This window comes from Bradyrhizobium canariense, assembly GCF_019402665.1.
GTDB lineage: Bacteria > Pseudomonadota > Alphaproteobacteria > Rhizobiales > Xanthobacteraceae > Bradyrhizobium > Bradyrhizobium canariense.
In genome coordinates this window covers 168,722-224,424 of the sequence record NZ_VSST01000020.1, presented here as the reverse complement: position 1 = coordinate 224,424, position 55,703 = coordinate 168,722, and the positions used below count along the sequence as shown (strand labels likewise).

The following is a 55,703-nucleotide window of genomic DNA, read 5'->3' as shown; positions in this document are numbered from 1 at the left end:
GCGTCGAGCAGGTCGGCATCGTGGATGTCAATGTCCGGGCTCTGACGGATCTGTCGCTGCGCTTTGCCGATCAGCTGATCAGGAACAAGGGCGGTCTTCTCAACGTCGGGTCGGTCGCCGGCTTTCTGCCCGGCCCCGGCATGGCCGTCTATTACGCGTCCAAGGCTTATGTCATTTCCTTCACCGAGGCCTTGCGGGCGGAGCTTGCACCGCGCGGCGTTCGCGTCACCGTCCTTTGCCCGGGCCCGGTGCCCACCGAATTCCAGGCCCGTGCCCGCGTTGGGTCCGGACATGATACGGCCCTTCTCAATGTTCCTGCCGCCGAGGTCGCACGGCAGGCCTATCGCGGCCTGATGGCCAACAAGCGGGCAGTGCTCCCCGGTCTGGGCATCAAGGTCGTGCCATTCGCGCTGCGCTTCTTCCCGCGCGGCTTCATTCTGTCTGCCACCAGCTGGTTTCAGAGGCAAAGACACTAAAGCGAGCTCTCGGTCGGTCGTGGCCCGGAGCTTGCTTTCTATCGGGTGGGTGTGTGCGCAAACTCACACGAAATTAACGATCGCTTAGTTATGCTGGCGGTCTGAACCGATAGCACTCGCAGAGACCATGTCGTTCCGGACGAACAGGTTTGGTGGCGCAGAAGCGGTGCCCTTCCCCAGAAGGACGCCGAATGTCGCCGCCTCCGAAACCCGGTTGCCGGTTCTGATCATCCTGCATCAGGAATCCTCGACGCCCGGCCGCGTCGGCAATGCGCTGCGCGCGCTCGGCCATCGTCTCGACATCCGCCGTCCCCGGTTCGGCGATCCGCTGCCCCAGACCCTCGACCAGCATGCCGGCGCTGTGGTCTTCGGCGGTCCCATGAGCGCGAACGATCCCGACGACTATATCCGCCGCGAGATCGACTGGATCGAAATTCCGCTCCGCGAACAGCGGCCGTTCCTCGGCATCTGCCTCGGCGCGCAGATGCTGGCGAAGCAGTTGGGGGCCCGCGTCGCGCCGCATGCCGACGCGCTGACCCAGATCGGCTACTATCCGATTCGCCCGACAGCAGCGGGACACGGGCTCTGCCCGAATTGGCCGGCGCGGGTCTATCATTGGCATCGCGAAGGCTTCGAGTTGCCGGTTGGCGCTGAACTGCTTGCCGAAGGCGATGATTTTCCGGTGCAGGCATTCCGCACCGGCAACGCTTTCGGCGTGCAGTTCCATCCCGACGTGACCTACGCGATGATGCATCGCTGGACCACCCGGGGCTATGACGGTCTCAGCGCGCCCGGCGCGCGACAGCGGCATCATCATTTCGCGGACCGTGCGATCTACGATGCCGCGGAACGCGCTTGGCTCGATCATTTCGTCGACGGCTGGCTGACGCGCCGGCCGTTGCTGGCGCAAGCGGCCGAGTGATCGCGCCTTAGCACAAGCTCTTCTCATCCCCTTGTATGGTAGGCTCGTTGTCAACGTGCGCGCGCGAAACTGCGCCGGCAAACAAAGGGAGAGCGCCATGGGCTACGAACACATTCTCTATGAGGTCAGCGACAAGGTCGCGACCATCACGCTCAACCGTCCCGACCGCATGAATGCGTGGACGCCCATCATGGAGCGCGACGTGCGCCATGCGATGGAAGCATCGAGCGCCGATGACAACGTTCGCGTCATCGTCATCACCGGCGCGGGCCGCGCCTTCTGCGCCGGTGCCGACATGGACGCATTGAAGGGGCTCGACCCCGATGATGTCAGGCGCGCGTCGAACCTGCCGCCCTTCGACATGAACCGGCGGCCCGACTGGCAGACGCGCTATGGCTTCTACCCGTCGATCGGAAAGCCTGTCATCGCCATGCTCAACGGCGCAACCGCCGGCATCGGCCTCGTCCACGCGCTCTATTGCGACCTGCGCTTTGCCGCCGACAACACCGTGTTCACCACCGCCTTCGCGCGGCGCGGCCTGATCGCCGAGCACGGCATCAGCTGGATGCTGCCGCGAATCGTCGGCCACGCCAATGCGATGGATCTGTTGCTCTCGGCACGCCGTGTTTCGAGTGACGAGGCGCTGCGGATCGGGCTGGTGAACCGGCTCTGCTCGCCCGAGAAGCTGCGCGAGGAGACTTACGCCTATGCGCGCGACCTCGCCGATTTCGTCTCGCCGAGCGCGATGGCCGTGATCAAGCGGCAGCTCTACGAGGTGCCGTTCCAGACGCTGGCGGAGGCGACGATCGAAGCCAATCGGGACATGATGGTAGCGCTGAACGGCAGCGATTTCCGGGAGGGAGTCGCGAGCTTCATGGAGAAGCGGCCGCCGAGGTTTACGGGGAAGTAGGAGGGATTCGTCGGCAGTCCGTCTTCGCCCTGCGGGCTACGCCGCGGCAGCCTTCGCTCGTTTCGCTACGAGGGACTGTCCGGGCTTGCCGAGCCGTAGCTCGCGAAGCGAGCGAAGGCTGGTGGAGCCAGGCGGGATCGAACCGCCGACCTCGTCATTGCGAACGACGCGCTCTCCCAGCTGAGCTATGGCCCCTTTTGTAGGCCGCTCTGGTCAATGCGGCCGACAACCGGGCGCCATTTAAGTCCCCGCCAAGGTCAAGTCAAGGACGGCTGTAACCCGGTTTTAGCCATCCCGGCACCGACTTCCCTTGTTTGGACCGGGGGGAACCGATATCTAGCAAAAGACGTCAATCCCGACCGAAGCCAGAGTTTTTAAAAGCCATGCGTGCCGTTCTCGACATCGTCATCATCGTGCTCGACCTCTACGTCTGGCTGCTGATCGCGTCCGCGATCCTGTCCTGGCTGATCGCCTTCAACGTCGTGAACACCCGCAACCAGTTCGTGTCGGCAGTGGCGGAGTTCCTGTACCGGATCACGGAGCCGGTCCTGGCGCCGATTCGCAATTTCCTGCCCAGCCTCGGCGGCCTCGACATCTCGCCGATCATCCTGATCCTGCTCATCATGTTCATCGAGCGGGTGATCCTGTATTACATCTACCCGAACGTGATCTAAGCAGGCTGGAGCGCCCTGGGTTGCCAAAGAACCTTGTCATCAAGGAACCTTGGCGTTACGGGGCCGCAGGTATCAGCATCGCGCTGCGGGTGACGCCGCGCGGCGGCCGCGACGATATCGACGGGATCGAGCAGCTCTCCGATGGCCGCAGCGTGCTCAAGGTGCGTGTGCGCGCTATCGCGGATGGCGGCGAGGCCAATAAGGCCGTTCTGGTGCTGCTGGCGAAATCGCTGGGCGTGCCGAAGGCCAGCGTCAAACTCCTGTCGGGAGCGACCTCGCGGCTGAAGCAGATCGCGGTCGACGGCGATCCGGCGCGGCTCGGCGAAGCGCTGCGCCTGCTCGCATCAGCCAAATCGACGGACTGAGGGAACTGACATGACCGCCAAGATCATCGACGGAAAAGTCATCGCCGCGGAACTTCGCGCCCGCGTCGCCGACGAGGTCGCACGCGTCAAGCGCGAGCACAATCTGGTACCGGGCCTTGCGGTCGTTCTGGTCGGAAGCGACCCGGCCAGCGAGGTCTATGTGCGCTCGAAACACACCCAGACCCAGGCCGCCGGTATGGCCTCGTTCGAGCACAAGCTGCCGGCCGACGTCTCGCAAGCAGATCTCCTGGCGCTCGTCGCAAAACTTAACCGCGATCCCGCCGTGCACGGTATTCTGGTGCAATTGCCGCTGCCCAAGGGCCTCAACACCGAGGCCGTCGTCAATGCCATTGATCCCGCTAAGGATGTCGATGGGCTGCATCCGAACAATGCCGGCCGCCTCGCAGGCGGCTTCGAGGCGCTGTCGCCCTGCACGCCGCTCGGCTGCATCATTTTGACCAAGAGCGTGCATGCCTCGCTCGAAGGCATGAACGCCATCGTCATCGGCCGCTCCAACCTCGTCGGCCGCCCGCTGGTGCAGCTGTTGCTGAACGAGAACGCCACGGTGACCATCGCGCATTCGCGCTCGCGTGACCTGCCCGGGCTCGTGAGGCGCGCAGACCTCGTCTACGCCGCGGTCGGAAAGTCAGAGATGGTGCGCGGCGACTGGCTGAAGCCGGGGGCGACCGTGATCGACGTCGGCATCAACCGGATCCCGAAGGACGACGGCAAAACGCGTCTCGTTGGCGATGTTGCCTATCAGGAAGCGCTCGCCGTGGCTGGCGCCATCACGCCGGTGCCGGGCGGCGTCGGTCAGATGACGGTCGCGTGCCTGCTCGTGAACACGTTGCGCGCGGCCTGCGCGATCGCAGGGCTGCCGAAGCCGGCGGTGTAGTTCACCTCGCCACTTGCGGGGCGAGGGAGCACACCATCGCTCGACGCGGTAGCTTTACCCGTTCTTCTTCTTCTCGCGATCGATGCCTTCGAGGATCAGCTTGTGCGCATCCTCCGGGCCGCCCCAGCGCAGGATCTTCACCCACTTGCCGGGTTCGAGATCCTTGTAGTGTTCGAAGAAGTGCTGGATCTGCTGGAGCGTGATATCCGGCAGGTCGGAATACGACTTCACCTTGTCATAGCGCTGGGTGAGCTTGGACGAGGGCACCGCCAAAATCTTCTCGTCGCCGCCGGCCTCGTCTTCCATGAACAGCACGCCGACCGGACGCACGCTCATGACCGCGCCGGGGATGATGGCGCGGGTGTTGATGATGAGGACGTCGCAGGGATCGCCGTCATCGGACAGCGTGTGCGGGATGAAGCCGTAGTTACCGGGGTAACGCATCGGGGTGTAGAGGAAACGATCGACCACCAGCGTGCCGGCTTCCTTGTCCATCTCGTATTTGATCGGTTCGCCGCCCACGGGGACTTCGATGATGACGTTGACGTCGTGGGGTACGTTTTTCCCGATCGAGACCGCATCGATACGCATTCAAGGCTCCGTTGTTGCCAAGGTTAAATCGCACCCGGCAGCGATTTTGGCGCTGTCATACGCGGGCTTGGCCCGCTGATCCATCGCGTTTTTGTGAAATAATGAATCCAGCGATCACCGGCTCAAACGGCAACGGTATCGACGGAAGGGAAACGCTGCCGAGCGGACTTCAGCAGCTCAATTGGTCCAAGCGAAGGCAACCTTGTCGAGCGACTTCGGCCCGAAACGCTCCGAGGAGCGCGCCACCATGCGGCCGCCCAGGGCACGGTAGAACTCGGTGGCCGGATCGTTGTCCGAGAGCGCCCACACCACCATGCTCTTCAGGCCGCTCTGCATCAGGTCGCGGCGGGCCGCGGTGAACAGCCGGCGGCCAAAGCCCAGGCCCTGGAATTCGGGACGCAGATAGAGCTCGTAGACCTCGCCGTCGAAATGCAGGCTGCGGGCGCGGTTGCGGCCGTAATTGGCGTAGCCTGCGATCTTGTCGCCGAACACCAGCACGCTGACGCGGCTGCCCTTGCGGATCGCACTGTCCCACCATTGCGGACCGCGGCGGTTGATCAGCTTCTCCAGTTCGGCGCCGGGAATGATGCCCTGATAGGCGGAGCGCCAGGCTTCGTCATGGGTGGACGCCACCGCAGTTGCATCTGCGGCTTTGGCCGGCCGGACCTCGATCAGGGTTGTGCTCATGGACGTGATCAAACCAAGTCGCCGCGCCGGCGGCAAGACCTATCGTTAATTATCGGTTAACGTGTGGACTTTCTGCATCAGTATTTGAACCATGTTGTACCGAAAAAAGACAAGACGCCGATTCGAATGGCACCGGGGTGCTCTGCGCCGGTGCAAAACCGCTTTGCGGCAACGAATGGACGGCAATGGCAACGCAGAAAGTCTGCCGATATTGATTCGTTCCTACTAGTGTGACCGTCGCAGTTCTCGCCTCCGGCAATTCATGCGGCTCCTCAATATCTTCGTGCTTCTGCCTTTGTTGGCCTTGCTGACTGCGTCGCCTGTGTGCGCTCAGGTCACTTTTGGTTCGTCCGGAGCGGAGGGCGATCCGTTTCGCCGGCAGCAATGGCGCGTGCCATCGCCGGATACCGACATCGCCGCTCATGCCCTGCTGTTTCGCCCGCCGGGTGCCGGCCCGTTCCGGCTTGCGGTGATCGCGCACGCATCGACGCAAAATGCCTTGCGACGCGCGCAAATGCCCCAGCCGGAATACCGCGCACTCACGGCATTCCTCATCGCGCGCCGCTTCGCCGTGCTGGTGCCGGAACGGCTCGGCCATGGCACAACGGGCGGGCGCTATATCGAGGACCAGGGTGGCTGCGACGAGGCGGACTATGTGCGCTCGGGCCGTTTAACGGCCGACGAAATCGCGCTCGCGCTGGAGGATTTGCGAAAGCAGGATTTTATCCGCAAGGACGCCGCGATCGTGATCGGCCATTCCGCCGGTGGCTGGGGCGCTCTGGCGCTCGCGAATGCCGATCCGAAGACGATCTCCGCCATCATCGTCCTTGCGCCGGGCCGCGGTGGCCATGCCAATGACGAGCCGAACCGGATCTGCGCGCCGCATACGCTTCTCGCGGCGGCGGCGGAATTGGGCAAGGCCGCGCGCATCCCCGTCACGTGGCTCGTTGCCGCCAATGACAGCTACTTTGCACCGTCATTTTCGCTTGCGTTGGTCGACGCGTTTCGGCGCAGCGGCGGCAAGGTCGAGTTCCGTGCGCTGCCGGGCGTGGGCAGCGAAGGGCACTGGATGATCGAGAGCGAGGCCGGCGTCAAATCCGCGAGTGCCGAACTCGATCGCGCTCTGAAGCCGGCGGCTGGCAAAAAGCCATGACGCTGCATTTCCTGATATTGGATAATCGCTGATGCCCAAATGGCCTGACGATGACGTCATCCTGTTCGATGGGGTCTGCATTTTCTGCTCGCGCTGGGTCCGCTTCGTCGCCAAACGTGACACGGCGAAGCGATTTCGCTTCACGCCGATCCAGTCTGACTATGGCGCCCGGCTCGCGCGCACGTTCGGCATCGATCCCGCTGATGCCGACACCAACGCCGTGGTTCACGGCGGCGAGGTGTTCATGAAGTCGGACGCCGCGCTGACGGTGCTGTCGCAGCTCCCCGGCTGGGGTTGGGTGCGCGCGTTGTTCGCCGTGTCGAAAGCGTTGCGCGACCCGGTCTACAGCCTCATTGCGCGCAACCGCTACCGCATCTTTGGCAAGTACGACGCGTGCTTCGTGCCTGATGCCGATTTGCGAGCACGGGTGATTGAGTAATTCGTCATCGCGAGCGTAGCGAAGCAATCCAGACTCCGGCTGCGGAAAGATTCTGATTGCTTCGCCGCGCTCGCAATGACAGCGTGTGTGGCTACGGTTTGCCCAGGACCCCCAGCGCTTCCTGTGCCGCCCGTTCGCCGCTGTCCCTTGCCCCGTGCGCCGTCGAGAAAAAATTCGGCGACGTCGCTTCTCCTGCAAAGAACAGCCGCCCATCCACAGGTGCCGCCAGCACGGCGCGGTCACCGGCGTGGCCCGGCAGCGCGTGCGAGTAGGAGCCTCTCGCGAAGGGGTCGTGGGCCCAGCGCGACTCGTAGAGCGGCTTCAGCTTTCGCCTGATATCGTTGCCGAGAAGGCCTGCGATCTCGTCGATGCCCTGCGCGGCAATCGCGCCTTCGCCGGCGTCTTCCAGTCCGCGTGCAAAGCTGCCGCCGAAAAAGCCTTCGATGCAGGGCTGGCCGAATGGGCGGATATGATAGGTGCCCATGTCGGTGCGCATTGTGGCGCCGCGCAAATTGCCTTCCTTCGGGAAGGCCTCGGCATCGTCGAGCGCAAGCGTCACCTTGTCGTCGACACCGAGCGGCAGGCCGGCTGCGGCGTCGACCTTGGCGCGCAAGGCAGGGAAGAAGCGGATGGCTTCGTCGGCGATCAGATTGGTCGGCACGGTGACGATCACCTTGCCCGCGATCAGCGTGCCCTGCGATGTCTCGATGCGGATGCGCTGGCCGGAATGATCGATCAGCGTGACGTTGCAGTTCAGCGCCACCGGGCAGGGCGCGCCATAGGCCGCGATCAGAGCACCATAGCCGCGGCGGACCCGCCAGTTGAGGTCGCTGTCCTCATAGGCGTCCCAGTCCAGTGTGGACATGTCCTTCAGTTCGCAGCCGTTGATATAAGTCGAGATCGCGTCGATCATGGGATTCCAGCGATTGCCAGGCTCCAGGCTCAGGCTGGCCGGCTCGTCCTTGCCTTTCTGCGCGGCCTGCCAGAGCCGCTCGTAGAATGCGTCCATCGCGCGCATGAACTCGTCGCGCTGGCTCTGCGGAAACGCGTTGCCATAGGCGCGCTCGCGCCAGGGCGGCAGGTCCTTGTTGACCTCGAAACCGAGCTGTTTCGCAATCGCGACAAAGGAGTTGTTGTCCGCCGAATGCAGCCAGCCGCAGCCGACGTCGAAGGTGACTTCGGGCGAGGCCTGCACCGTCCAGGCCCGCCCGCCGAGCCGGTCGCGCGCCTCCAGCACGATTGTCGAGAGGCCGGATCCTGCCAGCGCATGCGCCGCGCCGAGGCCGGCGGCGCCCGCACCGATGATCGCGACGTCAACGGAGGAGGGAAGGGAGCTCATGGGCGGGCTCTAGCACGTTCGCAAAGAGTGCTGAAGCCGGGCGGACACACAGCTCACGTGTCCCGGACGCGGTGCGGCGTGTAACGCCGCTCCGCAGAGCCGGGACCCAAGGTGATGTGGAGGTTGTGAGAGTAACTGGGCCCCGGCTCAGCAGCGCATCACTGCGTGCTGCGCTGCGTCCGGGGCACGAGGGCGGTAGCTTAAGCCACCGCTTCCTTGGATTTTTCCGCGCGCTTGCGCTCGTTCGGGTCGAGGTGCCGCTTACGCAGGCGGATCGACTTCGGCGTGATCTCGACCAACTCGTCGTCCTCGATATAGGCCAGCGCCTTTTCCAGGGTCATGCGGATCGGCGGGGTCAGGCGCACCGCTTCATCCTTCGACGTGGTTCGGATGTTGGTGAGCTGCTTGCCCTTGAGCACGTTGATCTCGAGGTCGTTGTCGCGGGTATGCTCGCCGACGATCATGCCCTTGTAGACCTTCCAGCCCGGCTCGATCATCATCGGGCCGCGATCTTCCAGCTTGAACATGGCGTAAGCCACCGCTTCGCCCTGGTCGTTGGAGATCAGCACGCCATTGCGGCGGCCCTGGATCTCGCCCTTGTACGGCGCGTAGCCATGGAACAAACGGTTCATGATCGCGGTGCCGCGGGTATCGGTGAGCAGTTCGCCCTGGTAGCCGATCAGGCCGCGCGTCGGCGCGTAGAACACCAGGCGCAAACGGTTGCCGCCGGACGGCTTCATCTCGATCAGCTCGGACTTGCGCTCGCTCATCTTCTGCACGACGACGCCGGAATGCTCCTCGTCGACGTCGATGACGACTTCCTCAATGGGCTCCAGCGTGGCGCCGGTGGTCTCGTCCTTCTGCAGCACGACGCGCGGACGCGACACCGAAAGCTCGAAGCCTTCGCGGCGCATGGTCTCGATCAGGATCGCGAGCTGCAATTCGCCGCGGCCCGAAACTTCCATCGCGTCCTTGTCCGAGGCTTCGACGACCCGCAGCGCGACGTTGCCTTCGGACTCGCGCAGCAGGCGGTCGCGGATCATGCGGCTGGTCACCTTGTCGCCTTCGGTGCCGGCGAGCGGCGAGTTGTTGACGATGAAGGACATCGACACGGTCGGAGGATCGATCGGCTGCGCCACCAGCGGGGTGTCGACCGACGGATCGCAGAAGGTATCGGCGACGGTGCCCTTGGTCAGGCCGGCGATGGCGACGATGTCGCCTGCGTCGGCTTCGTCGAGAGGGGTGCGCTCGATGCCGCGGAAGGCGAGGATCTTGGTGATGCGGCCGGTCTCGATGGTCTTGCCGTCGGCGCCCAGCACCTTCACGGCCTGGTTCGGCTTGATCGAACCGGAAGAGATACGGCCGGTGATGATGCGGCCGAGATAGGGGTTAGCTTCCAGAATGGTGCCGATCATGCGGAACGGGCCTTCCTCGACGGTCGGCGGCGCGACATGGCGCACGATCAGGTCGAACAGCGGCTGCATGCCGGCTTCGTGCGACCCATCCGGGCTCTCGGCCATCCAGCCTTGCTTGGCCGACCCGTAGAGGATCGGGAAGTCGAGCTGCTCCTCGCTGGCGTCGAGCGCCGCGAACAGGTCGAACACCTCGTTGATGACTTCGGTCGCCCGCGCGTCGGGACGGTCAACCTTGTTGATCACGACGATCGGCTTCAAACCGACCTTGAGCGCCTTGGAGACCACGAATTTGGTCTGCGGCAGCGGGCCCTCGGCGGCGTCGACCAGCACCAGCGCGCCGTCCACCATGTTGAGAATGCGCTCGACCTCGCCGCCGAAATCGGCGTGGCCGGGGGTGTCGACGATGTTGATGCGGGTGTCCTTCCACTGCACCGAGGCCGCCTTGGCCAGGATGGTGATGCCGCGCTCGCGCTCCAGATCGTTGGAGTCCATGGCGCGCTCGGTCACCTTCTGGTTCTCGCGATAGGTGCCGGATTGCTGGAGGAGGCGGTCGACCAGAGTCGTCTTGCCGTGGTCGACGTGGGCGATGATGGCGATGTTGCGAAGGTTCATGAGTGAGCTTCTTTGCGGTCGGACAATGGGTTAAGCGCGATCTCGCCGGTCAGACCGGGACCTCTTCTCGAAACAACGCTTGAAGACTGGAAACGGGGCGCTTTCCGCCCAAAAGGGAAAGCCCGGCATATCGACCGGGCACCCTACGCGTTGCGGCGCAATATAGGCAAAAACGGCCAAAAAACAATGTGTTCTTTGGCCGTTGGTTGATTGAATTTTATCCGGGGATTCCCGGGGGTTAGGCGAAAAGCCGGGCTCAGCCGCGCCGGCCCTTGATGGCGGCCCAGATCAGGGCGACCCCGCCGAGCCCCACAACCAGGCCCAGGAAGACCAGGGGCGCGACGTCGGAATCGATCCGGCCTCTGTCGGATATGGATATTCCGCCGAACAGGAGTGCACAGGCACCAGGCAGCAGCAGGATGATCCCGAAGATCGCCATGAGCGCGGTCAGACAGCCGCTGCGCTTGTTCGTCGGGGCAGGAGGCGGTCCCGGAGGGGCTGGCGTCGGCGTGTCGCTGATGCTCATGCCTGCAGGACTCCTTCGATTGACTGCGCCGCCAGCTCGGCGCGGATGCCGTCGATCTTTCCGTTCCGGTAGAACAAATTGTAGGTGTCGAACGGGATGATCGCGCCGTTCTCGGTGACGAAATGGATGCAGCTGCGCTTGACGTTGCCGACGCAGAAATTGAAGCGGTCGAGAAACTGCACGATGGTGACGCGGAATACGTTCTCGTACGTGATTCCCTGCGGGACCTCGAAGCTCGGCAGGCAGCACAACAATTCGCAGACGCGCTCGCTCGTGTTCAGCGGTCCCGAGGACAGCGAAAACAGATCGATGAATTTCTCCCTCAGCGCCGGATGCTTCTCCGGGCTGATCGTATTGGGCAACAATGCGACGAGTTGCTCCTGCGGGATCAGCGAGGTCAGCGGCAGCACTTTGTCGCCGTTGCGCAGGCCGTACCCGATCGAGATGCTTTCGGGGTTGCAGGGCAGCGGGATCATGTCCTTGTCGCCGAACACGCCGGTTTCGACCACGCGTTTGCGAATCTCCGACAGCATGATGCGATCGGTGTTCTTGTCGAAATTCTCGTTGCGGCCGGCATCCTGCACCGGCTGCAGCGTGACGCCGCGCACGCACTTCCAGGTCAGCGCATGGCGAACGATGTCGCCGATCTCGGCATCGTTGACGCCGCGCTTGATGGTCGCCACCAGCGTGGTCGATACGCCGTAATGCTCGAGATTCTCCAGCGCCTGCTGACGGATCTTGCGCAAATCCGCGCCGCGCAGATTGATCAGCGCGTCGCGTTCAAGCGAGTCGAACTGGAGATAGACCTCGAGCCCTCGCTTGTTCTCGGCGAGCCGCGCCACGAAATCTTTTTCGCGGGCGATACGCAGGCCGTTGGTGTTGATCATGACATGGCGGATCGGGCGGGCGCGCACCGCATCGAGGATCGCGAAGAAGTCCGGATGCAGCGTCGGCTCGCCGCCGGAGATCTGCACCAAATCAGGCTCGCCCTCGCTCGCGACCAGCGCGTCGAGCATTCGCTCGATCTTGGCCAGCGGCGTGAAGCTGGTCCGCGCCGGCGAGGAATCGGCAAAGCACACCGGGCAGGTCAGATTGCAATGCTCGGTGATCTCGATCAGGGCCAGGCAGGAATGCTGCTCGTGGTCGGGGCACAGGCCGCAATCATAGGGGCAGCCGAATTCGGTATGCCGTTGAAAGGCGAGCGGCCGGTCGCCGGGCTTGATGAAATCCTTGCACAGGCGCCAATAGGCTGCGTCCGTCGAGACCAGCGTGGACTGGACGCCATGCTCCTTGCAGCGCTTCTCGTACCAGACCTCGTTGTCGAGGATCTGGATCTTGGCCGGCACCAGCTTCAGGCAGGTCTCGCAGAGAGATTGGGTCTGACCCCAGAAGATATAGGGGCGCGACTTACGCAACGGCGCGTTCATGCATGGGTCTCGCTTTGGGCGCCCTCGCCAGCATGACGACAGCGTAGAGCAGGATGGACAGCGACAGCACGTGAAACAGCGTGAAGGGGCCGATCAGCGTGCCGTAGGGCTTGAGGAATTCCCACAGGAAGCGCTGTGCGCCATAGTAGACGAGGACGAGGTAGAAACCATTGGTGATCACAAACGCGCTCCGGTTCAAGACCGCCACCACGTAGAGCAGCGCGAATACGCCCATCGCGGCGCTTTCGTACAGCTGCACGGGATGCCGAAGGATGCCGTCGCCGAAATCATGGCCCCAGGGCCATGCCGCCGGCGTGCCGTAGGTGAAATCCTCAAGGCCCGCGAAATAGCAGCCGAGCCGGCCGATCGCGATGCCGAGGGCCAGCGGCAGCGCAAAACGGGCGCCGGTTCGCACCGTGATCCCTTCGGACCATTTGTAGAGCTCGATCGCCGCGATGCCCCCGGCGAGCGCGCCCTCGACCGAGCGCGCAATGCCGCTCTGGCCCGACAGCCACAGATTGGCGGAGCCGAACAGATAGGCGCCGAGGCCCGCACCGAACACCAAAGCGGCGAGGTAGGACCGCTCGAAGGATTGCGCCGGAAACAGCAAGCCCTGTCGCGACAGCCAGTACAGCGCCACGGCCGCAGCCAGCCATGCTGCGATGTCGAAGAGAGTGTGAAGGAAAGCCCCGCTCATGCGGGGGGACATTAGCCCAGGTTCCCGCCCGGCGGGATAGTGCGGCCGCTTCTTATCCCCGAAGAGGAGCGAGGCAGGTGGCTAGCCGGCTTGCCGCTCTTCGGTCGGATAGACCCCGCGCAGCACCTCTTCGAAGTGCAACTTCACGGCCTCGTTGCACATGCAGGCGCGCAGGCGCAGGCCCTCGCGGTTGCGGACCAGGATCGATCCGCGTCGCGTGTCGAGCACGCCTTCCGCCTTGAACGACTGAAGCACCCGGCTGGCATAGCTGCGGCCGACGCCGAGCAGTGTCGCGAGCTGCTCGTGGGTCAGAGGCACACTGCTCTCGTCGCCGGTCCGCTCCATCGCCGCCAGCATCCATTTGGCGGTGCGCTGCTCGATCGAGTGAATGGCGTTGCAGGCGGTGGACTGGAAAATCTGCGCCAGCATGCAGTCGGCGTAGCGAGCGAAGACATGACGCAATGAGGGCGAGCGCTGCTTGGCGGCCTCCAGCTTGCCGACGTGAATGCGCGCAAACGGCCCGCCGAATTTCACGCAGATCCGGGTGTAGGCCGGTAAAAATCCTTCGCTGACGATGCCGCCCACCGCGCCTTCGCGGCCGACCAGGATGGTCTCGACATCGCGGCCGTCCTCATTGGGAACGAGGAAGGTCGCAAGCGATGGTCCGCAGGGAAAGTGGACGACCTGGACGTCATCGCCGGGGTTGTAGAGCAATTCATTCGCCGCGGCGCTTTCGAGCATGACATGTGGCGCAAGCAGGGCGAAGTCGGCCGGGCTCAAGCGCCGCAGCAGATTGTTGGTCGGCCGGCTGTCGATCTCGGTGGCGTTGCTGGTCCGCGCGTCCATCTCAAACTCCCATCCGCCTCCACCTTAGCGAGTTCCGTCGAGGTCCTGTGTGCACAAGTGGACAGACCTAATAACTGTAATGTGGTGGGTTTCGTTCCGGGAACCCTCCGCGCTGGGTGCAGGCGTCGTGACCGGGATCCCAGTCAGAGAAACCTCATGCTCCAAGTTACGATGATGGCACCCGCCGTTTCCGATAGTTCAAATTGTCCTGCCGATGTTCTCATCGTCGAGGACGATCCGATCATCGCGATCGACTTCGAGGATCGCCTGCTCGGATTTGGCGTGAAGAGCGTGCGCACGGTAGGTTCAGTGGCGCAGGCGCTGGCCGCGATCGCGGCGCGCGTCCCCGGATTCGCCTTGCTCGACGTCGGATTGAGTCGCGAGAACAGCTTTGCGGTGGCCGAACGGCTCGCGGCGCTGAAAATTCCGTTCGTCTTCGTCACCGGCTATGGCGCCGACGCGCGCATCCCGCCGGAATTCGCCGGCCAGCCGCGTCTGCAGAAGCCGTGTTCGAGCGACGCGCTGGAGGCGGCGCTCCAGGTCCGCGCGGCGGACTAGCGATACGGCGTCAGGCCTGCTTCGGATCGAGCGTGGTCGACCATAGCGCGACGTCGGCGCGGTCGCGCAAGGTCACCGTCATCTGTCCTGAAGCGCCATCGATCTTGACGTGACCGAAGAACTGCATGCCGGCGGACGGCGGCAGGTTCTGGTTGTCTTTCCCCGGCGCCTTGACGAAACGCACCTCCGGTCCAAACGTATTGTCGAGTGCGTTCGGACCGAACGTGCCCGCGTGAAGCGGGCCCGACACGAACTCCCAGAACGGCTCGAAATCCTGGAATTGCGCCTTGTTGGGATCGTAATAATGCGCGGCAGCGTAATGCACGTCCGCCGTCAGCCACACGGTGTTGCTGACCGGCGCCATCTTGATGAAGCGCAGGATGTCGGCGATCTCGAACTCGCGGCCGCGCACCGGGCCGTCGCCCTGCGCAATGGCTTCCGATCCACCCTTCGGCGTGTCCGACACGACGAGGCTGAGCGGCATGTCGGAGGCGATCACTTTCCAGGTCGCGCGCGAATTCAACAGGCCGCGCTTGAGCCAGGCGGTCTGGTCCGGGCCGAGGAAATAGCTGGCCGGGTCGTAAGCGGTTTCGAGGTTGGGGCCATTCGGGCCGCGATAGCTACGCTCGTCGAGCACGAACACGTCGAGATGGGGACCATAGGAGATCTGCCGATAGACCCGGCCGGGCTCGACGATGCTTTCGCGCATCGGATACATCTCGTGGAAGGCACGGCCTGCGCGGGCCGCAAGCAGCGCGATGTCGCGCTCTTTGTAGGTCGCGGGCAGCTCCTTCGACAGCGACCAGTTGTTGGTCACCTCATGGTCGTCCCACTGCACGAAGATCGGCACTTCGGCATTGAAGGCGCGAAGATTGTCGTCGGTGAAATTGTATTTGTGCGCGGCGCGGTACTCGTCCAGCGTCTCGGCGACCTTGGCCTTCTCGGGAATCGTGACGTTCTTCCAAATCTTGCCGTCGGCGAGCTTCACCTCGGACTGGATAGGGCCGTCGGCATAGATGGTGTCACCGGAGTGCAGGAAGAAATCCGGACGGTGCTTGCGCATCGCCGAGAAGGTGAACATGCCGCCGTCATCGGGGTTGATGCCCCAGCCTTGTCCTGCGACGTCGCCGCCCCAGACGAAGCTGACGTCACGGCGGTCGGCGGGCGCGGTGCGGAAGCGGCCGGTCACCGGCTCGCCCTCCACCGCGGTGTGCGAAAGATCGCGGAAGCGGACGCGATAGAAAATGTCCTGTCCGCCCGGCAGGTTTTCGATCAGCATCTTTGCGGTGAAGTCGCTCTCGGGCAGCGCCGCGATCGGCGGCAGTGCGCGGGCATCCCTGAACGACTCCGTCGTCGCCACGTCGACCAGCATCTGTGCGGGCCGGTCGGTACGCGCCCAGACCACCCCGCCGTCGACGGTGACGTCGCCCGACTGCACGCCATGGGTCACCGCCGGCCGGTCGGCCGCGCGGGAGAGATGGGGCATTGCGACCGCGCCGAGCGCGCCGGCACTGGTCGTCAGGAAATTGCGGCGGGAGAATTTGATGTTCATGGGACAGTCTCGATATCGCGTGAGGCGGCCGTCCAGGGCGGCCGCCACGGTGAAGCCCGACGCTATATTGAGACAATGTGACGCAGCGATAACGGGTGCAAGCGCTTACGCGTTGCCCGCGGCCCGGAATTGCGCGCCGGTGCGCTGCAGGTTCTGTGGCAGGCTGAACAGCACCGCCTTGCGGTCGGCAACCGCCGCATGGAACTGGTCGAGCGCAATGTTGAAGGCGGTGAGCGCGCCTTCCTCGATCGCGCCGTGGTCGTAGCAGCGCAGCGTGTCGCGCAGGATCTCGTCGGCCTCGGTCTGCATCTGATCGAGATCTTCGGTCGTTTCGCTCTTTCGAGCGGCGGTGATCATGTCGAGCAGCCGCTCGCGCAGATGGCTGTTGTTGTCGCGCTCGTCCTTCTTCAGATAGCCTGCAAACCAGGCGCCGATCGAGCCCATGGCCGAGAGCGCCATCAGGGTCCACCAGATGTAATCGCTGTATCTGTCGAGGAAGGTCTTTTCCTCGCCGTCGACGAAAGCGGCGGCGCCGGGATGCACGGGAATCACCGCATCCTTGTCGGTGTCGGGCGTTTCGATCTTCGCCGCCAGCGGGAATTCCGTCACCAATTGCTGGCGCACGGAGAACAGCTGGCGCGTGAACGCCGCGATGGTGGTTTCGGACACAGTTTTGCGCGCCACGATGTGGTGCGAGAAGCTGATGGTCTTGACCTCGTCGTCGGGGCGATCGGGCGAGCCGCCGTAAGTGCCCGCGGGAATTTCGGCCGCTTCATAGACCGGATGATTTTGCGCGATCGCATCCGCGGAATCGATCGCGAGAAAGGTTGGCGTGCCGAAATCCTTGGTGGAAGCGGCGATCGCCTCGGACGTGATCTTGCTGTTGACGGGACCGGCCGCGAGATAGGCATCAGCCCTCTGGGCCTTGATCGCCTCGACGGCTTCGCTTGCCGGGTATTGCACGATCTCGACCTTGGCGGGATCGACGCCGTATTGCTGCAGGATCACCTTGAGCAAATTGACGTTGGCCTGGGTGCGGCCGACCACGCCGACCCGATGTCCGGCGAGCTGCGCGATCTTGGTGATCTTCGGACCCTTCTTCTTGCCCTTGCCGGACACGGACCACAGCACCACGACGTTCTTGCGCAGGGTCGCAACCGCTTGCGCGTTCTTCGGTACGTCGACGTCGCCGCGCACGATGGCGAGGTCGGCCTTGCCTTCCGCGAGCAGATTGGCGCTGGCGGTGGCGCCGTCGGTCTGGATCGGGCGCAGCCGCACAGAACTCTTGTGCTGCGCGAAGGCCTGGGTCAGTGCCTGCACGACCTTGACGTCATCGCTATTGGCGGGGCCGACCGCGATCTTCAGCGTCACCGGCCGCATGGCAAAATAGTAGCCGCCGGCGAGCGCGCCAACGATCGCGAGCACCAGCGCGAGAGTCACGAGCGCCGTCTTCCGCGCCGATGATCGCGGCGAGGGCGGGGTGGGCGCTTCGGCCAGGTCCAATCCCCCGGTCATCGATCTCCCGAACAGTCGCTTGAGGCTCAGTTTCATCTTGGCCGGCGATTTACGCCCGCAAGTGTAGCAAATTTCTTGTCCGGCGGGGTTACATCTCCGTCATGGTTAGCGGATGGGGTCTAATCCCGTATGAACCCGGGGCGTCAGTGCGGTGTTAGGGTAAAGTTCCCCTGAAGGACGGAGGCGATGATGGCAGAACGGCTCTCGGCGGAGGCGCGCAGGCAGGCGCTGGATGGACTATCTGATTGGACCGAGGTTCAGGGACGCGACGCGATCGGGAAAACCTTTGTCTTCAAGGATTTCAACGAGGCGTTCGGCTTCATGACCCGCGCGGCGCTGGTCGCCGAGAAGATGGACCACCACCCCGAATGGCGCAATGTCTACAAGACGGTGGAGGTGGTGCTGTCGACCCATGACGCCGGCGGCGTCACCGCGCTCGACATCGCGCTCGCCAAGACGATGAACGCTATCGCCAGCTGACACCAGGCTGACGTCTTGCAGGGACCGGCCCCGTCCCCATCTTGTGATCAGCAGCGGGTGCGGCGATCTGCCGCCCCAGGCTGGAACGGGGAGTTTGTCCGAACATGGCTGCCGAACACAGCGTCGGTTTCGAGCCGGCCGACCGGCTCGCGGAAGATCGTGAGAGCGTGCGGCGCCGCTTCTGGCGCAAGCTGAAGCGTGTCGCCGCGCAGCTGCCGTTCGCGGAGGATCTGCTCGCCGCCTATTACTGCGCCTTCGACCGGCAGACGCCGCGCCATGTCCAGGCGTCGCTGCTCGGGGCGATTGCTTATTTCATCCTGCCGTTCGATTTCGTCCCCGACGTGATGCCGATCCTCGGCTTCACCGATGACGCCGCCGTGCTCGCCACTGCGATCCGCATCGTCGCCAGCCACATCACGAACGAGCATCGCGAAGCCGCCCGCGCCGCGCTGAAGCGCGGGGTGGATGAGGTGGACGTGGAAGCCGCGCAGTAGCTGTCGCCGCATACTCCGCTGTCATTCCCCGCGAAGGCGGGGAATCCAGTACGCCGCGGCCGCCTTCCGATTGAACCATAACCGTCTCGGAATGCTGTCATCGCCCGCCTTCGCGGGCGATGACAGCTGTGGATGACTGCTCGCTACTTCTTTTCCGCCTGCGCCTGCGCCTTTTCCGCGTCCCACGCCTGGAATTGCTTGAACAGCGTTTCCTTGTCCGCGTCGGACACTTTTGCGGCCGAGGGGCTCTGTTGCAGGAACGCCTCGAAGCGTTGCCGCGTCACCGGTTCGACGCCGTGGCGGTTGAGCCATTGCTGCGCCACCGGCAATCTGTTCCAGCCCGCCAGGGGCGCCGCGAGCGAGACCTCCTTCCACTTGGGATGGAAAGGCGGGTTCTGCAGCGTCGGGAACTTCGTGAAGAACGCGTCCACATACAATGCAAGCTTGCGGTAGCGCTCGGTGTTGGGCGCCCAGTTGTAGGCCGCGAGCACCGCCGGCACCGCGATGGTGTCCACGCTCTCGCCCTCCTTGACTAGGTTCGGATAGTCCTTGGCGGTCAGCGTCGCCGGCAGATAGTCGCTCTGGAGGGGCTTTGCATAATCCACGGTCGCAAGGTGGAAGCGGCCGTCATTGCCGAAGGTCGAAACGGACTTGTACGGTTTGCCGCCGACCACGATGACGGCGTCGATCTCGCCGGCCTTCAGTTTCTCCATCGCGATGCGCTGCTCGACATAAACGAATTTCGCCTTGATCCCGAGCCGCTCGAACACGGTGAGCGCGGTGACGAAGGTGCCGCCGTTCGGCAGATCGACGCTAACAGTTTTGCCTTCCAGATCCTTGAGTGTCGCGACCGCTTTTGGCGCGATCACCTGCATCTCCTCGTTGTAGAGCTTCGTCACATAGGTGAATTGCTTCTTGATGTCCTTGGCAAAACCTTTGCGCTCGAGATAGTCGAGCGTATCCGCGCGCACGATTCCGAGATCGACGCCTTGCAGGAACAGGATGTCGGCAACGCTCTGCACCGAGCCTCGGCCGACGATTGGCAACACACGAATCCTGTTGCCGTCGTCGAGCACGGAGGCGAGGTCGGCGCCGAATTGCACATAGGTGCCGCCGATCGTGCCGGTGATCAACGTCACGGTGTTGGCGTTCAGCGACTGCTTGGTCGAGCTCGAACCGAACTGGAAGATGGCTTTCAGGCTGTCAGAGACCTTGGCCGGATCATATTCGGTCTGCTCGGCGCGTGCCGCGAAGGCACAGATCGTCATGATGGCGGCAAGCGCCATTCTCAAAGCGTTACGCATGATATCCCCTAAAGAGTTCTAGTTCTGAAGCTGGGCGAGGCGTTGCCGCGCCTCCGCCGATCCAAGGCCTGCGGCCTTTTGGTACCAGTCGCGCGCGGCGGTCGCGTCGGCAGCAACGCGCCGCGCGTCGCTCGTGCCCAGCACCGCCGGGTCATAGGTTTGCGCGAGCAGAAATGCAGCCGTTGCATCCTGTGCATTGGCGGCGCGTTCGAGCAGCAGGCGCGCCGCGGCAATGTCGCCGACCGCCAACAGACCGTTCGCGCGCGCCATCAGCCCAGCCAGTGTGTCGGCATCGAGCGTCTTGGCGGGCGGTGGGGGCGCAGGCGGCGCGGCGACTGGCCCGGGCGCCTGGGCTTGCAGCGCGGTTTGATAGGCAGTCGCAATCGCTTCGCGGCTCGGAGCTGAGGCTGCGGGGAGATCCTGCGCGTCAGCGCTCGCCAGCCTCGTGTTGCCCAAGCGCGCCGGGTCCTTGTACGCGGTCTGATGCCTGTCCGGCACGTCGGCCGACGCCATGGCCTGGTCCAGCTCGGCACCCGTCGGGCTGGCAGCGTCGGCGGCGAAGAGATTGCGGAGACTGGGCTGAAACAGCGCGGCCGCAACGGCCAGCGTGGATGCGACGAGAACCGCCGCGAGAACAGGCGGGACAAATCTGAGCCGGGGACTCAACGCCCGCGCCGTATATTCGGCTGAATCCGGCACACCGAGCGGATCGGACAGGAACAGTGGAATTGGATCTTCCGGTGACAGATCGACCCGCGCGGCGCGCGCACGGATATAGGACGCGACGGCCGGATGTGATGCAGTTTGATCGGAATCGACCGATCTCGATTCCCTGGACGGGCGGTACGCCGTCGTCTCCATGGTGATGCTCCCCCTTACTAACGCAACGCTGGGGCATCCCGGCTTCAGTCTTTTTGTTGTTGTCCAGAAATGCCCCGCAAACTGGAGCCGGTAAATCGCCGTCTGAATCAGCCCAAAAAAAGTCGGCGGCTTGCGCGAATCGGGAGATATTTGGGTTTGATTGGGGCGAGGCGAAGGAATGCCCCGCAATTTTGTCGGTAATGGTTGAGGGGGATTGATCCGGCGGCGGCGCGGACACTGCCTGTCCCGCGCTCGCTGTCATTCTCCCCGAAGGCGGGAATCCAGTACGCCGCGGCTTCTCGATTCAATGACTGACGTCTCGGAGTACTGGATCGCCCGGTCAAGCCGGGCGATGACAGTTGAGCTCGTGGCGAGCGGCCGTACCGACACACGCCACGCCGCATAGCCTCACGGATGCAGGATCACCTTGCCCATGGCCTGACGTCCCGCCAGCACCTTCAGCGCATCCGCAGTCTGTGCCAGCGGGAAGACGCGATCGACATGCGAGGAGATCTTCCCCTCCGCTGTCCACTTCACGAGCTTCTCGAGATTGGCGCGGTTCTTTTCCGGGTTAAGTCGGGTCCACGCGCCCCAGAACACGCCGCGGATGTCGCAGCCCTTCAGCAGCGCGAGGTTCAGCGGCATCTTCGGAATGTCGCCGGCAGCAAATCCGATCACGAGGAAGCGGCCTTCCCAGGCAATCGAGCGTAGCGCCTGCTCGGCATAGGTGCCGCCCACGGGATCGAAGATGATGTCGACGCCCTTGCCGCCGGTGAGCTTTCGCAAGCCTTCCTTCAAATCTTCCTTGCCGTAATTGAGCGTGAGTTCTGCACCGTGCGCCTTCGCGAATTCGAGCTTCTCGTCCGACGACGCGCAGGCGATCACCTTCAGGCCCATCAGCTTGCCGAGCTCGCACGCGGCAAGTCCGGTGCCGCCGGCGGCGCCGAGCACCGCGAGCGTTTCGCCCGGCTTCGGGCTCGCGCGATCTTCCAGCGCATGCAGCGCGGTGCCGTAGATGATGATGATGCCGGCCGCGCGGTCATAATCGAGATTGTCGGGGATCTTCACGATCGATGCCGCAGGCAGCGCGATCTTTTCGCGCGCGCCATTGTGGCCGCAGGAGGCGACGACGCGATCGCCGACCTTCAGATCGGTTACGCCGGGGCCGATGCTCTCGATCACGCCCGCGACTTCGGCGGCCGGCGAGAACGGGAACGGCGGCTTGATCTGGTACTTGCCCTGAATCATCAGGATATCGAAGAAGTTCAGCGCCGCAGCCTTGATCGCGATCACGGCTTCGCCGGGACCGGCCACCGGATCCGGCACGTCGGCCAGAACGAGATCGTCGGGCTGGCAATATTGCGAGCAGAGGATGGCTTTCATGGCGGCACCTTCTTGAGAAGTGAAGTACTGGGCGTTTCGAGTGGATTTATAGTTTGCCCGTTTCTGCCGGATTTAGGTGCGGGCGACAATCCGGTTTCTTTGTCTATTAGACCGCACGGCCTATCCTCTCGTCATTGCGAGCGCAGCGAAGCAATCCAGAATCCGTGCCGCGGAAATAGCCTGGATTGCTTCGCTGCGCTCGCAATGACGGGAAGACAGAAAGGGAGGATTCAAACCATGTTTGAAACAGGCCTGCTCAAGGACAAGCGCATCCTCGTCACCGGTGGCGGTTCGGGTCTCGGTGCTGCAATGGCGCGCCGCTTCCTCGCGCTCGGCGCTGAACTCGTGATCTGCGGCCGCAAGGTCGATCGGCTCGAGGCGGCGGCGAGCGCGATGCGCGAAGAGACCGGCGGCAAAGTCGCGACGATCGCCTGCGATATCCGCGATGGCACCGCCGTCGAGAGCATGATGGACGCCATCTGGCGCGAGGCGCCGCTCGATATTCTCGTCAACAACGCGGCTGCGACTTTCATCGCGCAGAGCGAGCATCTCTCATTCCGCGCCGCGGATGCGATCCTCGCGCCGACGCTGCATGGTGCGATGTATTGCACGCTTGCCGCCGGCAAGCGCTGGATCGACGGCAAGCATGGCGGCGTCGTGCTCTCGATCCTCTCGACCTCGACCATCACCGGCCGCGCCTTCACCGTGCCGTCGGCGATGGCGAAGTCGGCCGTGCTGGCGATGACCAAAAGTCTCGCCGTGGAATGGGGCCCGAAGGGCATCCGCACCGTCGCGATCGCGCCGGGACCGTTCCCGACCGCGGGCGCCTCGGGTCAGCTCCGCCCCGAGGGTCGCGACGAAGGGTGGGCCGCGCGCAACCCGATGGGACGCGCCGGCGAGCACCGCGAGCTTGCCGACCTCGCCAGCTTCCTGGTCTCCGACCGTGCCGGCTACATCAACGGCGAGATGGTGGTGATCGACGGTGGCGCGCATTTGCGCAGCTCAGGCGCCGAGGATTTGTTGCGCTGGACCGATGCGCAATGGGCGGAGCAACGCGCGGCGCGATCCCGGGCCTAGTCGCCGCGACCTTCGCTAACTGCCTTCCCAAATTGGACTTTCCCGGCTATCCCTGCCGCGGGGACAATGCGCGACCGGGCCATCTTCCAGTCACAATATTGAGGGAACCACTCCAGCATGTGGCGGGTGCTGATTTTAGCTTTGATGACGGGCGTGGCGGCCTGTGGAATCGTCGATTCCGCGCGGGCGCAGACGGCGCAGCCCGCGCCCAAAACTGCACCGAAAGAGGCCGCGCCGAAATCGGCTGCGCCGGCGACCAATACGACTGGAAAGACGGCTGCAAAGCCCGAGAGCAAGCCGGTGGCTCCGCACGCGGCGGTTGCGGGCGGCGCAGAGCCAACCCTGATTGGTCAGTTCGGCACCTGGGGCGCCTATTCGGCCGCGCCCAACGGCAAAAAGGTCTGCTTCGCGCTGGCCAAGCCGTCGTCGTCGAAGACCAACCCGCCGAATCGGCCGCGCGATCCTGCCTATGCCTTCGTCTCCACCCGCCCGGCGGAGAAGGTCAACAACGAAGTCTCGGTCATGATCGGCTACGCACTGAAGCCGGGCTCTGAATCGTCGGTCGAGGTCGGTGGCGCCGCTTTCGCCATGTACTCGCAGGGCGACGGTCTCTGGATCAAGAATGCGGCCGAGGAAGAGCGGATGGTCGAGGCCATGCGTAAATCCGCCGATCTCGTGGTCAAGGGCGTCTCGTCCAAGGGGACCGAGACCACCGACACGTTCTCGCTGAAGGGCCTCGCCCAGGCGCTCGACAAGATCGCGCAGGATTGCAGGCGTTAAGCCTGCGGTCGATAAGGTCGCAATCGGCGGTTCCGGTTGCTATATAGGGCGGACTAGACTTTCTCCCGTCATTCCGGGGCGCGCGAAGCGCGAACTATGGTGCGCAATTGCGCACCTGAGAATCTCGAGGTTCCGGGTCTGGTCCTTCGGACCATCCCGGAACGACCACCTAATCAGGCCATTCAATGCAACCGATGACCGAGCCGCACAACGCAACGCTGGTGGAGAAGACTCCGCTCGAAACCTATGTGCCGCCGGCGAGGCCCTCGCTGATCGGCCTGTCGCGCACCGAGCTTGCCGATCGTCTCGGCGAGATCGGCGTTGCACCGGCGCAGCGCAAGATGCGTGTGCAGCAGCTGTGGCACTGGATGTATTTCCGTGGCGCCCAGAACTTCGAAGAGATGACCTCGGTCTCGAAGGGCATTCGCGCCGAGCTCGCGCAACATTTCACCGTCGACCGGCCCGAAGTCGTGGCCGAGCAGATCTCCAACGACGGCACCCGCAAATGGCTGCTGCGGCTGCCGAGCGGCGACAATGTCGAGCGGGCGCATGAAGTCGAGTGCGTCTACATCCCCGAAACCGATCGCGGCACGCTGTGTGTGTCCTCCCAGGTCGGCTGCACGCTGAACTGCTCGTTCTGCCACACCGGCACGCAGCGCCTGGTGCGCAACCTCACCGCCGGCGAGATCGTGGGACAGGTGATGGTCGCACGCGATCGTCTGAACGACTGGGCCGATCGCGAAGACGGTACGCGTCGCGTCACCAACATCGTGATGATGGGCATGGGCGAGCCGCTCTATAATTTCGAAGCGGTGCGCGATGCGCTGCTCATCGTCGGCGACAACGAAGGCATCGGCATCTCCCGCCGCCGCATCACGCTGTCGACCTCGGGCGTGGTGCCGAACATCGTGCGCGCGGGCGAGGAGATCGGCGTGATGCTCGCGATCTCGCTGCATGCGGTGCGCGACGAGCTGCGCAACGAGCTGGTGCCGCTCAACCGCAAATATCCGATCAAGGAATTGCTGCAGGCCTGTCGCGACTATCCCGGCGCCTCGAACGCGCGTCGCATCACCTTCGAATATGTGATGCTCAAGGGCGTCAACGATTCGCTCGATGACGCCAAGCTGCTGGTGAAGATGCTCAAGGGCATTCACGCCAAGATCAATCTGATCCCGTTCAACCCCTGGCCCGGCACCGCCTATGAATGCTCGGACTGGGACCAGATCGAAAAGTTCTCCGAATACGTCTTCAACGCGGGCTATTCCTCGCCGGTGCGCACCCCGCGCGGCCGCGACATTCTCGCCGCCTGCGGCCAGCTGAAGTCGGAGACCGAAAAACTCTCCGCCAGGGAACGCCAGACGCTGCGCGCCATGGCGATGACAGACTAGCTTGGTAGGTGCACTGTGTTGCTTCCCCGTCATTGCGAGGAGTGCAGCGACGAGGCAATCCAGACTGCCTCCGCAGACGCATTCTGGATTGCTTCGCGTCGCTCGCAATGACGGTAACGTTGGCTTCCTCTGCATGTCCTTGATCGGCCGCCTCATCGTCATCTTCATCGGCTTTCTCGCCGCCTGCTTCGTCGGCGGCATGATCGTCGTCATCGCGCTGTTGTTTCCGGAGTTCGCCGATCTCGGCGCCGGTCCCGTCGATCAGGGCACGATCGACATCCTGCTCGGGTTCGGTTTCATCTTCGTCTCTGGCTTTGCGCTTGTGCCGGCGGCGGTGATCGTCGCGATCACCGAGGCGCTCTACATCCGCAGTGCTCTCACCTATGCCGTCGGCGGCGGCCTCGTCGGCCTCGCCTGCTATCTCGGCCTCATTCCCTTTCACTCCGACACCTTGCAGTTCGAAGGCATCGTGCGCCGCCATCTCGAGATCATGACCGGCGCCGGCATCGTCGCCGGTGTCGTCTACTGGCTGATCGCCGGTCGCAATGCCGGTGCCTGGCGCAATCCGCCGCTGCCGCGTAAGCCGCCTCCGCCGCTGCCCTCGAATTCAAGGCCGGATTGAGGTGCCGTCATTGCGAGGAGCGAAGCGACGAAGCAATCCAGACTATCGCCGCGGATGGATTCTGGATTGCTTCGCTTCGCTCGGAATGACGGATTCCAGGGTTTTCATCCCCTTCCCACTCGGCTAAACCGCGCGCCATGAACCGGACCGGACTCTTCATTGCCCTGGCGCTGTGGCTCGTGATCGGCGTCGTTTTCGGCCTTTATCCCGAGCTTGATCTCAAGCTCGCCGCGCTGTTCTTCGACCCTGAGACCAAGACATTTCCGCTCAAGCTGAACGGCTGGGCCAGCTTTGCGCGGGACGCCGCGATGTGGGTTGCCTGGGCGTTCGTGCTGCCTGCGCTGGTCGCGCTTGTGGTCAAGATGTTCAAGCCCGACCGGCCGCTGATGGTCTCGGGGCGCGCGATCGTCTTCCTGCTGGTCACGATCATCATGTCGGCCGGCATCCTCACCAATTTCGCCTTCAAGTCCTATTGGGGCCGGCCGCGTCCGGTGGTGGTGACGCAGTTTGCCGGCGACCAGCAATTCGTGCCGTGGTGGGACCCACGCGGCGGTTGCGCGCGCAACTGCTCGTTCTTCTCGGGCGAGGGCGCGACCGCGTTCTGGACGCTGGCGCCGGCCGCATTGGCACCGCCGCCGTGGCGCCCGCTCGCTTATGCCGGAGCCGTGGTGTTCGGCCTCGTGACCAGCGGCCTGCGGATGGCATTTGGCGGCCACTTCTTCACCGACGTGTCGATCGCCGGCCTCGTCACCTTCGTCGTGATCTGGTTTGCCTACGCGCTGATTTACCGCTGGCCGCGGACCCGGTTTTCGGACGAGGCCGTCGATGCCGCCTTGACCCGCCTGAACATGCCTGCCTACCGGCTGCGCCAGCGCCTGTTCGGCCGCAAGACGGGGCCCGAGCCGTCAGTTTGAGCCATTAAAGGGGTGCCGAGCCCCGCGAAATTTGATATTCGCGCGGTCAACCCGTGAAACGACATCCGCCCTTCGAGACCGATTGGAAGCCCCATGACCACGATCCTGAAAAGCCTGCCCAAGGGTGAGAAAGTCGGCATCGCTTTTTCGGGCGGCCTCGACACGTCAGCGGCGCTGCTCTGGATGAAGCAGAAGGGCGCGCGCTGCTACGCCTATACCGCCAATCTCGGCCAGCCCGATGAGGCCGACTACAACGAGATTCCGCGCAAGGCGATGGAGTTCGGCGCGGAGAAAGCGCTGCTGGTCGATTGCCGCACGCAGCTCGTCCATGAAGGCATCGCCGCGATCCAGTCCGGCGCCTTTCATATCTCCACCGGCGGCATCACCTATTTCAACACCACGCCATTGGGGCGCGCCGTCACCGGCACGATGCTGGTCGCGGCGATGAAGGAGGACGGCGTCAACATCTGGGGCGACGGCTCGACCTTCAAGGGCAACGACATCGAGCGCTTCTATCGCTACGGCCTGCTGACCAATCCGGGCCTGCGCATCTACAAGCCCTGGCTCGACCAGCAGTTCATCGACGAGCTCGGCGGCCGCGCCGAGATGTCGGCGTTCATGACGGCGCAGGGCTTTGCCTACAAGATGAGCGCCGAGAAGGCATATTCGACCGACAGCAATCTGCTCGGCGCGACGCACGAGGCCAAGGATCTCGAAAGCCTCGACAGCGGCATCAAGATCGTCAACCCGATCATGGGCGTGCCGTTCTGGCGTGACGACTGCAACGTCAAGGCCGAGAAGGTCGTGGTGCGATTCGAGGAAGGCCAGCCGGTCGCGCTGAACGGCCAGACCTTCTCTGATCCCGTCGCGCTGTTCCTCGAAGCCAACGCGATCGGCGGCCGCCACGGCCTCGGCATGAGCGACCAGATCGAGAACCGCATCATCGAGGCCAAGAGCCGCGGCATCTATGAAGCGCCCGGCATGGCGCTGCTGCACATCGCCTATGAGCGCCTCGTCACCGGCATCCACAACGAAGACACCATCGAGCAGTACCGCATCAGCGGCATGCGCCTAGGACGTCTGCTCTATCAGGGCCGCTGGTTCGATTCGCAGGCCCTGATGCTGCGCGAGACCGCGCAGCGCTGGGTCGCCCGCGCCGTCACCGGCGAGGTCTCGCTGGAGCTGCGCCGCGGCAACGACTACTCGATCCTCAACACGGAAAGCCCGAACCTGACCTATGCGCCGGAGCGGCTTAGCATGGAAAAGGTCGAGGACGCGGCGTTCACGCCGGCCGATCGCATCGGTCAGCTCACCATGCGCAACCTCGACATCAACGATACCCGCGCCAAGCTGAAGCTCTACAGCGACACGGGCCTGCTGTCGGGCAGTGAAGGCTCGCAGATCTTCCGGCTGGAGAACGACAAGGGCTGAAGCGTAGGGTGGGTTAGCGCAGCGTAACCCACCTCTTCTGTCTCTGCGGATACGAACAGTGGCGGGTTACGCCTTCGGCTAACCCACCCTACAAGCAAAACAAAAATGGCCGGGATTGCTCCCGGCCATTTGCGTTTGTGCGTGCCGTTACCGCGGCGGCGCGGTGCCGGGCGGGGGCGGCGGCAGCGAAGCCTGGCCGCCGTTGAGCAACGGCGTGATGTTGCGGACGGTGACGCGGCGGTTGATCGCGCTCGGTCCTTGCGTCTGCTCCTTCAGGTACTGCTCGCCATAGCCCTGCGACGTCAGGTTCTCGGACGGCACACCGAATTGCTGGGTCAGCAATTCGGCCGCGGCCTGCGCACGACGATCCGACAATGACAAATTGTCGACGTCGTTGCCGACCGCGTCGGTGTGACCTTCGATCAAGAACACCACGCGCGGGTTGGCCTGGATCGCACGGTTAAGACCGTCGGCGATCGACTGCAGCTTCGCCGCCTGGTCCGGTGGGATGGTCCACGATCCCGTCTCGAAGTTGATCGTGTTGAGGTCGATGCTCGGCATTTGCATGCGAACATTGGGGCTGTAGCGGATCTCGTCGAGTGTGTAGCGACGGTTGATCCGCTGCACCGGCGGCGCCACCATCGTCTGATAGATCACGTCCGGCGACGCCTCCTCGGCATCGACGATATAGCGATCGTAGGGAATGTTCACGACGGGCGGCGGAGCGTCGACATAGAAGCCGCCGACCGACTGCGGATCGCGGTAGCTGTTGTCGATGATGACGAGCTCGCGCCCGGCCGGGTCCCTGCGGATTCGCCGCAGCAGCCGACCGTCCGGACCGACAACAGTAACGATCTCGCTGCCGTCGGGACGGATCACCACGGTGCGGGTATCGGCGCCGACAGTCTCGGTGCGGATGTCGCGGGCGCCATAGCGGAAGCGATAGAGATCGTTGCCGCGGACGTATGTCTGCCCACCCGGATCGCGGATGATGATGCGGTCCGGCTCGGTGTAGACGGTGCGGCCGCCTTCGATGCTTTCGCGGCGCTGGTTGCGGTAGTCGGCGATGGTGGCGCCGATCACGGCACCGGCGACCACACCTGCACCGATCGCGAGCGGTGTCAGGTCACGCTGCGGCGGACGCGGCGGTGGCGGCAGGGGCGTGGTCGTCGTGGGCGCGGCGCGGAAGGCCGGCGCAACCGTGGGCGTCGCGTATTGCGCCCTGTTGGGCGGCGGGGTCGCAGCCGCCGAGCCCGGGACGGTGCTCGGTGCTGCGGCGCCGGCGGGGGGAGCCGGCGGCCGGGACGGGGCAGCTGTCTGCGGCTGGGTCGGCGGAGCTCCGGCAGCGGGCGCGCCAGCAGCGGGTGCACCACCCTGGCGTCCCGGGGGCGATGTCACGGCGCCACCGGGGGCCGGCGTCGTTGTCGGGGCAGGGGTTGCTCCGGGCGCGGGCGTTGCGCCCGGTGCCGGCGTTGCGCTCGGCGCGGGACCCGGACGGCCGGACGGCGTCGGGGTGGCCCCTGGCGCCGGTGTCGTCGTTGGAGCGGGCGTGGCGCCTGGAGCCGGTGTCGGTGATCCCGCCGCCGAGGGCGCACGTCCGCCGGGGGTTGGCGCACCGGGACGGCCAGTCGGCGGCGTACTGCCCGGAGCCGGCGTCGCGGTCGGCGCAGGAGTCGCGGTCGGTGAAGGTGTACTTGTCGGTGCAGGTGTGGCGGCCGGAGCGGGCGCGCCCGGTCGCACCGTCGGCGCGGGCGCAGGCGACGGTGTCCCCGTGGGCGCCGGCGCGGGATGGCCTTGAGGAGTTGCTGCCGGTGGCGGCGGTGGTGTCGGGTGAGCCGCAGGCGGCGGAGGCGTGGGTGCGTGCTGCTGCGGAGCCGCGGCGGGCGGCGGCGCTGGAGGCGTGGGAGCCGGGCGTGCCGCGGGCGGTGCAGGAGGCGGCGCATGCTGTTGCGGAGCCGCAGCCGGGGGCGGCGCAGGCGGCTTCGGGGCGGCAGGCGGCGGTGGGGGCGGCGGCGGTGCCGGACGAGCCGCAGGTGGCGGCGGAGGCGGCGGCGGTGCTGCTGGGCGCTGCGGAGCGGCCGCCGGCGGAGGCGGCGCGGGCGGATGGGGCGGTGCAGCTGCGGGCGGCGGTGCGGTCGGGCGCGCGGGCGCCGCAGGCGGCGGTGTAGCCGGGCGCGCGGGCGCTCCCTTCGGCGGCTCCTTCGGTTTTCCGTCAGGGCCGGTCTCTTGTGGCTGCGCCTGCGCGACCACGAGCGGCGGCGCGCCTTGCGCATGTGATGCGGAGCTTGCGAACTGCATCGCGGTCAGAGCCGTGGTGGCAAGCAGCACGAAACGAAGATTAGTCATGATGGTGAACTTCCCCGGAAGGTTCTTTGACGAAGTGTTGGGATGAACAGCTACGCGTTAGGCCGGATTGTGGCGGACGAAGCCGACGCGGCGCGATTTATTTCTGCACGCAAATCACCTCACTATAGTGACGTTCATTGCGCATTCAGACGCAGGTTGCAATTGGCTCCGATGTGATACCTCGCCTCATGCGCGATCCCGCGGCGGACTTGCATCCGTCGCAGGATTCGGCGTGAGCGGTCCGTTCGGCCCGCGCGATGGAATCTCTTCAGGCATGCGGCCCGGCAGTTCGTCGGGTGGCGTCGGCGCGCCGGGCTCGCGCACCGGCGGCGCGATTTCAGGCTGCGGATTGCCCGGCGGAATCCCCGGCGGCGGCTCGGTGGGCGTGCCCGGCGTCGACGGCGGAATCTCGGGCGGCTCGATCGGCATTACATCGAGACCTTGCGGTTGTCGCCGAGATCGGGCCGCGTGTTCGTCACCGCCGCGGCCGCCATCTTCACATAGGAGATCACCGTGCCGGGCGAATCCCAGAACTCGGCATCGTCAGGCGTGACCTTGAGCACGCGAATGTTGGGATCTTCCGCAGAGTCCCACCACGCCTTGGCCGGCGTCGCGAACAGCTCCTTGATCTTCGCACGGTCATTGGAGACCACGGCAGTGCCCGTCAGCGACACGTATTTTTGGCTGCCCGCATCCGCGAACGACAGGTTGATGGACGGATTGCGCGCGATCTCATCGTCCTTGTGACGCCGCGCGTCGGTGAGGAAATAGATCGTGTCCGCGTTGCGATCGAGATAGGCGCTCATCGGCCGCGCGCGGAGCTTGTCGCCATCGCGCGTCACCAGCATCGCGAATCCGATCGACTTCATCAGATCCCACACGCGATCCAAATCGCGATCGACGTCGCGAGCATTGTCGTTGGCCATGTCGTGCTCCTTCTTGCAAGGGACGACAACGGCGGGCGCGGAACGAGGTTCCGGCCGCAAGAAGGAACTTTATCTATTCCGGCGCGTGGCAAACCGCCTCGATGTTGTGTCCGTCGGGATCGAGCACGAAGGCGCCGTAATAGGTTGGATGATAATGCGCCCGGATCCCGGGCGGCCCGTTGTCGCGCCCGCCCGCCGCGATCGCCGCCTTGTAGAACGCATCCACCGTGGCGCGGTCTTTCGCCAGAATCGCGACATGCACCGGCTTGTTCAGCGCGCCCTCGCCGCCGATCCAGAAATCCGGCTTGCCGTCGGCGCCGAAGCCGGCGGCCGGATCGTGTCCGGTCTGCTCCTGCGTGACCTCCATGATCAGGCTGTAGCCGAGCGGCGCCAATGCCTTGGCGTAGAACGCCTTGGCGCGCTCATAGTCGGAGACCGGGAAGCCCATATGGTCGATCATCGCAACCTCCGTCGTTCGTCGTCAGCGCGACAGGAACGTATTGCTCCGCGTCTTGCGCGCAACCACAAAGCCGCGCGCGACCATGTCAGCGATACAATCGTCCCGCCATTCCTTTTGTGACAAATGCTCGATCACCACCGCGCGCGGCCATAGCGATTGCGGCGCGTCGCGGAAGAAGCCGATCAGCACGCGATCCTCGAAGCCCTCGACGTCAATCTTCAATGCGTCCACCTTGGTGATGCCGGCCTCGTCGAGAATGCGCGTCAACCGCAGCGAGGGTACTTTGATCGCCTCCGCGCTGGCCGTGCCGGTGACGACATGCGTGGCGCCGAGATTGCCGCCGCCGCTCTCGATCATCAGCTCGCCGTCGCTGTCGCCGGCGGCCGCCTGCACCAGGCGCACCTGCGTCGCTTTCGATGCGGCCTGGTTGAACGAGAGCCGTCCAAACGTCATCGGATGCGGCTCGATGGCGACCACTTTGCCTGATGGCCCGACCTGTCGCGCCATCACCAGCGCAAAGGTGCCGACATTGGCACCGACATCGACGAACACGCCGCCGTCCGGGGTGTGCTGGCGCAGGAAGTCGAGCTCGTCGAGATTGTAATCGGGATTGAACAGCGCGCCGCGCTCGGTCGCGCTGCCCTGGTGATAGAAGCGGAACGATGCGCCCTGGTATTGCACGTCGACGGGACCACTGCGCAGCAGGTTCACCAATCGCGAAAGCCACGGCCGGAACGCTCCGCGCTTCAGCCGCGACTGTGTCGCGAGGCGAATGATCGCGGCCTGCGCCGCATTCGGCGCAAACGCGCCGAACGGCGCGGACGAAGGGGCATTGTCGGTCGCCAAGTCAAAGTCCTCGTTGCAAGCGGCGCATGCATAGCCGGTTTTGCCGGGGACTCCAATCGTTCACGAGGGGTCGGTAGCCCGGATGGAGCGCAGCGCAATCCGGGTTTCGCCTCTCGATGGACTGTCCCGGATTGCGCTGCGCTCCATCCGGGCTACAGCTGCTAGCCTCACGCCGCCTTTTTCGGCGCCTTGCGCTGGCCCAGGAATCGCCCGAGCAGCTTGCGCTTGCCCTTGCGCGGGATCAGGTCGATATCGCTGACGAGTTTTGCACCGCCCTTGCGGCGCTCCAGCACGATCTTGCGGCTGTGAAAGGCCTCCAGCTCGACACGATGCGCGACGCTGACGATGGTGGCCTTCGGCAGCTCGTCGGTGACCATCTTCATCATCTTGTCCTGGCTCTTCTCGTCGAGCGCCGAGGTGGCCTCGTCGAGCACGACGATATCAGGGCTGTGCAGCAACAGCCGCGCAAAAGCGAGACGCTGCTTCTCGCCGCCAGACAGCGTCTGGTCCCACGGTGCTTCTTCCTCGATCTTGTCCTTGAGATGGTCGAGACCGACCTTGTGCAAGGCCTCGCCGATCTCCTCGACGGTCCAGTCATCTTCCGCGCCGGGATAGGCGACCGCGCGGCGCAAGGAGCCTGATGGCACGTAGGGTCGCTGCGGCAGCATGAACAGCCGCCGGTCGGGATGGAAATTGACGCTGCCGCCACCCCATGGCCAGAGCCCGGCGATGGCGCGCACCAGCGTGCTCTTGCCGGTGCCGGATTCGCCGGCCACCAGGAGCCGCTCGCCAGCCTCGATCACCACCTCGGTCTCGCCGACCACGGCGGTACCGTCATCAAGCGTGACGGAGAGGTCGTTCAGCTCCAGCATGGCGTCGTTGCTGGTCTCCCCACGCTTGATGCGACCGATTCCGTCGCCCTGCTCGGCGCGCTCGAGGCCGTCGAGCGACATCATCAGCGAGGCGATGCGGCGAGCGCAGGCATTCCAGTCGGCGAGCCGCGGATAATTGTCGACCAGCCAGCCGAACGCGCTCTGCACGATGGTGAAGGCGGAAGCCGCCTGCATCACCTGCCCCAACGTCATGCTGCCGTCGAGGAATTTTGGCGCGCAGAGCAGGAGAGGGACCACGGGAGCAACAAGACTCGATCCCTGCGACACCAGCGTGGTGCGCATGTGCTGGCCCGCCAGTCGCGCCCATTGCCGCAGTACATTCGTGAAGTTGCGGTCGATGCCGTCGCGCTCTTCCTCCTCGCCGCCGAGCAGCGCGATGCTCTCGCCATTCTCGCGCACGCGCGTCAGCGTGTAGCGGAAATCGGCCTCGGCCTGGTTCTTGTCCTCGGAGACCTGCACGAATTGGCGGCCGATCACCAGGATCGAGCCCGATGCGATTCCCGCATAAAGCATCGCGGCGATCACCAGGAAGCCGGGAATGGTCACCGACGATCCCGCAAGCGTGACGGTGAGCGCGCCGCCGATGGTCCAGAGCACGACGATGAAGGTCGCGGCCGACAGCAGCGCGGACGTCACGCCGGCGAGGAAATCCACCGGCGAATCGGTCGCGACGCGCAGATCCTCCGCGATCCGGTATTCCGGATTCTTGTGGTCGCCGCTGACGAGATTGAGCTGGTAATAGCGGCCGTTGCCGAGCCAGCGCGTCAGCACGCTGGCCGTCAGCCACGCCCGCCAGCGCCGCTGGATGCCCATGCGCGCGAACACTTGCGCCACGCCGAGCACGATGCTGCCGATCGCGAGCGGGAAGAACACCGCGGTGAGATGGAAGACGGTGGACGCCTCGCGCTTCTCGATCGCGTCGAAGATCGCCCGATTCCAGACATTGATGCCGTATTGGAAGCCGACCGTCAGGACGATCAGCACGCCGAGGCCGATCGAAAACGGCCACGCCAGCCGGTCGCCGTTGCGGCCCCAGAAGCCGCGCGCGCTGATCCAGAAGCGGGTGAGGAGGTAGTCCTTGCGGGCCTGCTCGGCCTCTTCGGGCGATTGCTCCGGGTCGGGCTCGACCAGCTCGGGCGGCGGCCGAGCCTCTTCCTCGCCGGTCTCGCCGACGATTTCGACGATGGGCGGCTTCTTGCCCGATTCGCGCTTTCTGGCCGGCTTTTGCATGGCCGGATAACGCAAGCTAAATCAAAAGGTTCCACTCGGTTCCGAGTGTCGGATCATTCGGCGGCGCCGTCGCGCACCCGGCGTCGCGCGAGCCGGTGCAGCACGCGCGATAGCTGATCGATCGCATAGGGCTTCTGCACGAGCTCGAAATCGACCTTGCCGTCCTGGGACAGCGCCTCGCTGTAGCCGGTGGTCAGCACGACCGGCACGCCGATGCCGCGCTCGCGGACTGCCTGCGCGAGATCGAGCCCGGTCATGCCGGGCATCACGATGTCGGAGAAAACGACATCGAAGCGATCGGGCTCCATGACCAGCTCGGCGAGCGCATCAGTTGCATTGTCGATCAGCGTGATGCTGTAGCCGAGCTCGGTGAGGCCGTCGGCCGCGAAATTGGCGAGCTCGATATTGTCCTCGACCAGCAGCACCGACATGCCGCTACCGGCCACAGCCGGGGCCGTGTTCGGTGCCTGCCGCTGCGGCAGCAGGTGCGGCGCCACGCGCGGCAGATAGAGCGAGAAGGTGCTGCCGTGGCCCACTTCGCTGGTGACTGTCACCTCGCCGCCGGACTGCCGGGCGAAGCCGAACACCTGCGACAGGCCGAGACCGGTGCCGTGGCCGACCTGCTTGGTGGTGAAGAACGGCTCGAAGATGCGCTCGAGCCTCGCAGCCGGAATGCCGATGCCGGTGTCGCTGACGGCAATGCCGACGAAGCCATGTTTGTCAGCAAGGTCATGTTTGCCGGAAAGCTCATGGTTGCCTGAAAGGTCAGCGTTGACCGAGACGGGAGCCCGCGTGTCCGCAATGGTCGCCGCGGCCTCGACCTCGAAAACGATCCTGCCCTTGCCGTGCATGGCATCGCGCGCATTGGTCGCCATGTTGATCAACGCCGTCTCGAACTGGCTCGCATCGGCATTGACGAGACAGGGCTCGGCCGGCAGCCGCATCGCAATTTCGATCGCGGGTCCGAGCAGCGTCGCGAGCATGTCGTGCAGCGACTGCAGCCGCGCGCCGACGTCGAACACTTCCGGCTTCAAGGTCTGGCGCCGTGCAAAGGCGAGCAGCTGCGAGGTCAGCTTGGCCGCGCGCCCGACCGCGTCCGCGATGGCGGTGATGTAGCGCTGGCGCCGCTCCTCGCTCAGCTGCGGCCGGCTCAGCAGGTCGACGGAGGCGCGAATCACGGTCAGGAGGTTGTTGAAATCGTGCGCGACGCCGCCGGTGAGCTGGCCGAGCGCCTCCAGGCGCTGGCTGTGCTTGAGCGCCTCCTCGGCTTCGCGCCGCGCGGCTGCCTCGGCCTGGAGATGCTGGGTGCGCCGGAACGCGAACGCCAGCAGCAGAAACAGCAGCGCGGTGGCGGGAATACCGAACACCAGATGCTGGCCCATGGTGGCGAGCCAGCGCGCGCGGATTGCCGAGGTCTCCAGCCCCGCGCTGACATAGATCGGGTATTCGGCGATGCGTCGGTAGCCGATGCGCCGCTCGACCTCGTCCGATGGCCAGGCGATGGTGATGAGGCCATGCTCGGGGTGAGCTGCGATGCTGCGGCCAACCGGCCCGTTAGGATCGGGCCTGAGGTCGCGGTCCAGCCGCGGAAGATGCGCCAGCACCACGCCGTCGGTACGTGCCATGGCGAGGAAGCTGCCGGGATCGGAGCCGATCCTGGCATAAAAGCTCTCGAAATATTCCGGCAGGACGGAGGCCTGGATCACGCCGATGAAGCTGCCGTCGTCGGAGCTGCGGCGGCGGCTGACCCCGAAGAAGCGCGCGCCCTGATAGGGCTGGCGCGGCGTCAGGGGAACGCCGATGTAGCTGCCGATGCTCTGGTCGACATGGGCGGCAAAGTAATCACGGTCCGCAAAGCTCTGCGCCGGCGGCGGCGATGCCAGGCTGTTGACCAGCGACTTTCCGTCCGCATCGAAGATCCATGCCGATTTGAGCTGCGGCAGCGAATCGGTCAGTTGCTTCAGGCGGCGGTGCAGGGCCGGTTCGCGCGAGCGGATGATTTCGTCGGGCATGTCGCGCACCACCTCGTTGATCTCGGCGAGGCTGCGGTCGATGGTCTCGAACACCTTGAGCGCGTGCTCGTGCGCGACATCGAGGGTGCGCTCGATCTCGCGGTCGGCGATCTCTTTGGTCGAGGTGTAGGAGATCGAGGCGGCGATCGCGAACAGCGCAATCGGCAGCGCCAGGGACGCAGCCATCATCCACTGCAGCAATCTCAGCGAATTGCGTTGTGCGCCCTGCACGGTCGCTCCGGTCCCACGCCGGAGAGCTTACTTGAATTTCGCGCCGGGAAGGAAGCGGCTTGTAGCTGGAACCAGAGGTTGCAACTCGTCGGCTTGCCCGCGCAGGGGCGGAGGCGAAATCTACTGGAAGACGCGCCCGCCGTAGAATGCCCCGGCCGTTCCGGCCGGGGATCGCAGCATGAATGACGCCTAGATCTGGCGCTCGACCATCTTGAGCTTGAGCTCCGCGATGGCCTCCGCCGGGTTGAGGCCCTTCGGGCAGGCCTTGGCGCAGTTCATGATGGTGTGGCAGCGATAGAGGCGGAACGGGTCCTCGAGATTGTCGAGCCGCTCGCCGGTCGCTTCATCCCGCGAATCCGACACCCAGCGGTTGGCCTGGAGCAGCGCGGCGGGACCGAGATAGCGCTCGCTGTTCCACCAATAGCTCGGGCACGAGGTCGAGCAGCAGGCGCAGAGGATGCACTCGTAGAGGCCGTCGAGCTTCTCGCGGTCCTCGTGGCTCTGCTTCCATTCCTTCTGCGGCGTCGGCGAGGTCGTCTTCAGCCACGGCTCGACCGAAGCGTACTGCGCATAGAAATTCGTGAGGTCGGGGATGAGGTCCTTCACGACAGGCTGGTGCGGAAGCGGATTGATCTTCACCGCGCCGTCCTTCACGTCGTGCATCGAGCGGGTGCAGGCCAGCGTGTTCTGGCCGTCGATGTTCATCGCGCAGGAGCCGCAGACGCCTTCGCGGCACGAGCGGCGGAAGGTCAGCGACGGGTCGATGTTGTTCTTGATCCAGATCAGACCGTCCAGCACCATCGGCCCGCAATCATGGGTGTCGACGTAATAGGTGTCGACGCTCGGATTCTTGCCGTCGTCCGGATTCCAGCGATAGACGCGGAATTCACGGACCTCGGTCGCGCCCGCGGGCTTCGGCCACGTCTTGCCGCCGCTGATCTTGGAGTTCTTCGGAAGTGCGAATTCAACCATTTCGATAAAGCTTTCGCTGTTCGCTCAGTACATGCGCGCCGTTTAGTAAACGCGAGCCTTGGGCGGGATGTACTGGACGTCGTTGGTCATGGTGTAGTCGTGAACCGGGCGGTACTCGATCTTGACCTTGCCGGAATCTTCCAGCCAGGCCAGCGTGTGCTTCATCCAGTTCTTGTCGTCGCGCTCGGAGAAGTCCTCGCGGGCATGCGCGCCGCGGCTCTCAGTGCGGTTGGCGGCCGAGTTCATCGTCACCACCGCCTGCGCGATCAGATTGTCGAATTCGAGCGTCTCGATCAGGTCGGAATTCCACACCAGCGAGCGGTCGGACACGGCGATGTCGGTGATGCCGCTATGGACCTTCTCGATCAGGTTCTGGCCTTCGCTCAGGATGTCGCCGGTGCGGAACACCGCGCAATTGTTCTGCATCACGTGCTGCATGCCTTCGCGCAGCTTCGCGGTCGGCGTGCCGCCGGAGGCATAGCGATAATGATCGAGCCGGCCGAGCGCCAGGTCGGACGAATTCGCCGGCAGCTCCGGCTGGCTGGCGTTCGGCGTGAGCTTCTCGGCGAGGCGCAGCGCCGCGGCGCGGCCGAACACGACAAGGTCGATCAGCGAGTTGGAGCCGAGGCGGTTGGCGCCGTGCACGGACACACAGGCGGCCTCGCCGATCGCCATCAGGCCGGGGATGATGGCGTTGTCGTCGCCGTCCTTCTTGGTCAGGACTTCGCCGTGATAGTTCGTCGGGATGCCGCCCATGTTGTAGTGCACGGTTGGGACGATCGGGATCGGTTCGCGCGTCACGTCGACATTGGCGAAGATCTTTGCGGATTCCGAGATGCCCGGCAGGCGCTCGGCCAGCACCGCGGGATCGAGATGGTCGAGATGAAGGAAGATGTGGTCCTTCTTCTTGCCGACGCCGCGGCCTTCGCGAATCTCGATGGTCATCGCGCGCGAGACGACGTCACGCGAGGCCAGATCCTTGGCGGAGGGCGCATAGCGCTCCATGAAGCGCTCGCCCTCGGAGTTGACGAGATAGCCGCCTTCGCCACGCGCGCCTTCGGTGACGAGACAGCCCGAGCCGTAGATGCCGGTCGGGTGGAACTGCACGAACTCCATGTCCTGCATCGGCAGGCCGGCGCGCAGCACCATGCCGCCGCCATCGCCGGTGCAGGTGTGCGCCGAGGTGCAGGATGCATAGGCGCGGCCATAGCCGCCGGTCGCCAGAATCACGGACTGGGCGCGGAAGCGGTGCAGCGTGCCGTCGTCGAGCTTGAGCGCGATGACGCCGCGGCAGGTGCCCTGGTCGTCCATGATCAGGTCGATGGCAAAGAACTCGATGAAGAACTCGGCCGCGTGGCGCAGCGACTGGCCGTACATCGTGTGCAGCATGGCGTGGCCGGTGCGGTCGGCGGCGGCGCAGGTGCGCTGCGCCTGGCCCTTGCCGTAGTCCAGCGTCATGCCGCCGAACGGGCGCTGGTAGATCTTGCCGTCTTCGGTGCGCGAGAACGGCACGCCCCAATGCTCGAGCTCGTAGACCGCCTCGGGCGCGTTGCGCACCATGTATTCGATCGCGTCCTGGTCGCCCAGCCAGTCCGACCCCTTCACGGTGTCGTACATGTGCCAGCGCCAGTCGTCCTTGTGCATGTTGCCGAGGGACGCCGAGATGCCGCCCTGCGCCGCGACGGTGTGCGAGCGGGTCGGAAACACTTTGGTGATGCAGGCGGTGCGGAGGCCGGCTTCGCTGCAGCCGACCACGGCGCGCAAGCCCGCGCCGCCGGCGCCGACCACGACCACATCATAGGTATGGTCTTCGATCGGATAGGCTTTGCCGTTGGTGGCGGGAGCGCCGTTGCCCTTGCCATTGGTCTCTGTGGCCATGGGTTAGACTCCGGAGGAAAGTTTCAGGATCGCGTAGGTCGAGGCGAGCGCCACGGCGAACGAGAAGAAGTTGTTGAGCATGATCGAGATGAGCTTCAGCTTCTCGTTATGGATGTAGTCCTCGATCACGACCTGCATGCCGATCTTCATGTGCCAGGCGCTGGCGAAGATGAAGAGCAGCAGGATCACCGCGATCGGCAGCGAGCCGAGAATCTGTGCGGCGCCGGCCTGGTTGCGGCCGAGCAGCATCATCACGATCACGATCACGGGGATCATCAGCAGCGTCATGGCGACGCCGGTGATGCGCTGGCGCCAGAAATCGGAGGTGCCCGAATGCGCCGCGCCCAGATTGCGCACGCGGCCGAGCGGGGTGCGCATGGAGGAGCCCTTCGGAGCGCCGTGGGATTCGTCGAAACTCATCGGCCGCCTCCGATCGCGTAGGCGATGATCCAGACCAGGACCGTGAGCACGATGCCGCCGATCAACGCGCCCCAGGTCAACGCTTCGCGCTCATTGGCCTTGAAGCCGTAGCCCAGGTCCCAGACGAAATGCCGGATGCCGCTGAGCATGTGGTGCATCAGCGCCCAGGTGAATCCGAACACGATCAGCCGGCCGATGATGCTGCCGGTGAAGGCCTGGACGTGGCTATAGGCGGCCGGGCCGGAGGCCGTCGCAATCAGCCACCAGGCCAGCAGCAGCGTTCCGGCGTAGAGGGCAATCCCGGTGGCGCGATGGACGATGGAAAGTGCCATCGTCAGCGTCCAGCGGTAGACTTGCATGTGTGGCGAAAGCGGTCGTTCGATCCGTGCGGTCATGGGCTTCGATTGCTTTATTGCGGCCCAGCATGGGGCGCGCGGGGATCGCGAAAGGTCGGCTCTATTTACGGAGTCGATTTCACCTGCGCAATCACCAAATCGCCATAAATCGAACCTGGGTTCAGCTCTAGGCCCTTGATGTAACAAGGCCAATCGGGCGCTTGGTATACCAGGGCCATGGCGCACCGGCTAAAGACAGAACAAAAATTCATTCCTTGTCGGAGAGCTGCGGCGCATTGAAATTACTATTGGAACGGCTCTAAGCCGCCGCAGGCCAACCAGGGTTCGAACCAGTCATTCATGACGTTCGGACCGGCAGGGATGATCGGCGAGCAATTTTCAATTTCCGCAAAGCGCACCGATTTTTCGCGAGACGGGCGGATATGCGCAACCTGCATCCCACCCCAGACCGCCGATGCGGCGGTCGACCCGACAAATCAGATCGCCTAGAGCATTGCGGGCAGCTGTCCGAGCGATGCATCGGAGAAGTTGCGAGCCATCGCCGGGGCAGGTCAGGGGTGATTGCAGGACTTGATATCAAGGAGATCCTCGAGCTCACGCTGCTGCTGATCGCAACCGGCGCGCTCTCCGGATTTTTGGCCGGCGTGTTCGGCATCGGCGGCGGCGCGATTCTGGTGCCGGTGTTCTACGAGTGCTTCCGCATCGCCGGTGTGCCGCTGGAGGTGCGCATGCCGCTCTGCATCGGCACTTCGCTCGCCGTCATCATTCCGACCTCGATTCGTTCGTTCCAGGCGCATTACAAGCGCGGCGCCGTCGATCTTGCGATCCTTCGGGTCTGGTGGCTGCCGATCCTGATCGGCGTCATCGCCGGCAGCGTGGTCGCGCGCTACGCGCCGGAGCGGCTGTTCAAGATCGTGTTCGTCGCCGTCGCCTGGTCGGCCGCGGTACGGCTGATCTTCGCGCGCGAGAGCTGGAAACTCGGCGATGATCTGCCGAAAGGCATCTTGATGCGAATCTACGGCTTCTGCGTCGGCATTTTGTCGACCTTGATGGGCATCGGCGGCGGATTGTTTTCGAATCTGCTGATGACGTTCTACGGCCGTCCGATCCATCAGGCCGTGGCGACATCGTCGGCGCTCGCGGTGCTGATCTCGATCCCCGGTGCGCTCGGCTACATCTATGCCGGCTGGCCTGCGGCGGCTAGCTATCCCGGCGTTGCAGCCCTGCAAGTGCCGTTCGCGCTCGGCTACGTCTCGCTGATCGGCGCCGTGCTGGTGATGCCGATGAGCCTTGTGACAGCACCGCTCGGTGTGAAGGCGGCGCATGCGATGTCGAAGCGGACGCTGGAGGTCGCGTTCGGGTGCTATCTGTTTATTGTCGGCAGCCGGTTTGTGATGAGCTTGATAGGCGGGCAGTAGCCGCCGCAAAATCCGTCATTGCGAGCGTAGCGAAGCAATCCAGAATCTTTCCGCAGCGGTAGTCTGGATTGCTCCGTCGCAAGGGCTCCTCGCAATGACGACGAGAGTGCAGCGAACAACAGCCCCTATTTCTTCGCGTAAAGATCCTTGTAAATATCCCGCAGCACGTTTTTCTGCACCTTGCCCATGGTGTTGCGCGGCAGCTCGTCGACGACGAAGACGCGTTTGGGCATCTTGAACTTCGCTAGCCGGCCGTCGAGCGCCTTCAGCACCGCGGCCTCGGTCACATCGGCGCCCTTGTTGCAGACCAGCACCGCCGTGACGCCCTCGCCGAAATCGCCGTGGGGCACGCCGATCACGGCAGATTCGATCACGCCGGGCATGGCGTCGATCTCGCTCTCGATTTCCTTGGGGTAAACGTTGAAGCCGCCGGAGATGACGAGATCCTTGCCGCGGCCGAGAATGTGGACGTAGCCCTTGGCGTCGATCTTGCCGAGGTCGCCGGTGATGAAGAAGCCGTCGTCGCGGAATTCCGCCTTGGTCTTCTCCGGCATGCGCCAATAGCCCTTGAACACGTTGGGGCCCTTGACCTCGATCATGCCGATTTCGTCACGCGGCAGTTCCTTGGCCGTCTCAGGATCTGTGACGCGTACGGAGACGCCGGGGAGCGGAAAGCCGACTGCGCCGGGCACGCGCTCGCCGTCATAGGGATTCGAGGTGTTCATGTTGGTCTCGGTCATGCCGTAGCGTTCGAGCACGGCATGCCCGGTGCGCGCCGACCATTCGCGATGGGTTTCGGCCAGCAGCGGCGCCGAGCCCGAGATGAACAGCCGCATGTGTTGTGTGGTTTCGCGCGATAGCGCGGCGTTCTGGAGCAGCCGGGTATAGAACGTCGGCACGCCCATCAGCACCGTGGCGCGCGCCATCAGCTTGATGATCAGATCCGGGTCGAGCTTCGGCAGGAAGATCATCGACGCCCGCGCGAACAGCGTCACGTTGGTCGCCACGAACAGGCCGTGGGTGTGGTAGATCGGCAGCGCGTGGATCAGCACGTCCTTGTCGGTGAAGCGCCAGAAGCCGACCAGCGAGAGCGAGTTCGACGCCAGATTGTCGTGGGTCAACATCGCGCCCTTGGAGCGGCCGGTGGTGCCGGACGTGTAGAGGATCGCGGCGAGATCGTCGTTTGAGCGCGGCACCGTGGTGAATTCGCTGCTCGCCTTGTCGGCGGCTTCCGTCAGCGAGCCCTTGCCGTCAGGCCCGAGTGTCTCGATTTTCGCCTTCACCTTGGCCGCGATGGGGGCGAGGCCCTCCGCCTTGGAGGGATCGCAGACCACCAGCGAGGGCTCGGCATCGCCGATGAAATAGTCGAGCTCGTTCAGCGTATAGGCCGTGTTGAGCGGCAGGTAGACCGCGCCGGTCCGCACCGTGGCCAGATACAGCACGATGTTGGCCACGGATTTCTCGACCTGAACCGCAACGCGGTCGCCGGGCTTGACGCCGCGCGCGACCAGCACATTGGCCATTTGCCCGGCCCGGGCGATCAGATCGCCATAGCTGATGCGTCCTCCGTCGTGAGTCTCGATCGCGAGGCGCTTCGGATCGTCGAGGCCATCGAACAGGCGGGAAAACAGATTGGCGTTGGCTGCTTGGTTCATGCAAGATTTCCTCGACCGCAAGGCTTGACCACAAGGCTCGTCAGACAAGGCCGGTCAAAACCGAGGGCTGGATTAGCAAAAACCGCCCCGATGAAGCAACGGAGACAGTTTGCATGACCAAAAACGGGAAACGCGTGGCCTGGGTGACAGGCGGGGGCAGTGGGATCGGGGAGGCCGGCGCCGAGGCGCTGGCGGCTGACGGCTGGACGGTGGTGGTCTCGGGCCGGCGCAAGGACGCCCTGGATACCGTAGTCGCGAAGATCACCGGGGCGGGCGGCGCCGCCGAGGCCATCGCGCTGGACGTGTCGGTCGCCGCCGCCGCCCAGAAGGCTGCCGATCAAATCGTCGCGAAGCACGGCCGCATCGACCTGCTGGTCAACAATGCCGGCATCAATGTCCCCAAGCGCAGCTGGAAGGACATGGAACTGGAGGGCTGGGATAAGCTGGTCCAGGTCAATCTCAACGGCGTGCTCTATTGCATGCGCGCGGTGCTACCGACGATGCGCAAGCAACAGGACGGCTCCATCATCAACGTCTCGTCCTGGGCCGGCCGCCACGTCTCGAAAATGCCGGGCCCGGCCTACACCACGACCAAGCATGCGGTGCTGGCGCTGACCCATTCCTTCAACATGGACGAATGCGTCAACGGCTTGCGCGCCTGTTGCCTGATGCCGGGCGAGGTGGCGACGCCGATCCTGAAGCTGCGCCCGGTGGTGCCGAGCGAGGAGGAGCAGGCCAGGATGCTGCAATCCGAAGATCTCGGCCGCACCATCGCCTTCATCGCGAGCATGCCGGCGCGAGTGTGCATCAACGAACTGCTGATCAGCCCGACGCATAATCGCGGATTCATTCAGACGCCGCACAACAGGGATTGAGCGGCAGGTAGATCGTCGAGGCTCGTCATTGCGAGCGAAGCGAAGCAATCCAGCGGTGCATCCGCGGTGGCAGCCTGGATTGCTTCGTCGCTTCGCTCCTCGCAATGACGCCCCCCACGAACACACCCGCACTTAGTTTCACGCATCACAAAGAAGTTTTGTTCGAAACCGTTTCGCAAACCCTCCCGTAATTCGAGCCAACGACGTCGCTGCTGCTTCACGCTCACAGGTCGCAGCCACCGTTGTTGCCCAAACTCGAACGCCGGCAATCGCCGGTCATCATCCAATCGGGAGACTCTCCATGTCGAAGCGCATTGCCTATCTCGCCGCTGCAGCTTTCAGCGCGCTGGCCATCACCGCGACCGTCGTCGCGCCCGCCCGGGCCGAGGAAAAGACCGTCATGGTCGGCGGCGCCGCGATGTTCCCGTCCAAGAACATCGTCCAGAACGCCGTCAACTCGAAGGACCACACCACGCTGGTGGCGGCGGTGAAGGCGGCCGGCCTGGTGCCGACGCTGGAAGGCAAGGGCCCGTTCACGGTGTTCGCGCCGACCAACGCCGCCTTCGGCAAGCTGCCGGCCGGTACCGTCGACACTCTGGTCAAGCCCGAGAACAAGGCGACGCTGACCAAGATCCTCACCTACCATGTCGTACCCGGCAAGCTCGAGGCGTCCGACCTCACCGACGGCAAGAAGATGAAGACCGCCGAAGGCGAGGAGCTGACGGTGAAGAAGATGGACGGCAAGGTCTGGATCGTCGACGCCAAGGGCGGCACCTCGATGGTGACGATCTCCAACGTCAACCAGTCCAACGGCGTGATCCATGTGGTCGATACCGTGCTGATGCCGGCGACCTGACACCGCGCGGTCTGGCTTCATCTCCGAACCGGATGCGACGAAATGGCGAGCCGGGGGTCCCCGGCTCGCTTTATTGTGACCATGATAGCCCGCTGGTATCGATTCGATGCCGGGCAGGGCGTAACGAAAGCGGACGCATCGGCGTATAATTGCTGTCAGACGATGTTCAGGACGGAACCATCATGTCGAGCCTCACTGTCACCGACGAGCAGGTCAGCGCCACCCCGGCCAAAGTGATCCAGCCGGCCTGGGTCCGGGTCATGCACTGGATCAACGCCCTCGCCATGATCCTGATGATCCTGTCGGGTTGGCAGATCTACAACGCCTCGCCGCTGTTCGGTTTCAGCTTTCCGCGCGACTACACGCTCGGCGGCTGGCTCGGCGGCGGATTGCTCTGGCACTTTGCGGCGATGTGGCTCTTGATGATCAACGGCCTTGCCTATCTCGTCACAGGCTTCGCCACCGGCCGTTTCCGCAAGAAACTGCTGCCGATCACGCCGTCCGGCGTGCTCCACGATGTCAGGGCTGCCCTGACCTTCAAGCTCGGCCATGCCGACCTCACCGTCTACAATTACGTGCAGCGGACGCTCTATGCCGGTATCATCCTGGTCGGCGTGATCATCGTGCTGTCGGGGCTGGGAATGTGGAAGCCGGTGCAGCTGCACTGGCTGGTGTCCCTGTTCGGCGACTATCCGACCGCGCGCTACATCCATTTCTTCTGCATGGCCGCGATCTGCGCGTTCCTCGTCATTCACGTTTTACTCGCGCTGCTGGTGCCGAAGAGCCTGCGCGCGATGATCATCGGCCGCTAGAGCGGAGAGAGAGTCATGGCCAAGCGCTCATTCCTGATTCCCGGCGTCGACAAGCGGCTGCTGATCAAGGATTCCATCAAGACGATGCCAGAGGTCAGCCGCCGCCGCTTCATCGCGGGCGGCGCCAGCCTCGGCGCACTGACGCTGCTCACCGGCTGCGACGTGATCGACTCGTCCTCCGCCGAGGAGATGCTGAAATCCGTCTCGAAATTCAACGACGCCGTGCAGGCCTTCATCTTCAATCCCGACGCGCTGGCGCCGACGTTTCCCGAGAGTGCGATCACAAAACCGTTTCCGTTCAACGCCTATTACGATCTCGACGACGCGCCTGATGTCGACGGTGCCGACTGGAAGCTCGAAGTCCGCGGTCTCGTCGACAACAAGAAGTCGTGGGCGCTTCCGGAATTGTACAAGCTGCCGCAGGTCACGCAGATCACCCGTCACATCTGCGTCGAGGGCTGGAGCGCGATCGGCAGCTGGACCGGTACGCCGATGCGCGACTTCCTCAAGCTGATCGGCGCCGACACGCGCGCCAAATACGTCTGGTTCCAGTGTGCCGACAAGGACGGCTATAATTCCCCGCTCGACATGCGCACCGCGCTGCATCCGCAGACCCAGATGACGTTCAAATACGCAGGCGATATCCTGCCGCGCGCGTATGGGTTTCCAATGAAGATCCGCGTGCCGACCAAGCTTGGCTTCAAGAACCCGAAATACGTGGTGTCGATGGAAGTCACCAACGACTACAAGGGCGGCTATTGGGAAGACCAGGGATATAATTCGTTTAGTGGGAGCTAGGCGCGCCGCTGCCGTAGGGTGGGTTAGCCCTGCAGATGCGCGAAGCGCATCTGCTCGGCGTAACCCACCTCTTTGGCTTCCGCGACGACAGAAGTGGTGGGTTACGCCTTCGGCTAACCCACCCTACGGCACCGTTTTTTTGGCCGGCCCCACCTTCCGCTGGCACAGCGCCGCCACCGCGCCCAACGCCAGCAGCGCCGCCGAGACATTCAGCGCGTAACTCAAGCTCCCCAGCGCGTCCGTGATGGCGCCGACCACGATCGGGCCGAGCGTCTGGCCGACGCCGAACGAGATCGTCATCGCCGCGATCGCGGTCGGCCATACCTCGGGCGGATAGTTGAAGCGCACGAAGGCGGTGGTCGAGCCGACCACGGCGAAGAAGGCGACGCCGAACACGACGGCCGACACAGCGAGCCATGCCGGCGAATGCCCGAGCATCGGCAGGGCGGCGCCGAGCGCGTTGGTACCGAGAATGATCGCGGTGGCCAGCCCGCCGCGATCGAGCGCGAGCACGCGGCGCCAGGCCCACGGCGTGACGAAGGCGCTCAGCCCAATCAGGCTCCAGAACGCGGCCTGCGCCGCGGCCCCGCCGCCGCCGTCGCGCACATAGGCGATCATGAAGGTCATGTAGGCGATGTAGCCCGCGCCAAACAGGAAGTAGCCGGCGAGATAGATCAGCACGGGAAAAATCGCGAAGGCGCCGTGGCTGCCTTGCGAGAAACGCACGCTGCTCTCGATGCGGACCAGGAACAGCGGCACGGTCATGACGACGGACAAAAGGGTCATCGCCCACCACACCACCCACCACGAGCCCGGCCCGAAATATTGCAGCGTGAACGGGGCGATCAGTCCCGAGGAGAGAATGCCGATGCCGGGTCCGGCATAGAACAGGCTGAGCAGGAAATTGGCCCGCTCCGGGCGCGACTGCGCAATGGAAGCAGCCAACGCGCCGCCGGCGACGAAACCGGCCGCGGCGCCAACGCCCAGCACGAGACGCGCCAGGCTCAGCGCGACGAAATTCCCGGTCAGCGCGCAAGTCGCGAGCGCGGCGACGCAGGCCAGGGTTCCGCCGCGGATCGCGGCCGACCAGCCCACGCGCTGGATCAGCCGGGACGCCACAAGCGCGCCCGCGAGATAGCCGACGGCGTTGATGGTGTTCATGAAACCGGCCGCCGAGTAGGACCAGCCGAGGTCCTCCCGCATGTCGGGCAGCACCAGCGAATAGGCGAAGCGGCCGATACCCAGCCCAACGGTCGCGGCCAGCGATAGGGTCAGGATCAACCGCGCGGGGTGGGCATCGGGTGGAGGGCGGTCAGGTGCGTGCAAGGGGTACTCCGGCATGCGCAGTGTGGCAGGCCCTGCCCGCCTTGCACAGCCGCGAGGCGGCAATGGTGTCTTGCCAAGCACGCATCGCCGCTCTAGCACTCCGGCCGAAATCGACCTCAGAGGAAACGACCATGGCGACCCACAAACTGCTGCTACTTCCCGGCGACGGTATCGGCCCCGAGGTGATGGGCGAGGTGAAGCGGCTGATCGACTGGCTCAATTCGGCGGGGATCGCCAAGTTCGAGACCGACACCGGCCTCGTCGGCGGTTCGGCCTATGACGCGCACAAGGTGTCGATCTCGGAAGGCGACATGGCCAAGGCCAAGGACGCCGACGCGATCATCTTCGGGGCGGTCGGCGGTCCCAAGTGGGACGCGGTGCCCTACGAGGTGCGCCCCGAAGCCGGCCTGCTGCGTCTGCGCAAGGATCTCGGTCTGTTCGCCAACCTGCGTCCCGCGGTGTGCTACCCGGCGCTCGCGGAGGCCTCCAGCCTCAAGCGCGAGGCGGTCGAGGGCCTCGACATCATGATCGTGCGCGAGCTCACCGGCGGCGTCTATTTCGGCGAGCCCAAGACCATCACCGACCTCGGCAACGGCCAGAAGCGCGCTATCGATACCCAGGTCTACGACACCTATGAAATCGAGCGCATCGGCCGCGTCGCCTTCGAGCTTGCGAAGAAGCGCAAGAACAAGGTGACGTCGATGGAGAAGCGCAACGTCATGAAGTCGGGCGTGCTCTGGAACGAGGTCATGACCCAGGTCCACAAGCGCGAATATCCCGACGTCACGCTCGAGCACCAGCTCGCCGATTCCGGCGGCATGATGCTGGTGAAATGGCCGAAGCAGTTCGACGTCATCGTCACCGACAATCTGTTCGGCGACATGCTGTCCGACATCGCTGCGATGCTGACGGGATCGCTCGGCATGCTGCCCTCGGCCTCGCTCGGCGAGGTCGACGTCAAGAGCAAGAAGCGCAAGGCGCTGTACGAGCCCGTGCACGGCTCGGCGCCTGATATCGCAGGCCAGGGCCTCGCCAATCCGATCGCGATGATCTCGTCCTTCGGCATGGCGCTGCGCTACTCCTTCGACATGGGCGCGCTCGCCGACAAGGTCGACGCCGCGATCGCCGCGGTGCTGGCCAGCGGCCTGCGCACCGCCGACATCAAGTCGGAAGGCACCATCGCCGCCTCGACCACGCAGATGGGCGAAGCGATCCTGAAGGAATTGCAGAAGCTGCACGCCTGACGGCGACCGCAGTGTTTGTAGGGTGGGCAAAGCGAAGCGTGCCCACCATTCTTATCGCCATTGCCGAGAGATGGTGGGCACGGCGCTTCGCGCCTTTGCCCACCCTACAAGGTCTCATCAAAACAAAAATGGCCGGGCGCGAGCCCGGCCATTTTGATTCGGTCGATATGTCCGCCTCAGTACAGCGGGAAATTCTGCGGATAGCCGCCAACATCCTGCGGCGTGCTCAGCGGCTGGCGATCGATCGGGCGGTTGAGATTTTCGCGCGCGAAGGTCGGATAGCCCACCGCCGGCGGGAAGGCGTAGTCGGAGAATTTGCGGTCGCCCGGATTGACCTCGGTGCCGCCGTCGAGCCAGGAGCGCTTGCTCACATAGATGCGGGTGCGGCCCTGCTGATAGCTCGCATTGGGGCCGCTCGGGCCGTAATAGTGACGGCCGCTGTCATAGCGCTGCTTCTTGGTGTCGGCCGAGGCGGGTGTCGCGAAGGCTGAGGACATGGCAATCACGGCGCCGGCCGCAAGCCACATCGCCAGTTTGTTCGCGGCAGAGAAATTCGAGCTCATCACGTCCCCTTCAGGCGGCAAGCCGCCAATCAATTTCACCCTCATACTAACCCGGCCGGGGCGGCTGCAACTAGGTCTATTGGGTCACACCAGCGCTGAATAATCGTGCGCGCCGGCAAAAGTTGCATGGATACAGCCACTTGAGCTTGATGCCGGTCAGAGCGCGCCGCGCAATTGCGCATTGGCGGCGCCGAGCAGCCAGTCCGACGAGCCCGGCGGCGCGCAGGGGCGGCGCTTCAGCTCCGCATGGGCGAACAATTCGGCCAGCTTCGGCTCGTTGCCCGAGGTCAGCAGCGTCAGCCGATTGAGCGTGCAGGCGATCGCCGCGCGCCGGGCGGGCAGGCTGTCGCCCTGGCAGGAAAATCCGGAGATCTGGAGCGCCGGCTCCTCGCTGCGCTTGAGGTAGCCGAGGCAGGCCCGCGCGCCCTCCGTCGTGCCGGTCGGCTGGAATAGGGCGACGGGGCCGAATTTCGTGTCGATCAGGCCGGCTTGCTCCAGCCGGGCCGCGGTGCCCAGTCCCATCCGGGCGGCCAGATCCAGAGTTGCCGGGCGCGCCACGTCGAATTCGCCGCCTTCCCGGTAGATCTCGAGCTCGGCCATGAGTTCGGCTATGGGCTTGTCCGCCTCGCTGGCCCAGCGCATCACGTCCCTGCGGCCGCCTTCGGGGTGCCTTAAGATGGCGTAAGAAGCTGTTTTTTCTGACGAATCCAGCCGGTTAAGGGCGAAACCCTGAGGCGAGCGGTCGGCCACGCTCCAACTCGGCTTCAGCGCCGGATCATCGTCGCGCAAGTTTGGCAGCTGGCCGAGTGCCGCAAGCCCGAGGATGGCAAACAGCACCAAAGCCCCCACATAGGCGAACAGGCGCGCCAGCGTGCCGACGACCTCGTCGGCGAAGGCCGCAAGCGCCAGATGGATCTGGGTGGGGTTTGTGGCCGTGCTGGCCTCAGGCGACTGCATCCACGTCCCTAAGGCATGGTCCAACGTTGTCTTGAGGCCGGTTCTCGCATAGAAGCGCTGCTCTTCCTGTTTAAGCCTCAGCTTCAGGAACGAGCTTTTTCGTCGGAGAGTGAACGATGGGTTACAAAGTCGCAGTCGTCGGCGCGACCGGCAATGTCGGACGGGAAATGCTCAACATTTTGGATGAGCGCAAATTCCCCGCGGACGAGGTGGTGGCCCTGGCGTCACGCCGCAGCATGGGCGTCGAGGTCTCCTACGGCGACCGCACGCTGAAGGTCAAAGCGCTCGAGCACTACGATTTCTCCGACGTCGATATCTGCCTGATGTCGGCCGGCGGCGAGGTGTCGAAGGAATGGTCGCCGAAGATCGGCGCCGCCGGCACGGTCGTAATCGACAATTCCTCGGCCTGGCGCATGGACCCGGACGTGCCGTTGATCGTGCCGGAAGTGAATGCGGACGCGACCGCGGGCTTCAAGAAGAAGAACATCATCGCCAATCCGAACTGCTCGACCGCGCAGCTCGTGGTCGCGCTCAAGCCACTGCACGACAAGGCGACGATCAAGCGCGTCGTGGTCTCGACCTATCAATCGGTGTCGGGCGCCGGCAAGGACGCGATGGACGAACTGTTCTCGCAGACCAAGGCCGTCTACACCAACCAGGAGCTGGTCAATAAGAAGTTTCCCGCGCGCATCGCCTTCAACGTCATCCCCCAGATCGACGTCTTCATGGAGGACGGCTACACCAAGGAAGAGTGGAAGATGATGGCGGAGACCAAGAAGATTCTTGATCCCAAGATCAAGCTCTCCGCGACCTGCGTGCGCGTACCTGTCTTCGTGGGCCATTCCGAGGCCGTCAACATCGAGTTCGAGAACCCGATCAGCGCGGACGAAGCGCGCGACATCCTGCGCAAGGCGCCGGGCTGCCTGGTCATCGACAAGCATGAGCCCGGCGGCTACGCCACGCCGTATGAAGCCGCCGGCGAGGACGCCACCTATATCAGCCGCATCCGCGAGGACGCGACGGTTGAGAACGGCCTCGTGCTGTGGTGCGTGTCGGACAATCTACGCAAGGGCGCCGCGCTCAACGCGATCCAGATCGCGGAAGTCCTGATCAACCGCAAGCTGATCAGTGCGAAGAAGAAGGCGGCGTAGCTCCGCTGCCGTAGGGTGGGCAAAGGCGCGGAGCGCCGTGCCCACCATCTCTCCACGATCGCGATAGAAGCGGTGGGCACGCTACGCTTTGCCCACCCTACAAGAGCTGGGGACCTAGGCCACCTCGCGCGCGTTCCTGAATTCCTTCGCCGCCTTGTCCAGCACGAACAGCGATCCCTCCGCGACGCCGAAATAGGCGCCGTGGGTCTGCATCTGGCCGCTCTCGACCGCCTTCTGCACGAACGGGAAGGTCATCAGGTTTTCCAGGCTGCGGAACACCGCGGCCTTTTCGATGCGCTCGACGAATTGCGCCATGGTCTCGTGGTCGCGCTGCTCCACCACTTCGCCCGGCTTGATGAACATCTGCATCCATTTGCCGATGAAGTCGCCCGGCGTGAGCGGCTCGATCTTGTCGACGAAGGCGCGGATGCCGCCGCATTGCGCGTGCCCGAGCACCACGATGTGCTTCACCTTCAGCACCGTCACCGCATATTCCAGCGCCGCCGAGACGCCATGGGCGTTGCCGTCGGGCTGATACACCGGCACCAGATTGGCGATGTTGCGGACCACGAAGAGTTCGCCCGGCCCGACGTCGAAGATCACTTCGGGGGAGACGCGGCTATCGCAGCAGCCGATCACCATCACTTCAGGGAACTGCCCCTTCACCGACAGCTCGCGGTAGCGGGTCTGCTCGGTCGGCAGCCGCTGGGTGGCGAAGGCCTTGTAGCCTTCCAGCAAATGCTCTGGGAATGTGGTCATGACCTATGCCTAATCATATACCGCTGGGACGAACAAGCCTTTCGAATAGGCAGGCCAGATGCTATCGGCTTCGGTCGGAAGTGAGACGAGGAAACCGGAAGGAACGCTTGCATGACCCGCCCGCGCCGCAGCCATCTGTTCATGCCCGGCTCCAATCCCCGCGCGCTGGAAAAGGCGCGCATTCTCGCCGCCGACGGCCTGATCCTTGATCTGGAAGATTCCGTCGCGCCCGATGCCAAGGCGGTGGCGCGCGACGGCATCGCTACCGCGATTGCGGCCAAAGGGTTCGGCAAGCGCGAGGTCCTGATCCGGACCAACGGCCTCGACACGCCCTGGTGGGCCGACGACGTCGCGATGGCGGCGAAGGCCTCGCCGGACGGCATCCTGGTTCCAAAGGTTTCAAGCGTCGAGGACCTCGACACGATCGGCCGTCGTCTCGCCGAACTCGGCGCGGCGCCGACCGTAAAGGTGTGGGCCATGATCGAGACCGCGCGCGCCGTGCTGCATGCGGAGGAACTGGCGGCCGCGGGGCGCGATCCCAAGAGGCGCCTGTCAGGCTTCGTGTTCGGCCCCAACGACATTTCGCGCGAGACGCGCATCAAGATGCTGCCGGGCCGCGCCGCGATGATCCCGATGATCACCCATTGCATCCTGGCGACGCGCGCCCATGGCCTCGAAATCCTCGATGGCCCCTACAGCGACATCGCCAACTCCGACGGTTTCGCCACCGAATGCGCGCAAGGCCGCGATCTCGGTTTCGACGGCAAGACGCTGATCCATCCCTCGCAGATCGAAGCCTGCAACGCGATCTTCACCCCGCCCGAAGAGGACGTCGCGCGCGCCCGAAAGATCATCGCCGCGTTCGAATTGCCGGAGAACGTCTCGCGCGGCGCGATCCGTCTCGACGGCGCGATGGTGGAGCGGCTGCATGCCGACATGGCGCGGCGCACGATCGAGATCGCGGACGCGATTGCGGCGATGGCGAAGGGTTAGATCCGAGGCGCAAAGTGTAGTCGGACCTAACTCGAATGAGTGTCGATCGAAACGAGCTTCGCACCAAGCTCCAAAAGCAGGATCATGGCGAGCGAGTGGAAATCGGATTTTGGATTCAAGGTCGCAGTCCTTGATCCGTGCGGTGTTTCGAGGTTTAGGCGATCGCCATCCTTGATCTGGATTGCGCCGTAATGCGGAGAGCCGCCAAGCTCATATTTGACCACGTATCTAAGTGAAGCGGCTGATTTTTTCTTGGCCATTTCGCAAAGCGCCCTGATGGTGGCCAAATCATATCAGGGAAGTCCTGCCGTGTCGCTCAGGGCCCGACAAACGTCTGTAGAAAATCCATGATAAGGATTGTCGCGCCTCTTAGCGACGCGCGTGATCCGCGCGATCGTGCGACTCCAGTGTCGACGCATTAGCGCAGAAGCCGTGCGGGAATCAAAAGGCGATGCTGCGGGCCACAGCGGGCGCGCCGGGGACGCGCCCGCTTCGTAACCCAATCGCGCCTCGCTCAGATCGTCTGGCCGCCGGACACCTCGATCCGCTGCGCCGTGACCCAACGATTGTCGGGACCGAGCAAGCTCGCGACCATCGGTCCGATATCGTCGGGCAGACCGACGCGGCCCAGTGCGGTCATCTGCGCAAATTGGCTGTTCAAACCCGGCATGTCCCGAACCGCGCCGCCGAGAAAATCGGTTTCGATTGCGCCCGGCGCGACGACGTTGACCGTGATGCCGCGTCCACCAAATTCCTTGGCCATGTAGACGGTCAGAACCTCGATGGCGCCCTTCGCAGCCGCATAGGCGGAAAATCCCGGAAACGACACGCGCGTCAGCCCGCTGGAGAAGTTGATGATCCGGCCCGTGTCGGCGAGCAAGGGTAGCAAGGCCTGCGTCAAGAAGAATGGTCCTTTGACGTGCGTGGCGAACAGGGCGTCGAATTGTTGCTCCGTCGTCTCTGCGATCGCGGCCATCTCGCCCTGACCGGCATTGTTGACGAGGTGATCGAATCTCTCGGCGCGCCAATGCTCCGCCAACGCGGATCGAACTTTTGTGAAGAACGCGGGAAAGCTCGACACGGCGGTGACATCAAGCTCCAGCGCGATCGCCTTGCGCCCCAGCGATTCAATCTCGGCGACGACTTCGCGTGCTGCGGCGACCCCGTTGCGATAGGTCACGATCACATCGCCGCCGTGACGTGCGATGGCGATGGCGGTGTTGCGGCCAAGGCCGCGACTGGCCCCGGTGACGAGAGAAATGGTGGGCATCGGAAATTCCTCGAAGCGTTGCGGTGATGTCCGTTTGCCCGCGATAGATCGTCCGGTGTTGCCGGATCCTCGGAGTGTCTTGCCCAACACTCCGGGATGCGGCGACGGCGGACTTGCCCAAAA

Annotated in this window: 56 protein-coding genes and 1 tRNA gene (1 of these 57 cut by a window edge); 25 read left to right on the top strand and 32 right to left on the bottom strand. The window is 64.4% G+C overall.

From position 1 onward, the window contains the following. From FXB41_RS11815 to FXB41_RS11805, 3 genes are all read left to right on the top strand, one after another. Positions 1-476 carry the 3' portion of an SDR family NAD(P)-dependent oxidoreductase gene (locus FXB41_RS11815; RefSeq protein ID WP_219681859.1) on the top strand. The gene continues 304 nt to the left of window position 1, outside the view, so only the last 476 of its 780 coding nucleotides appear in the window; the start codon falls outside the window, past its left edge; the stop codon is at positions 474-476. Positions 477-603: 127 nt separating this feature from the next. Next, the gene (locus FXB41_RS11810; protein ID WP_219681858.1) at positions 604-1,398 is read left to right on the top strand and encodes a glutamine amidotransferase; all 795 of its coding nucleotides are present in this window, start codon (positions 604-606) and stop codon (positions 1,396-1,398) included. Positions 1,399-1,495: 97 nt separating this feature from the next. Next, entirely contained in the window at positions 1,496-2,308 is an 813-nt protein-coding gene (locus FXB41_RS11805; protein ID WP_007598716.1) for an enoyl-CoA hydratase, read from the top strand. Positions 2,309-2,427: 119 nt separating this feature from the next. Here the strand turns inward: FXB41_RS11805 and FXB41_RS11800 are convergent. Continuing rightward, positions 2,428-2,503: transfer RNA gene (locus FXB41_RS11800), tRNA-Ala, on the bottom strand. 188 nt (positions 2,504-2,691) lie between these two features. Between FXB41_RS11800 and FXB41_RS11795 the strand changes: the two genes are divergently transcribed. Genes FXB41_RS11795 through folD form a run of 3 tightly spaced genes read left to right on the top strand, consistent with a single transcriptional unit; the run spans position 2,692 to position 4,242 of the window. Then, on the top strand, positions 2,692-2,982 hold the full coding sequence (locus tag FXB41_RS11795) for a YggT family protein (protein WP_007598721.1): 291 nt from the start codon (positions 2,692-2,694) through the stop codon (positions 2,980-2,982). Between the two features lie 20 nt (positions 2,983-3,002). Beyond that, positions 3,003-3,347 carry a DUF167 domain-containing protein gene (locus tag FXB41_RS11790; RefSeq protein WP_007598722.1) on the top strand — a complete coding sequence of 115 codons (345 nt, stop codon included), beginning with the start codon at positions 3,003-3,005 and terminating at the stop codon, positions 3,345-3,347. A 10-nt stretch (positions 3,348-3,357) separates the two neighbouring features. Then, entirely contained in the window at positions 3,358-4,242 is an 885-nt protein-coding gene (gene folD, locus FXB41_RS11785; protein WP_007598723.1) for a bifunctional methylenetetrahydrofolate dehydrogenase/methenyltetrahydrofolate cyclohydrolase FolD, read from the top strand. A 54-nt stretch (positions 4,243-4,296) separates the two neighbouring features. On the opposite strand, the gene ppa is transcribed toward folD, so the two are convergent. Together ppa and FXB41_RS11775 are read right to left on the bottom strand one after the other, a co-directional pair. Then, entirely contained in the window at positions 4,297-4,833 is a 537-nt protein-coding gene (gene ppa, locus FXB41_RS11780) for an inorganic diphosphatase (protein WP_211394934.1), read from the bottom strand. Between the two features lie 177 nt (positions 4,834-5,010). Further along, a complete protein-coding gene (locus FXB41_RS11775; RefSeq protein ID WP_007598725.1) occupies positions 5,011-5,520 on the bottom strand; it encodes a GNAT family N-acetyltransferase in 510 nt (169 codons plus the stop codon). 262 nt (positions 5,521-5,782) lie between these two features. Here FXB41_RS11775 and FXB41_RS11770 point away from each other — a divergent pair, with 262 nt between their 5' ends. Next, the gene (locus FXB41_RS11770) at positions 5,783-6,673 is read left to right on the top strand and encodes an alpha/beta hydrolase family protein (RefSeq protein ID WP_219681857.1); all 891 of its coding nucleotides are present in this window, start codon (positions 5,783-5,785) and stop codon (positions 6,671-6,673) included. 31 nt (positions 6,674-6,704) lie between these two features. Continuing rightward, a complete protein-coding gene (locus FXB41_RS11765; RefSeq protein ID WP_219681856.1) occupies positions 6,705-7,112 on the top strand; it encodes a thiol-disulfide oxidoreductase DCC family protein in 408 nt (135 codons plus the stop codon). 91 nt (positions 7,113-7,203) lie between these two features. On the opposite strand, the gene FXB41_RS11760 is transcribed toward FXB41_RS11765, so the two are convergent. The 6 genes from FXB41_RS11760 to FXB41_RS11735 form a co-directional block, all read right to left on the bottom strand. Beyond that, positions 7,204-8,451, bottom strand: coding sequence for a flavin monoamine oxidase family protein (locus FXB41_RS11760; protein ID WP_219681855.1), 1,248 nt, complete (start codon positions 8,449-8,451; stop codon positions 7,204-7,206). Positions 8,452-8,651: 200 nt separating this feature from the next. Beyond that, entirely contained in the window at positions 8,652-10,478 is a 1,827-nt protein-coding gene (gene typA / locus FXB41_RS11755; RefSeq protein WP_219681854.1) for a translational GTPase TypA, read from the bottom strand. Between the two features lie 256 nt (positions 10,479-10,734). Further along, the gene (locus FXB41_RS11750; RefSeq protein ID WP_219681853.1) at positions 10,735-11,004 is read right to left on the bottom strand and encodes a hypothetical protein; all 270 of its coding nucleotides are present in this window, start codon (positions 11,002-11,004) and stop codon (positions 10,735-10,737) included. Then, positions 11,001-12,431, bottom strand: coding sequence for a radical SAM protein (locus FXB41_RS11745; protein WP_219681852.1), 1,431 nt, complete (start codon positions 12,429-12,431; stop codon positions 11,001-11,003). The genes FXB41_RS11750 and FXB41_RS11745 overlap by 4 nt, the downstream gene beginning before the upstream one ends. Beyond that, positions 12,412-13,128, bottom strand: a complete 717-nt coding sequence (locus FXB41_RS11740) for a prolipoprotein diacylglyceryl transferase family protein (RefSeq protein WP_219681962.1) — start codon at positions 13,126-13,128, stop codon at positions 12,412-12,414. The genes FXB41_RS11745 and FXB41_RS11740 overlap by 20 nt, the downstream gene beginning before the upstream one ends. Positions 13,129-13,209: 81 nt before the next feature. Beyond that, positions 13,210-13,974 (bottom strand): Crp/Fnr family transcriptional regulator, encoded by a 765-nt coding sequence (locus FXB41_RS11735; RefSeq protein WP_007598738.1) that lies wholly within the window; start codon positions 13,972-13,974, stop codon positions 13,210-13,212. 156 nt (positions 13,975-14,130) lie between these two features. On the opposite strand from FXB41_RS11735, the gene FXB41_RS11730 reads away from it, so the two are divergent. Then, positions 14,131-14,532, top strand: a complete 402-nt coding sequence (locus FXB41_RS11730) for a response regulator (protein WP_007598740.1) — start codon at positions 14,131-14,133, stop codon at positions 14,530-14,532. 10 nt (positions 14,533-14,542) lie between these two features. Here FXB41_RS11730 and FXB41_RS11725 read toward each other — a convergent pair whose 3' ends face one another. Both FXB41_RS11725 and FXB41_RS11720 read right to left on the bottom strand, forming a co-directional pair. Beyond that, positions 14,543-16,084: an alkaline phosphatase D family protein gene (locus FXB41_RS11725; protein WP_007598742.1), complete on the bottom strand. Its 1,542-nt coding sequence runs from the start codon at positions 16,082-16,084 to the stop codon at positions 14,543-14,545. Between the two features lie 105 nt (positions 16,085-16,189). Continuing rightward, on the bottom strand, positions 16,190-17,635 hold the full coding sequence (locus FXB41_RS11720; RefSeq protein ID WP_219681851.1) for a TAXI family TRAP transporter solute-binding subunit: 1,446 nt from the start codon (positions 17,633-17,635) through the stop codon (positions 16,190-16,192). Between the two features lie 153 nt (positions 17,636-17,788). Between FXB41_RS11720 and FXB41_RS11715 the strand changes: the two genes are divergently transcribed. Further along, positions 17,789-18,079 (top strand): 4a-hydroxytetrahydrobiopterin dehydratase, encoded by a 291-nt coding sequence (locus FXB41_RS11715; protein WP_219681961.1) that lies wholly within the window; start codon positions 17,789-17,791, stop codon positions 18,077-18,079. A 104-nt stretch (positions 18,080-18,183) separates the two neighbouring features. Then, entirely contained in the window at positions 18,184-18,573 is a 390-nt protein-coding gene (locus tag FXB41_RS11710) for a YkvA family protein (RefSeq protein ID WP_219681850.1), read from the top strand. 143 nt (positions 18,574-18,716) lie between these two features. Here FXB41_RS11710 and FXB41_RS11705 read toward each other — a convergent pair whose 3' ends face one another. The 3 genes from FXB41_RS11705 to FXB41_RS11695 form a co-directional block, all read right to left on the bottom strand. Further along, positions 18,717-19,877: a TAXI family TRAP transporter solute-binding subunit gene (locus FXB41_RS11705; RefSeq protein WP_007598749.1), complete on the bottom strand. Its 1,161-nt coding sequence runs from the start codon at positions 19,875-19,877 to the stop codon at positions 18,717-18,719. Between the two features lie 18 nt (positions 19,878-19,895). After that, a complete protein-coding gene (locus tag FXB41_RS11700; protein WP_219681849.1) occupies positions 19,896-20,738 on the bottom strand; it encodes a hypothetical protein in 843 nt (280 codons plus the stop codon). 408 nt (positions 20,739-21,146) lie between these two features. Beyond that, complete coding sequence (locus tag FXB41_RS11695) at positions 21,147-22,121, bottom strand: NADPH:quinone oxidoreductase family protein (RefSeq protein ID WP_007598751.1); 975 nt, start codon at positions 22,119-22,121, stop codon at positions 21,147-21,149. 237 nt (positions 22,122-22,358) lie between these two features. Here FXB41_RS11695 and FXB41_RS11690 point away from each other — a divergent pair, with 237 nt between their 5' ends. From FXB41_RS11690 to argG, 6 genes are all read left to right on the top strand, one after another. Continuing rightward, complete coding sequence (locus FXB41_RS11690; protein ID WP_219681848.1) at positions 22,359-23,198, top strand: SDR family oxidoreductase; 840 nt, start codon at positions 22,359-22,361, stop codon at positions 23,196-23,198. A gap of 117 nt (positions 23,199-23,315) precedes the next feature. Further along, positions 23,316-23,978, top strand: a complete 663-nt coding sequence (locus FXB41_RS11685) for an invasion associated locus B family protein (RefSeq protein WP_007598757.1) — start codon at positions 23,316-23,318, stop codon at positions 23,976-23,978. 185 nt (positions 23,979-24,163) lie between these two features. Then, positions 24,164-25,366: a dual-specificity RNA methyltransferase RlmN gene (rlmN, locus tag FXB41_RS11680; RefSeq protein ID WP_007598759.1), complete on the top strand. Its 1,203-nt coding sequence runs from the start codon at positions 24,164-24,166 to the stop codon at positions 25,364-25,366. A gap of 133 nt (positions 25,367-25,499) precedes the next feature. Further along, on the top strand, positions 25,500-25,988 hold the full coding sequence (locus FXB41_RS11675) for a hypothetical protein (RefSeq protein ID WP_007598761.1): 489 nt from the start codon (positions 25,500-25,502) through the stop codon (positions 25,986-25,988). A gap of 137 nt (positions 25,989-26,125) precedes the next feature. Then, a complete protein-coding gene (locus tag FXB41_RS11670) occupies positions 26,126-26,902 on the top strand; it encodes a phosphatase PAP2 family protein (RefSeq protein WP_219681847.1) in 777 nt (258 codons plus the stop codon). A 93-nt stretch (positions 26,903-26,995) separates the two neighbouring features. Then, entirely contained in the window at positions 26,996-28,333 is a 1,338-nt protein-coding gene (gene argG / locus FXB41_RS11665; RefSeq protein WP_007598765.1) for an argininosuccinate synthase, read from the top strand. A 147-nt stretch (positions 28,334-28,480) separates the two neighbouring features. On the opposite strand, the gene FXB41_RS11660 is transcribed toward argG, so the two are convergent. The 11 genes from FXB41_RS11660 to sdhC form a co-directional block, all read right to left on the bottom strand. Then, on the bottom strand, positions 28,481-30,679 hold the full coding sequence (locus FXB41_RS11660; RefSeq protein WP_219681846.1) for an OmpA family protein: 2,199 nt from the start codon (positions 30,677-30,679) through the stop codon (positions 28,481-28,483). 186 nt (positions 30,680-30,865) lie between these two features. Continuing rightward, a complete protein-coding gene (locus FXB41_RS11655; protein ID WP_007598768.1) occupies positions 30,866-31,108 on the bottom strand; it encodes a hypothetical protein in 243 nt (80 codons plus the stop codon). Further along, positions 31,108-31,605, bottom strand: coding sequence for a pyridoxamine 5'-phosphate oxidase family protein (locus FXB41_RS11650; RefSeq protein ID WP_007598769.1), 498 nt, complete (start codon positions 31,603-31,605; stop codon positions 31,108-31,110). The genes FXB41_RS11655 and FXB41_RS11650 overlap by 1 nt, the downstream gene beginning before the upstream one ends. Positions 31,606-31,678: 73 nt before the next feature. Then, positions 31,679-32,065 (bottom strand): VOC family protein, encoded by a 387-nt coding sequence (locus tag FXB41_RS11645; protein WP_007598770.1) that lies wholly within the window; start codon positions 32,063-32,065, stop codon positions 31,679-31,681. Between the two features lie 21 nt (positions 32,066-32,086). Then, entirely contained in the window at positions 32,087-32,911 is an 825-nt protein-coding gene (locus tag FXB41_RS11640; RefSeq protein WP_007598771.1) for an FkbM family methyltransferase, read from the bottom strand. Positions 32,912-33,078: 167 nt separating this feature from the next. Further along, on the bottom strand, positions 33,079-35,034 hold the full coding sequence (locus FXB41_RS11635; protein ID WP_219681845.1) for an ABC transporter ATP-binding protein/permease: 1,956 nt from the start codon (positions 35,032-35,034) through the stop codon (positions 33,079-33,081). 53 nt (positions 35,035-35,087) lie between these two features. Next, positions 35,088-37,277 (bottom strand): hybrid sensor histidine kinase/response regulator family protein, encoded by a 2,190-nt coding sequence (locus FXB41_RS11630; RefSeq protein ID WP_219681844.1) that lies wholly within the window; start codon positions 37,275-37,277, stop codon positions 35,088-35,090. A 189-nt stretch (positions 37,278-37,466) separates the two neighbouring features. After that, the gene (locus FXB41_RS11625) at positions 37,467-38,249 is read right to left on the bottom strand and encodes a succinate dehydrogenase iron-sulfur subunit (RefSeq protein WP_007598774.1); all 783 of its coding nucleotides are present in this window, start codon (positions 38,247-38,249) and stop codon (positions 37,467-37,469) included. Between the two features lie 42 nt (positions 38,250-38,291). Further along, the gene (sdhA, locus tag FXB41_RS11620) at positions 38,292-40,127 is read right to left on the bottom strand and encodes a succinate dehydrogenase flavoprotein subunit (RefSeq protein ID WP_007598775.1); all 1,836 of its coding nucleotides are present in this window, start codon (positions 40,125-40,127) and stop codon (positions 38,292-38,294) included. Between the two features lie 3 nt (positions 40,128-40,130). Then, positions 40,131-40,547 carry a succinate dehydrogenase, hydrophobic membrane anchor protein gene (gene sdhD / locus FXB41_RS11615; RefSeq protein WP_007598776.1) on the bottom strand — a complete coding sequence of 139 codons (417 nt, stop codon included), beginning with the start codon at positions 40,545-40,547 and terminating at the stop codon, positions 40,131-40,133. Continuing rightward, positions 40,544-40,942, bottom strand: a complete 399-nt coding sequence (gene sdhC, locus FXB41_RS11610; RefSeq protein WP_007598778.1) for a succinate dehydrogenase, cytochrome b556 subunit — start codon at positions 40,940-40,942, stop codon at positions 40,544-40,546. Before sdhC ends, sdhD begins: the two co-directional genes overlap by 4 nt. Before the next feature lie 518 nt (positions 40,943-41,460). Between sdhC and FXB41_RS11605 the strand changes: the two genes are divergently transcribed. Further along, the gene (locus FXB41_RS11605) at positions 41,461-42,321 is read left to right on the top strand and encodes a sulfite exporter TauE/SafE family protein (protein ID WP_219681843.1); all 861 of its coding nucleotides are present in this window, start codon (positions 41,461-41,463) and stop codon (positions 42,319-42,321) included. Positions 42,322-42,446: 125 nt separating this feature from the next. On the opposite strand, the gene FXB41_RS11600 is transcribed toward FXB41_RS11605, so the two are convergent. Then, the gene (locus tag FXB41_RS11600; RefSeq protein ID WP_219681842.1) at positions 42,447-43,976 is read right to left on the bottom strand and encodes a malonate--CoA ligase; all 1,530 of its coding nucleotides are present in this window, start codon (positions 43,974-43,976) and stop codon (positions 42,447-42,449) included. Between the two features lie 113 nt (positions 43,977-44,089). Here FXB41_RS11600 and FXB41_RS11595 point away from each other — a divergent pair, with 113 nt between their 5' ends. The 4 genes from FXB41_RS11595 (at position 44,090) to FXB41_RS11580 (ending at position 47,317) form a co-directional block, all read left to right on the top strand. Further along, entirely contained in the window at positions 44,090-44,851 is a 762-nt protein-coding gene (locus FXB41_RS11595) for an SDR family oxidoreductase (protein ID WP_007598784.1), read from the top strand. Between the two features lie 301 nt (positions 44,852-45,152). Next, entirely contained in the window at positions 45,153-45,707 is a 555-nt protein-coding gene (locus tag FXB41_RS11590; protein ID WP_219681841.1) for a fasciclin domain-containing protein, read from the top strand. Positions 45,708-45,889: 182 nt separating this feature from the next. Continuing rightward, positions 45,890-46,519, top strand: a complete 630-nt coding sequence (locus FXB41_RS11585) for a cytochrome b/b6 domain-containing protein (RefSeq protein ID WP_007598786.1) — start codon at positions 45,890-45,892, stop codon at positions 46,517-46,519. A 15-nt stretch (positions 46,520-46,534) separates the two neighbouring features. Then, complete coding sequence (locus FXB41_RS11580) at positions 46,535-47,317, top strand: molybdopterin-dependent oxidoreductase (RefSeq protein WP_219681840.1); 783 nt, start codon at positions 46,535-46,537, stop codon at positions 47,315-47,317. Between the two features lie 123 nt (positions 47,318-47,440). Here FXB41_RS11580 and FXB41_RS11575 read toward each other — a convergent pair whose 3' ends face one another. After that, on the bottom strand, positions 47,441-48,643 hold the full coding sequence (locus tag FXB41_RS11575; protein WP_219681839.1) for a YbfB/YjiJ family MFS transporter: 1,203 nt from the start codon (positions 48,641-48,643) through the stop codon (positions 47,441-47,443). Positions 48,644-48,774: 131 nt separating this feature from the next. Between FXB41_RS11575 and leuB the strand changes: the two genes are divergently transcribed. Further along, the gene (leuB, locus tag FXB41_RS11570) at positions 48,775-49,887 is read left to right on the top strand and encodes a 3-isopropylmalate dehydrogenase (protein ID WP_219681838.1); all 1,113 of its coding nucleotides are present in this window, start codon (positions 48,775-48,777) and stop codon (positions 49,885-49,887) included. Positions 49,888-50,063: 176 nt separating this feature from the next. Here leuB and FXB41_RS11565 read toward each other — a convergent pair whose 3' ends face one another. Further along, the gene (locus tag FXB41_RS11565; RefSeq protein WP_027566362.1) at positions 50,064-50,450 is read right to left on the bottom strand and encodes a hypothetical protein; all 387 of its coding nucleotides are present in this window, start codon (positions 50,448-50,450) and stop codon (positions 50,064-50,066) included. Between the two features lie 156 nt (positions 50,451-50,606). Further along, positions 50,607-51,407, bottom strand: a complete 801-nt coding sequence (locus FXB41_RS11560) for a hypothetical protein (RefSeq protein WP_219681837.1) — start codon at positions 51,405-51,407, stop codon at positions 50,607-50,609. Positions 51,408-51,523: 116 nt separating this feature from the next. Between FXB41_RS11560 and FXB41_RS11555 the strand changes: the two genes are divergently transcribed. After that, positions 51,524-52,558, top strand: a complete 1,035-nt coding sequence (locus FXB41_RS11555; RefSeq protein WP_007604250.1) for an aspartate-semialdehyde dehydrogenase — start codon at positions 51,524-51,526, stop codon at positions 52,556-52,558. Between the two features lie 114 nt (positions 52,559-52,672). Here the strand turns inward: FXB41_RS11555 and FXB41_RS11550 are convergent, their stop codons facing one another. Continuing rightward, a complete protein-coding gene (locus tag FXB41_RS11550) occupies positions 52,673-53,317 on the bottom strand; it encodes a carbonic anhydrase (RefSeq protein WP_007598798.1) in 645 nt (214 codons plus the stop codon). A 111-nt stretch (positions 53,318-53,428) separates the two neighbouring features. Between FXB41_RS11550 and FXB41_RS11545 the strand changes: the two genes are divergently transcribed. Next, the gene (locus FXB41_RS11545; RefSeq protein WP_219681836.1) at positions 53,429-54,310 is read left to right on the top strand and encodes an HpcH/HpaI aldolase/citrate lyase family protein; all 882 of its coding nucleotides are present in this window, start codon (positions 53,429-53,431) and stop codon (positions 54,308-54,310) included. Positions 54,311-54,336: 26 nt separating this feature from the next. Here the strand turns inward: FXB41_RS11545 and FXB41_RS11540 are convergent, their stop codons facing one another. Further along, a complete protein-coding gene (locus FXB41_RS11540; protein ID WP_219681835.1) occupies positions 54,337-54,570 on the bottom strand; it encodes a hypothetical protein in 234 nt (77 codons plus the stop codon). A gap of 254 nt (positions 54,571-54,824) precedes the next feature. Further along, the gene (locus FXB41_RS11535) at positions 54,825-55,580 is read right to left on the bottom strand and encodes an SDR family oxidoreductase (protein ID WP_219681834.1); all 756 of its coding nucleotides are present in this window, start codon (positions 55,578-55,580) and stop codon (positions 54,825-54,827) included. Positions 55,581-55,703: the final 123 nt, after the last annotated feature.

Coding starts and splice junctions, on each gene's coding strand:
- FXB41_RS11810 (WP_219681858.1), top strand. CDS start 604: ATGTCGTTCCGGACGAACAGGTTTGGTGGCGCAGAAGCGGTGCCCTTC.
- FXB41_RS11805 (WP_007598716.1), top strand. CDS start 1,496: ATGGGCTACGAACACATTCTCTATGAGGTCAGCGACAAGGTCGCGACC.
- FXB41_RS11795 (WP_007598721.1), top strand. CDS start 2,692: ATGCGTGCCGTTCTCGACATCGTCATCATCGTGCTCGACCTCTACGTC.
- folD (WP_007598723.1), top strand. CDS start 3,358: ATGACCGCCAAGATCATCGACGGAAAAGTCATCGCCGCGGAACTTCGC.
- ppa (WP_211394934.1), bottom strand. CDS start 4,833: ATGCGTATCGATGCGGTCTCGATCGGGAAAAACGTACCCCACGACGTC.
- FXB41_RS11775 (WP_007598725.1), bottom strand. CDS start 5,520: ATGAGCACAACCCTGATCGAGGTCCGGCCGGCCAAAGCCGCAGATGCA.
- FXB41_RS11770 (WP_219681857.1), top strand. CDS start 5,783: ATGCGGCTCCTCAATATCTTCGTGCTTCTGCCTTTGTTGGCCTTGCTG.
- FXB41_RS11765 (WP_219681856.1), top strand. CDS start 6,705: ATGCCCAAATGGCCTGACGATGACGTCATCCTGTTCGATGGGGTCTGC.
- FXB41_RS11760 (WP_219681855.1), bottom strand. CDS start 8,451: ATGAGCTCCCTTCCCTCCTCCGTTGACGTCGCGATCATCGGTGCGGGC.
- typA (WP_219681854.1), bottom strand. CDS start 10,478: ATGAACCTTCGCAACATCGCCATCATCGCCCACGTCGACCACGGCAAG.
- FXB41_RS11750 (WP_219681853.1), bottom strand. CDS start 11,004: ATGAGCATCAGCGACACGCCGACGCCAGCCCCTCCGGGACCGCCTCCT.
- FXB41_RS11745 (WP_219681852.1), bottom strand. CDS start 12,431: ATGAACGCGCCGTTGCGTAAGTCGCGCCCCTATATCTTCTGGGGTCAG.
- FXB41_RS11740 (WP_219681962.1), bottom strand. CDS start 13,128: ATGAGCGGGGCTTTCCTTCACACTCTCTTCGACATCGCAGCATGGCTG.
- FXB41_RS11735 (WP_007598738.1), bottom strand. CDS start 13,974: ATGGACGCGCGGACCAGCAACGCCACCGAGATCGACAGCCGGCCGACC.
- FXB41_RS11730 (WP_007598740.1), top strand. CDS start 14,131: ATGCTCCAAGTTACGATGATGGCACCCGCCGTTTCCGATAGTTCAAAT.
- FXB41_RS11725 (WP_007598742.1), bottom strand. CDS start 16,084: ATGAACATCAAATTCTCCCGCCGCAATTTCCTGACGACCAGTGCCGGC.
- FXB41_RS11720 (WP_219681851.1), bottom strand. CDS start 17,635: ATGAAACTGAGCCTCAAGCGACTGTTCGGGAGATCGATGACCGGGGGA.
- FXB41_RS11715 (WP_219681961.1), top strand. CDS start 17,789: ATGGCAGAACGGCTCTCGGCGGAGGCGCGCAGGCAGGCGCTGGATGGA.
- FXB41_RS11710 (WP_219681850.1), top strand. CDS start 18,184: ATGGCTGCCGAACACAGCGTCGGTTTCGAGCCGGCCGACCGGCTCGCG.
- FXB41_RS11705 (WP_007598749.1), bottom strand. CDS start 19,877: ATGCGTAACGCTTTGAGAATGGCGCTTGCCGCCATCATGACGATCTGT.
- FXB41_RS11700 (WP_219681849.1), bottom strand. CDS start 20,738: ATGGAGACGACGGCGTACCGCCCGTCCAGGGAATCGAGATCGGTCGAT.
- FXB41_RS11695 (WP_007598751.1), bottom strand. CDS start 22,121: ATGAAAGCCATCCTCTGCTCGCAATATTGCCAGCCCGACGATCTCGTT.
- FXB41_RS11690 (WP_219681848.1), top strand. CDS start 22,359: ATGTTTGAAACAGGCCTGCTCAAGGACAAGCGCATCCTCGTCACCGGT.
- FXB41_RS11685 (WP_007598757.1), top strand. CDS start 23,316: ATGTGGCGGGTGCTGATTTTAGCTTTGATGACGGGCGTGGCGGCCTGT.
- rlmN (WP_007598759.1), top strand. CDS start 24,164: ATGCAACCGATGACCGAGCCGCACAACGCAACGCTGGTGGAGAAGACT.
- FXB41_RS11675 (WP_007598761.1), top strand. CDS start 25,500: ATGTCCTTGATCGGCCGCCTCATCGTCATCTTCATCGGCTTTCTCGCC.
- FXB41_RS11670 (WP_219681847.1), top strand. CDS start 26,126: ATGAACCGGACCGGACTCTTCATTGCCCTGGCGCTGTGGCTCGTGATC.
- argG (WP_007598765.1), top strand. CDS start 26,996: ATGACCACGATCCTGAAAAGCCTGCCCAAGGGTGAGAAAGTCGGCATC.
- FXB41_RS11660 (WP_219681846.1), bottom strand. CDS start 30,679: ATGACTAATCTTCGTTTCGTGCTGCTTGCCACCACGGCTCTGACCGCG.
- FXB41_RS11655 (WP_007598768.1), bottom strand. CDS start 31,108: ATGCCGATCGAGCCGCCCGAGATTCCGCCGTCGACGCCGGGCACGCCC.
- FXB41_RS11650 (WP_007598769.1), bottom strand. CDS start 31,605: ATGGCCAACGACAATGCTCGCGACGTCGATCGCGATTTGGATCGCGTG.
- FXB41_RS11645 (WP_007598770.1), bottom strand. CDS start 32,065: ATGATCGACCATATGGGCTTCCCGGTCTCCGACTATGAGCGCGCCAAG.
- FXB41_RS11635 (WP_219681845.1), bottom strand. CDS start 35,034: ATGCAAAAGCCGGCCAGAAAGCGCGAATCGGGCAAGAAGCCGCCCATC.
- FXB41_RS11625 (WP_007598774.1), bottom strand. CDS start 38,249: ATGGTTGAATTCGCACTTCCGAAGAACTCCAAGATCAGCGGCGGCAAG.
- sdhA (WP_007598775.1), bottom strand. CDS start 40,127: ATGGCCACAGAGACCAATGGCAAGGGCAACGGCGCTCCCGCCACCAAC.
- sdhD (WP_007598776.1), bottom strand. CDS start 40,547: ATGAGTTTCGACGAATCCCACGGCGCTCCGAAGGGCTCCTCCATGCGC.
- sdhC (WP_007598778.1), bottom strand. CDS start 40,942: ATGACCGCACGGATCGAACGACCGCTTTCGCCACACATGCAAGTCTAC.
- FXB41_RS11600 (WP_219681842.1), bottom strand. CDS start 43,976: ATGAACCAAGCAGCCAACGCCAATCTGTTTTCCCGCCTGTTCGATGGC.
- FXB41_RS11595 (WP_007598784.1), top strand. CDS start 44,090: ATGACCAAAAACGGGAAACGCGTGGCCTGGGTGACAGGCGGGGGCAGT.
- FXB41_RS11590 (WP_219681841.1), top strand. CDS start 45,153: ATGTCGAAGCGCATTGCCTATCTCGCCGCTGCAGCTTTCAGCGCGCTG.
- FXB41_RS11585 (WP_007598786.1), top strand. CDS start 45,890: ATGTCGAGCCTCACTGTCACCGACGAGCAGGTCAGCGCCACCCCGGCC.
- FXB41_RS11580 (WP_219681840.1), top strand. CDS start 46,535: ATGGCCAAGCGCTCATTCCTGATTCCCGGCGTCGACAAGCGGCTGCTG.
- leuB (WP_219681838.1), top strand. CDS start 48,775: ATGGCGACCCACAAACTGCTGCTACTTCCCGGCGACGGTATCGGCCCC.
- FXB41_RS11565 (WP_027566362.1), bottom strand. CDS start 50,450: ATGAGCTCGAATTTCTCTGCCGCGAACAAACTGGCGATGTGGCTTGCG.
- FXB41_RS11560 (WP_219681837.1), bottom strand. CDS start 51,407: ATGCAGTCGCCTGAGGCCAGCACGGCCACAAACCCCACCCAGATCCAT.
- FXB41_RS11555 (WP_007604250.1), top strand. CDS start 51,524: ATGGGTTACAAAGTCGCAGTCGTCGGCGCGACCGGCAATGTCGGACGG.
- FXB41_RS11550 (WP_007598798.1), bottom strand. CDS start 53,317: ATGACCACATTCCCAGAGCATTTGCTGGAAGGCTACAAGGCCTTCGCC.
- FXB41_RS11545 (WP_219681836.1), top strand. CDS start 53,429: ATGACCCGCCCGCGCCGCAGCCATCTGTTCATGCCCGGCTCCAATCCC.
- FXB41_RS11540 (WP_219681835.1), bottom strand. CDS start 54,570: ATGGCCAAGAAAAAATCAGCCGCTTCACTTAGATACGTGGTCAAATAT.
- FXB41_RS11535 (WP_219681834.1), bottom strand. CDS start 55,580: ATGCCCACCATTTCTCTCGTCACCGGGGCCAGTCGCGGCCTTGGCCGC.